Origin of the sequence: Gottschalkia purinilytica, assembly GCF_001190785.1 — a bacterium.
Classification (GTDB): Bacteria; Bacillota; Clostridia; order Tissierellales; family Gottschalkiaceae; genus Gottschalkia_A; species Gottschalkia_A purinilytica.
Map to the genome: position 1 here is coordinate 230,687 of NZ_LGSS01000001.1, position 57,671 is coordinate 288,357.

A 57,671-nucleotide genomic window follows, 5' to 3' on the forward strand; every position below is an offset into this window, starting at 1 on the left:
TGTATTTTCTACAAACAAGATTTTCAAAGTTTATCAAATCTATGTATAGGTGTTCTTTCTTACGTGTATTAAATCCATGAGGTATGTTTTCTCTTATTATTTTATCTAGTTTTTCAAAATCTATTTCTTTCTCTTTTATTTGTACTGTGATCATACCACAACCTATATCTACACCAACTAAATTAGGTACTACCTTATCTGTTATTGTCATTGAGGTACCTATAGCACAGCCTTTACCAATATGAACATCTGGCATTATTCTAATCTTACAATCTTTAAAATCTTCTTGATTACAAATTTGAAGTATTTGATTAATAGCTTCTTCCTCTATATTATCTGTAAATACTTTAGCTGTATTATATTTCCCTTTTATTTCTAACATTATATTGTCTCCTTATTTCATTTGTAAAAAATAAATATAGTTATTTGTCTTTTATATCTCTTATATTTTTTAGTAATATAGACACTGTTCCATCTTGATTATTTAGAAATTCTACTTTATCTTTTCTCGTTAAATAAGATACTGGTAACTTAATTTCTATTCCATCATCAGTTACTAACCTTTGTTTTTTAGCAATCTTTTTACTTACATTATCACTAACTGTAATTGTTTTATCTGTTAATCCACTTTTCTCTATCTCTTCTACATATATATTTTGCATCTCTGGATTATTATCAAATACTTTTCCCTTTATCTCTTCTATGTCAACTGTATTAGAATCTTCAACACTTTCAACTATAATATTTTTAATTTCAGCAATTTTAGTAATATCTCCATCATAATGTTCCTTTATCACTCTCTTTGAAGCTTTATTTATTATATCCATCTTTTCTTTATCAGACATTATATATTCAGACTTCAATATTTTCTTAGAGAGATAATATTGTTTCTCTCCATCTATCTCATATTTTTTCTCTTTTAAAAGCATGGAATAGTCTTCTAAATTTATTATTACACATTCTTCTACTTTCTGATTTTCATTAGGTAAAGCTGTTTTTTGCTTAATTACTTTATTTATTCTTTTAGTTTCAAGTTCCTCAATATAGTGTATATATGATGTTTTATAAGTAAATATAAATAAACCTAGATATCTTACTCCATCTCTACTAAATAAGCTACATACTAAATCTGCCGAAGGTATATCTGGATTTTTTAGCATAGTATCATATAATAGTTCCCCGAATTTTTTAGAACAATATATAAATACATTATTATCTTCAAGAATATTATCACATAATTTTTTTACTATATTATTTTCATCTTCAAAATAAGCTTGTTTAAGATTAACATCTTCAAACACTCTATCAATGTGTTTTATCATGAATTCATTTATATCATCATCAAAAGGATGCTCTTCTTCTGATAGAACCGGTAATCCTAAACAGTTGTCTAAAATATGTAATATAAGCTTCTCAACAAAAACCTCTTTAGTTTCTGACATATTAATCTCCTTTTCAAAATTAATTTATTTAGTTGTATATTTTAATACTTAGAAATAAAATTATCATATTAATTACCCTAAATCAACATATAGTATATTTTATTTTTGTACAAAAATAAAAGCTTTGAAAATTAAATTGTATCAAAGCTTCTATCTACAGTTACTAATTCACATTATTAAATTTTTATATAACTATATGTACAAATATAACTATTGCTCTGGTTATTCTTCAAAAGCTTCTGCTAGAGCCTTCATATTCCCAGTTAAAGCATTTATTAAATCATCAGATGGTTCTATAACCCACTTGTCGTTTTTCTTCTCGAGTTTGATCTCTACATCCTTAGTAACTTTATCTAACTTTCCATTTAATTTATCTAGCATTTTTTCCTCTGCTAGTTTTTCCATAGCTTTTTCATCAGCATTTTCATCAAATGCCATTGTTAGTGCAGTTTGCATATATTCTGTTATTGTTTCTGTCAATGCATGGCCTATGTCATTTACTTCGAGTTTTACCTTAACTGAAGCTTTATTCTTCTCAATTTTTTCTTCTGTCACTTCGTATTTTACATCTGCAATTTTGTCTAAGATAACTTTACTTACTTTATCTGGCATTTCTGCATTAGAAGCATTTAATTTATCCTTAATACTTTCAGAATCATTAACAAAGGAATATACTTTTTCATAATTTTTACTTTTAAAAGTTTCTAAAAAATCTTTTACTGTTGCTGTAGGTTTTTCCTTATCACTACATCCTGATAAAGTAAAGACTGACAATATAAGTACTAAAAGTGCAGATAGTATTTTTGATAATTTTTTCATATTACTCCTCCTATAATTTTGTAATAAATATGTATAATACCATATTATTTATAACATAACACTATTACACTATACAAGAAATTTAATACAATTGCTAGATTAATATAATAATTTTATATTTTATTTTCCATTGAAACATAGTAGCAAATAATAAAGCTCTGAAAGTACGCCTTATTCTCAGAGCTTTTATAAAATAATTGATAATGTTTATCTCATTTATATGCTAAAAAGCTTTTGTTCTTTTTAATGAATATGCTAAAGGTAATGATACTATACCACCTGCAGCTATTTGAATAGCATTTCCTGGTATTGAAGTCACTGGAGATATCCAATTTCCATAAAGTATACCTTCTGTTACATAATATCCAACTATATACCCCATTATCCATCTAACAACAAAAGTAAATGGAGCCCACGCTACCCATCCTGAAAGAACATCAAATATTGTCATTCCTATTGCTCCAGAAATTGCACCCTTTTTCTTTCCGAAAACAATTGAAGATATAAAAAGCATACCAGTTCCTAGATGGATCAATCCTCCATTAATAGATATAGGTAATCTTATGTTTTAAATAATAAGATAATTTAAATTTTTAAATTAATTGCTTTATGCATTTTCTATAACCTTTTTCATCCATTTATTAGATAGTAACCTATATAATACAAATATAGATTTAAGGAATTCTTCTATATTTACAAAGAATATAACTCCATATATAGGAAGTTTAAGAACAAAGGCACCTATATATGCAAGAGGCACTCCTAAACACCACATAGTAAATGTTTCTGCAATCAATGGAACTTTTGTATCTCCTCCACCTCTTAAAGCCCCTACCATTATTATTGTATCAAATACAAATGATACAAATAGTATAGCTGCTGCATATAGTACTTTTATAGCATCACTACGTAGCCCCTCAGAGATGTTGAAAAAAGTTACAACATATTTTGCACTAAATGCCATTAATGCGGATAAAAATAATCCTAATATAACAGCAAGTACTGCAAATCTTCGTGCATACGTTTTAGCTTTTTCTTCATTACCAGCTCCTATTTCATTTCCTACCATAACTACTGCTGAATTAGATATTCCATAAACAGCTATTAAAAAGAAACTTTGAACAGTTGTATGGATATTTACAGCTGCTATAGCCTTATATCCCATTCTTGCATATATTGCGGCATATACTACAACACCTAATGCCCAAGTTATTTCTATTAAAACGGTATCTGAAACCGTTTTCAGCACTTTTAATAAAAAAGCTTTATTAAAACTAAAAAGCTCATTTAACTTTGCTGCTAATATACCTTTTTTACTGTATATATACGTTAAAAGTATAGTTGTCTCTAATATCCTTGCTATAACTGTAGCCATAGCAGCTCCTTTAACTCCCATAGCAGGAAATCCTAATTTACCAAATATCAATATATAGTTTAATATTATATTAGTTGTTACTGCTATAAAACTTGTCACCATAGGAACAGCAGTATTTCCTATACTTTTTGAAGCGTTTGCAAATGAAAAAGTTATCGCAGTAAATATATAACTTATACATACTACTTGAAAATACTCTTTACCAAGTAATACAACTTCTGTTTCTTTACTGAATAAACCCATAACATTCTCAGGAAATATCAATCCTGCAATCATAAATATAGCAGCATTGATAACTACCATACTAAGAGATATACCCAATACCTTCTTAATATTTTTGGTATCCTTAATACCTGAATATTGTGCTATAAAAACTCCACATCCTGCTGTTATTCCTACAATTATAAAGTTGAATAGAAAGAAAATTTGATTTACTATACCTACTGATGCAAGTTCCAATTCTCCTAATCTTCCAACCATAATTGTATCTACCATATTCAAAGATGAAGTTATCAAGTTCTGTACGAATATAGGTAGCGCCAGCTTAGAGAGTGTCTTATAAAACTCTCTGTCATTAAATGTAAAGTTCACCAGACTTTTGAGCACAACAAAAACCCCCTTTTTAATAATAATTAATTTTTTGTTATATCACCCGTATATATTTTATCACATACAAAATTTTATTACCTACTATACACATAGATTATTGTAGTATATCAATAAATACCTATTATTTTCTAGAAAAATCCATGTTTTTTACAAATATAGTTAACATATTATTATGTTTTCAATATATATGGCAAATAAAAAAGCTCATTAATATGAGCTTTTTTCGTATAATTTATCCTAGCTTTCTTCAATTATAACTATAGCATTTTTTATAATTACTCTCTTTCCATCTATATCAAACTTTGTAGTTCCATCATCTTTATTTTCTATATCTATTTTACCTTTATATTCTTTAATTAGTTTTCCATCATTACTATACACTTGTACTGTTCTCTCTAGTCCACCAGTCCAATTCGATTTAAAATCCTTTACACTTCTCTTAGTATCTTCAGTACAAGCAGATAATGATATCAAAGATATTCCTAATATAGCGGCTAATAGTATCTTTTTTATTTTCATATAACACGCTCCTTATAATTTATGTTTTTTAATTTATCTAATATCATCTTTATTATCAATACTCAGCCTATGTAACAATAATTTTAATTAAATTATTTAAAATTATTTTCTACGATCTGCATATATTATAAACATTCACTTATATCAATCATGCTACCTTGCTTAAATTTATCGCTATGTAATAAATCAGTTATAGCACCTGCCACGATTTCCGTTGATAGCAGTTTTCCTTTTTCCTTAAAGTCAATGAATCTCTGTAGCTGTATAAAGTCTTCTTCTTTTGAAGATCTTATTTCTTTCTGCATATTTGTATCCATAATACCTGGAGTAAAGGAAACTATTTTTACAGGATGGTCCTTATTTTCTTCCTCTAGTGCTATACATTTAGTAAACATATCTATTCCTGCTTTCGAAGTACAATAACATCCCCATCCATGATATGCCTTTTCACTTGCACCAGAAGATATATTTATTACTCTTTTTTCTACTTCAAGTTCCTTTGTATATTTCATAAAAAAAGATGTTATCAACATAAGTGAAGTCAAGTTAACATTTATATTTCTTATAATATCATACTTTTCGCATTTCTCAATTGGCTTTATCGGAGAAACTGTTCCTGCATTATTTATTAGATAAACTCCTTCAGCTTTTGAAGTTTCAATCTTATCAAAAACATTTTTCATTAAAGTATCTATATTGTCTGTATCATTTAAATCATATTCAAAATAATCTAGATTTATATCTTTTTCTTTTGCTTCTTCAATTAAAGATGTATTTTTCTTTCTAGATATACAAATGATGTGATTATCCTTTTTAAATGATTTTTTTGCTAATGACTCTCCTAATCCTCGTGATGTTCCTGTTATTATAATATATTTCATAAAACTCTCCTTTTCCTTGATATATCATCTATAACTTATGGTTAAATATTAGTTATATCATATCATAAAAGTTCACGTTAATCTTAACTATTGTTTTCTAATAAAACAAAATTAAAGACTCAATGACATATTAATTTGTTTTTTTAATGTCAATGAGTCTCTTTAATAATAAAGTATTATTTACTACTAATAATCTTATTATATCTTAATCTAAATGTAGGGTACTTTTTTAGCACATCATTTTACTTCTTTGAATATTATAATTAATTATTTCCTGATATTCATAACTTCTTTTAAATAATTCTTCGTGAGTTCCAATATCTTTTATTCTTCCTTGTTTCAATACAATAATTTTATCTAATCTCTTTAATATTTCTAAATTATGAGTTGCCACAATGACAGTTTTATCTTTAAATTCATTTATTAAAATCTCATTAAAATGTAGAAATGATTTGGAATCATAGTTAAAAGTAGTTTCATCTAATAGCAATACGCTAAAGTTTTTCATAAGTCCCCTAGCTATAGCAATATTTTGCTTTTGAATATTAGATAATGTGTTACCATGGCTTCCAACTTTAGTATTATAACTCTTAGGCATTTTAGATATAAAATCGTACACTCCACTTTTTTTAGCTACATTCCTAATCTTATTTTCATCAGCTTTTAAATTAAGTGTTATATTCTCCATTATAGTTTTATCAAATAAATGTATATCTTGAGAAACAAATGAAATAAGATTCCTATACTCTTTTAACTTTATATCATTTATGTTAGTTCTATCTAGAAATATATTTCCACTATCTGGTTTCACAAATCTTAAAATAATATTTAGTATAACAGATTTAGACTCACCATTTGGACATATTATTGCAACTTTTTCACCACTATTAATAGTAAAATTAACCCTATCTAATGCTAATTGTCCATTTTTATAGCAAACTGTGACATTTCTAAATTTTATCTTTCCTTCTATATTATCAGTATTTAAATTTAATAACTTTCCTTTTTCTTTTTCATCTGTTTCACATTCTATTTCAAAAAACTCAAACAATCTTTTGGCAGAAGGAATTATATTTGAAAACTCATTACCTATGTTTGATATCGTGGAAATCGGTTTCATAACATAAAAAACATAAATTACGAAAGCAAATAAATCCCCTATAGATAATTTAGATTGTATAATCATATAAGTTCCTAATATGTATATCAAACATACTGCCCATTTTGTTAATATTACTTCTTGTAATTCGTTAGCCTTATTTAATGAAGCCAACTTAATATTAACTTTAATAATATTTCTTTGTTTTCTTATAAACTCTCCTATTTTTATTCTGTCGGTACCAAAAAGCTTTATATCCTTAATTCCATTTATAGTGTCTTCATACCATGATGAATACTCTTTATTATAATCTATATAGTCTTCAACTAATTTTTTCTTTCTCATAGCAAAATATCTCATAAAGGAGTATCTTATAGGAATAATTAATATAATAATAAGAGATAATCTCCAATCAATTAGAGTTAATCCTAAGAAGCCTCCTATCATTTTAAATATTTGACTTATTGTAAAAAGTATTCCTTGATCTGAAACTTTAGAGATATTATTTATATCAATATTTATATTATTCATTTCTTCTGTAAAGTCAATTTTACGAAAAAAACTAACTTTCAGCTTTAAAAGATGTTTAAATACCATTCTATGTAAATCATATGTAATGACAGATGCTAGATAAGATCTATATCTAGTTCCTATAAATCCAACACTCATGTCTATAAGAGTTAATAATAATGTTATAATTGAAAGCTTAGCAACAATACCTAGATTCTTCTCTAATATTCCAACATCCATAATTTGCTTACTGATCAATGGATATAAAATGCTTATCACAGAAGATATAGTTACGCATGTTATTATTAAAGCTAATTTTGTTTTATAAGGTTTATATAACAATAATATTCTTTTTATAACATGTTTATTTTCTTTTAAAAGATTCAATATTATTTATAACACCCCTCTTTATAATTTTCTAAGTAATGATATTATCTTTCGTATTATAATACCATATCTTCTATTTTTTTACAATATATGTTTTTTCAATATCATTAAAGCTGTTAAATCTATATTTTTTGACCTTTCCAACAATTATAATCTAAATTTAAAACATAATATAAGATAATCTGTCTATTATAATAATACCATATAAAAAAACTGTAAGCATAGACTAAGACTATACTTACAGTTTTTTTATATGTTATTTACTTAAGGTTTTGAATCGATCAATTGGAACAGGTTCACTACCATCTACTGTTACTTCTACAACTAATGGTTTTTGTCTCATTGTTACTTTATCTTTTAATTTGTTCAAATCATCTATATCACTTATTTGAATAGACTCTATTCCCAAATTATTACAAAGTGTTGATATATCTATTCTATCGTGTGAAAACTTATCTATACTTCTACCAAATAGTACTTGATGGCCTCTATCTACATATCCGTATTTAGCATTATTTATAATAAAGTATATAATTGGTAGATTATATTCTTTAGCTGTTATTACTTCAAAACCATTCATAAAAAAAGAACCATCACCTACAAATGCTGCTACTGTCATATCTGGATTTGCTTTTTGTACACCTATAGATCCACATATTCCGGTTCCCATGCATCCATAATTTAAATTTGACTCAAAATCTGCTTCTTCATTTATTTTTAAATATTTATATAAATAATTTATACTTTCACCTATATCTGATACATAAAATGTGCTTTTAGGAAGTATATCTGTGATGTTTTCTACTAAAAGTCTTAAAGATAGTCCGGTATGATCTAATACATAGTCATTATTTATTTTCTCTATTCTCTCTTCTTCATATTCTTTTCTGTCAATTTTCCTATTTATATAGTCTATAGCATATTTCAAATCACTTACACAAAATAATCCTTCTTGAAATACCCTTCCTAACACATCTTTATCATAATCTATATGTATTAATCTTCTTTTCTCTATTAGTTTTTTATTGTAGTTTCTAGTAGATGATTCCCCTAAGCTTGTTCCTAGAGCTATTATACATTCTCCGTAGTCGCTATCTACTACTTCATTAGCTAGATCCGAACCTGCAAAACCATAATTACCTAGATTCAGTTCAAAATCTCCTTTTATAACTCCTTTGCCATTAGGTGTGGTTATTGTTTTAAAACCAGTTAATCTACTTAGTCTTTTTACTTCTTCTCCTAATCCTCTACATCCACTGCCTACTAAAATAATTCCTGTATTTACTTTATTTATATATTCAATAATATTATCCAAACCATCTACATCATTACTAATACATCCACCTATAGCTAACTCAGGTAAATCATCATTAAATTCTTCTAATTGTATATCTAAAGGAATACTTATATGAACTGGTCCATAAGGAGGTGTCTTTGCAATAGTTATTGCTTTATGTAACTCATTAAATACATCTTCTTTTCTTAATATTGTCTTACTATACTTTGTTATATGTGATAATGTTTCAGAAAGATCCAATCCTTGTATTGCACCTAAGTTTCTTTGACTTAATTTCACTGTACCTGATATTACAAGTACTGGTGATTTAGAACTCATAGCTTCTGCAATACCATTTAATCCGTTAGCTAGTCCTACTGCTCCTGCAATTAAACACACTCCTAAATCTTTAGTTATACTAGCATATTTAGTAGCACTGAATGAGGCCCCCGCCTCATTTCTAGTTATTATATACTCTATGTCTTCATCATTAAAAGCATCTACTAGTGGACTAATTGTACCTGATGGTATACCATATATAGTTTTTACTTCATTGCTTTTTAAATATTTCATGATCCCCCTTGCTATGTTCACTTTAAATCCCCCTTGCTGATAATCTCCCAGATGTATGAACGTCTAAAAATTTATTAATTGCACTACAACATTTTTCTATTTCTTGTGCTGTAAACTCCTTTAATTCTCCTATTGAAGCAAGAACAACTGTATATTTAACTTCTTTACTCTTATCCTTTATAGGTATAAGTAAAATACTTTCTATATTAAAAAACAAAAATTCTTTTGATGAATTTTTATATTCTCTTACATTATTTATGTAGAATAATTCTCCTTCACCAACTACTCTTTCTAAAACATAATCCCCTTCTACTTTTACTTTAAATTCACTATGTTTACTTTTCCATTCTTCATTACTTAGTTTTTTAGTCTGTGTTTTATATATAGGATATATCTTGCCTTCTTCTACTTTATGGCAAGCTATATCTTTTACAGTTGTTATCTCTTCTAATTGTTCAAATAGTTTCTCTAGATCTCTAGTATTTATTTTTTCCATAATATAATAGGAAATAATGTCCCAATTATTTCCCCTCTGTCCCCCTTTTACTACCTAGCTTATATTCTTTAAAATCCATTTTGTGCTAACCATTTTTCTGCTTCTTCATGTGTATCAAAGTATTCTGTTTTGTGTCCTTGAGTAGCACTTCTATTTATTTGACCTTTAACTAAAGAAGCTTTAGCTGAAGCTAAATCATTAACAATCATTGCTACATGAGTTAATCCTCTTTTAGAAGCCCAGCTCGAATGATTATTTATTTCATCTACGATCATAGACATTTTGTATTCTCTTATGTCAGATATTTTAGCCCAAGGCTTTACTACGCCACCTTTATTAAGTAATGGTTCTACTTCTTGTTCATGTGTTTTTTGATATTCTTCTATTTCTGGTTTCTTCCAAAGTCCAGTATTTGTTTCGTATACTATTCTTCTTTTTTCGTCTACCTTAAAATCAATTTTTCCGCCTAATTTCGTTATTGCTTTCATCGTATCTCTCCTATTCTTAATTGTTTTTTTAATTATTTAGATACTTTTGTACCTACTATTTTTATATCATACCCAAAAGAGTAATACAATGGTTTTTTTACAATATTCTTTTTTATTTTCCAATATATTCTGTAAATCTACATATTTTTACCATATATTTCATAATTTTCTGCAAATTATATTATATTTTAAAATCTTTATTATTCACAGTTTAATTTTTCTTCAAAAAAATTATTAGATGGAAATCAAAGCTATCCATCTAATAATTAAAAGTATCATTATGAAGTTAAAAATTAATAAAGCTCTTATAATACTATTTATATATTTCTCGTATAGTCTATAACTCTGAAATCTCTTCACTAGATTTATCTGCATTTTTTAAGTAATCTAAGTTTAAAAAAACTACTGTAATGATAGTATGAACATATAATAATAGCATATCAATAAAAGTATCAATAATTATCACAATACTACTTGGTAAATAAGCCGATAAAAATCCTATAGGAAAAATTATTACGAACATTATAATGAAAGATAGAAGTAATATACCTAGAACATACCAGAAATTCTCTTCAACAAGTGATCTGCTATGATTAAGTGCTTCTTTTAAATTTAGATCTTTTAAAACTATTGTTTGAATAATAAACACATAATAAAATGCCCAAATTATTCCTGGTATAACTAATAGTAAAGAAAGCCCTAAGATTATCAATACTGACAAAATTTGTGTACTAAAACAGCTTCCCCATCTTTTTAAAGATTTGAGTAAGGATACTTTTAAGTCATCTCTATTTAATTTATTTCTTTTTATCGTCTTTTCAGCAATTACTGCAACTGACATGATTGCAATAATACTAAAAGCATTTTGAATTAATGTTGAGATATGAAAAAATCCTTTCATTGAATCTAAGTCATCAGGTCCATTAAGAAAATATAATAATATATTTAATGGCAGGTATACAATCATAGTAATAATAAATATATTTTTAAATTGTTTTTTAAATATTGCCCAACTATTTAAAGCAATTTCTTTCAAACCCAATCTTTTTTCATATATACTATCAAACATCATTTACCTCCTTTAAGCTTCGTCTTTTATTATTAACTTTATTCCATATAATATATAGTATAACATGGAAATTCTATATATGAAGCTATACTATATTTCATAGCTTCTTTTCGAAATATGAATTGAGTGAAAGCTATAACGAACATTCCTAACCATCAAACAATTAGTCTTGCTGATTTTTTAGACAAATCATGATGATTAATAATATTATATACTCAATAATTAATTAAACTATAGTAACATTTATATCAGAAAAATTACTGATTATAAATCATTGTTTATAGGATTTAATTCTTAACTTTTTAAGCTTTCAATTATCATAATACTATATAATTTCAACTAGTCAAAATAAAAAAAGATAAACACTTCTATTTTTATAAAAATGCTTATCTTTAAATTAATAACTCTATTTATCTGTATCTTCATATAGCTCTACTTCACAAAGAAGTGCTTTAAAAACAGGGAATCCTGATATATAATCTCTATTATAAAAATCTGTCAATATATTTACATTAGCTTCGCTCCATTCTTTAGCTTGAACAGGAGTTCCACCACCTTGATTAACTTCTACTGCACCAGGAAGAACTTTATCAGATACATCTGCATAGTATACTACTTCACCTCTTTTTGTTTTTACTATAACCTTATCTCCATCTTTTATATTCCTAGCCTCAGCATCCTTTGGGTTTATTAAAACAAGAGGTTTTTCTTGTATTTTAAGAAGTTTAGGTATATTAAGGTGCTGTGATCTAAAAGTAGATTGTATCCTTGCCCCTGTATTAAGTATAAGTGGATAATTACCATAAGTTTTTGGATCTTTCATAGGGCCTTCCATAGGATCTATATACTTAGGTAATGGTTCGTATCCATATTTCTCTAATAAAGACGACTTTATTTCTAACTTACCAGAGGGAGTTGGAAATCCTGGTTTAGCATCATGTCTTAGAAGTCCTTTTTCATATTTTTTATACGTTCTAGGAACTTGATCCAATTTAACACCATCATCGCTATTTTCAAGCTTATTAAGAAGTTCCTTTTCTTTAGCAAATGCTCTTTTTATTATTTCATCTTCTGTTTGAGGATATGAATCTCCAAATCCGAGTCTCTTAGCAAGTTCTCCAAATATCAGCACATCATTTTTAGCTTCTCCAATAGGTTCTATAACTTTTTTACGAAGACGTACATATCCAGGATAATATTGATATGAATCTATTTCAAAATATGTTGTTGCTGGAAGTACAACATCCGCATATAATGCATCCTTTGTCATAAATCTATCTATAACTACCATAAGTTCTAATTCCTTATATGCTTTCTCAAATATTTCTGGTTGAGGATATGAAGTTAATGTTGACGATCCATCTATTATAAGTCCTTTTACTGGATAAGGATCTGCCTCTAATACTGCTTTTGGAAACTCCATAAATTGTGCACTTTTAGTTAACTCATTGAATATTGGATATTTCTTTGCACCAATAGTTTCTATCCCTTCAAGCTTTTTGAGTAACGCATCATCATCTTCTTTATCAGAAGATTGAATATATAGTCCTCCAGGAACATCAATATTACCAGTAATAGCCCAGAGTATAAATACTGCTCTTATATTCTGTACTCCACTATTTGTATATTCTAGACCTGTATAGGTTCTTAAAGTAGCATTATTAGCAGATGCAATTTCTCTGGCAAGCCATATAACTTTTTCTCTTGGTACCCAACTTATTTCTTCCACTTTTTCGGGTGTAAACTGTTTAACATATTCTTTTAGTTCTTCAAATCCAACGGTCCAATTTTCTACAAATTCTTTATCATACAACTCTTCCTGTATTATAACGTTTATAAGACCTAGTGCAAGAGCTCCATCAGTTCCTGATCTTACTGCTATCCATTCATCTGCTCTATTAGCTATATCACTCTTCATATGATCTATAGCTATTATCTTTTTACCTTGTTTTTTTGCTTCTACAATCTTATGAAAAGCAAAAGGTGGTGAATCCGTTGCAGGATTTGCCCCCCAAACTACTATGAGATTACTATTATCTATGTCAGGTACAAAATTCTTAAAAGGTATTCCGTATGTAGTTATTGGAGCAAATAGTCCAAAAGCAGTATAACATACAGATCCTACACTAGCATTATTTGGAGAACCAAATTCCCATAAAAACTGTGCTGAAACTGCGTTATTTCCATTATTAAATTCCATTACTGATTGTTCAAATCCACCTCTTCCATAGTGGGTAACCATACATTGTGCTCCATACTTATCCTTAAGATATTTCATCTTATCACTTATAAAGTCAAGAGCCTCATCCCAACTTGCTTCTCTAAATTCTCCATCACCCTTTTTTCCTGATCTAATAAGTGGCTTCTTTAATCTATCTGGAGAATAAACTACTTCTTTAGCAGCAGATCCACGAACACATAATGCACTAAATGGAGAATCTTTTGCAGGTCTTATTCCTAAAAGCTCCCCATCTTCTACATTAACTTCAACAGCACATCCACCCGGACATACTCCACATATTGTATTTATAGTATCCATTCATTTTCCCCCTTTTGTTTATCTTATCATAGTAGATAACTTTTCTTTATAAAGCAATGAATAGTATAAAATACATGTATAATACTATTTGGGTGGATTATATCATAATTTTTTCTTGTTTTATATAAGTATACGAATGAACTATTACATGTATCGTCATTATATACTTTTTCTATTACAAATGCATATAATTAAATAGCGTTTATTAACTCCTTGAGATGAGTTATCCATACACTATCATTATTCTTCTTTACATTAATTAAACCAATTTCAAGATATAAAATTATCTCTTTTTTCCTATACCTATTTATTCAATCGAGATTTTCTTTCATAATAATATATAACGACTACATAAATACATATAGATTCTTCTCTATAAGCTATAAGATAAAATTTTTAATAGACTTCTCTATAACATCCCAATATTTTTACAATATTTCTTTTTCTAATATTTTCAATGGCTTCTCTTATATTCTTTTCTTTCTTATAATGTTCCTTAATATCAATAAAGAAAATATATTTTCCTAGTAACTTTTTTGTTGGTCTTGACATTATAGAAGTTAGGTTAATTCCTTTTCCAGAAAACTCATTTAATATTTTAGATAAAGCACCTGGTTCATCTATGACATTCGTAATAACCATTGATGTTTTACAACTATATAAAAAACCAGAGAATATACTCCTCTGGTTTTTCTATGTTCTATTTGAAATCTATATGATAAATTTATTTATTTTTTTCTCTAAAGATTTTTTCTATAACTTTTCAATAATATTCACTGTGTTTATATATGAATAACTCAGAAGAATTAAGTCTATAGAATTAAACTCCTAAATTTAGAAATTTTCTTAATCCATCTATTATTTGTTTAAGCCTCACTATTTTCTTCTTTAATTATTGATTTTCCAAGATTTTTTTGTTGTATCTTATCAATTAGCTTCCCAATTGTTTTTTGTACAAATCCTAACCTAACATTATAGTAATAGTCCGATTGAAACCATCCGTTATCTCTAAAATAAACATGGTCGCGATCATGATTTATTGAGTATTTCTGAGCAGATCTTACAAGTCTAAAAATTATTAGTTGATTTAATTTTGGTTTTGGAGATTTATTTCCTATTAATCCTTTGTGAAACTTTTTAGCTAATTTGTCTAGTTTTATATGTATTTTTTCTTCTCCCTCTTTTGTCCACTCTGTATTAGGGTTATATGCTCCCCATGGTGTTGTTAGTGTTACTCCTGGAATAGAAACAAATCCCCAAAATTTAGACAATGTACTCAAATATTTGGATATATCTCCTCCACCATATATTCCTTGAGTAACAATTGAAGTAGATATTTTATGAAAAAAGCGAGGTCTATGAAATATAAAAGCTAATCTGTCAAAAAGATTTTTCATTAGGCCAGATACTTGAAGTGAATAATTTGGTGTAGCAAAAATAACTCCATCAGCCTCATCCATTTTCTTTAGAATTATATCTTTATCATCTTTAAGAGGACAATACTCTTCTCCTTTGCTTAGGCATAATGCACAACCTTTACATATTTCAAGTTTCATGTTCTTCAAATATAAATAAGTAAAGTCTACCTCAATATATTCCTTAAGTAACTTTTCAAATATCTCAACTGCTTTTTTTGTTTGGCCATCGCGTGGACTTCCCATTATAGCTAATATTTTCATGAGATCTCCTTTTCATAATTATTTTTAGCTAAATTTTTCTCTCATAAATCTATAGTTCTTTATATTATATATTCCAGCAATTTTTATAATTATATTTAACTTTAATTATAATCTATATTATGGTAAATCTCTATATGGAAGTATTTTTAATTATAAACTCTAATGTTTTTTTATAAAATACTCTTTATTCCTTTTCTTCTTAATAATAAGATTAATCTAACACATAATAAACTTAAAATAATTAGTCCAATATTAGGAATTATATAACGACTATTAATAGTAATAAACAAAGTATTCTTACTAACTTCAGTTATATCACTACCAATAAAATTAGTTATTATTTTTCTAATCATATAAAACTTATTTGGAGTTAAATAATACATAGTCATTAATATGATCGAAATAAAAAATGTTACTATAGTTGAAATATTTAAATCATAAATATTTTCAATTTTTTCAGATATATTTATATTGAAATATTTAGTCAGTAATATAAAAAACAAAGTTAGTATTATAAAACTTAAAATAAATTTCAAATTAAATATATAAAAATCTCTGAAATTATAAAGTATTTTAGTATTAGATCCTCTAATAAATAATTCAAACAAAGAAAATATAATCATAAATATTTTTTCTAATATCATAAAAGTGCCATTACATAAAATTATATTTTTAATAGCATTTCTAGTGTTATTTAACTTTATATTTATATATAAAAAAGCTGTAAAAGTTACACATAAATTAACTCCAATATTAAATACTATATTTGGTGGATATATGGTTAGAGTAGCTATAAAAAAACTAATAGAAAGTAAATATACTAAAAACATACTTAGTATACATTTAATCTTATCCCGTAATAAAAGATCTTCGCATTTATTTTTAGAAGGTAAAAATTTTTTAACCTCATTTCCAATAGTATTATATTGCCCAAAATCTACTATTGCTTTTTTAGTAGCCTTTTTCTCATCATATCCTTTTTCTAAATATTCATTTTTCAGCATAAGTAAATGATCCAGTATCTCAATACTTAGTTCTTCTTTATCTTTTTTATTTATTCCTCTATCATCTAAAATTTTCTTAACATATCTTTCTAATTCAATCATATACTATCACTCCCTAATAGTCCTTATTAACTTTGTTATTGCATTCCATTGCGCAATTCTTTCATCTAATTCCTCCTTACCTAACATTGTGATTTTATAATATTTCCTTCTCCCTGTTAATTCACTTTCTTGCCAATATGATTCAATAAATCCTTTAGATTCAAGTCTCTTAAGAGCTGGATATAAAGTACCTTCTCCCATCAGATATACTCCATCACTTTTTTCCTTAATACTTTTAGCAATTTCATAACCATACGTATCTCTTTTTTTAATTAAAGAAAGGACCAATATATCAATGCTTCCTTTCATTATCTCCTTATTCAATAGTTACCTCCTATTTAACTTTCTATTGTAGATTATAATATCATTTTATACATCGTATTACAAGGCATAATTGTTAAAAAAATAATTAATTTCTATTTTTTGGACAAACTATATCTTTTTGTGCATCGATATATATTGTTTTTTTCAACAACATGGAAATACTCACTAGCACCTTCATATTGAGAATATCCACATGTTTCAAATACTACCTTAACTAAGTATTATATATTCTTTCATTCCATCCATGTAGTCTTATCCCTATCTTTCTATACCAGATAAAAATCTTTCAGCCTCAACATAGGTTATAACTTCAAATCTATTATTTCTTACTTCTTCTGTTATCTTAGTTATTACTGAATAATTCTAGGAAATGTTTACTATAAGATATAAGAAGATATAAGGTGTTTTTAAACTTCGTATGAGTATTGATTATCTAATCTTTCCCATTCAGCTTCTGTGTATGATTATTATAATACTTCTTAAAACTTCTCTTATTCTCTTACATATCATATTCTATTACAAACATTTTAATACTCTTAACCTATAAGCATTCATAGCTATCTCACCAAGCTTCTCCATCAATTGATAATTGGTATAAGCACCTACTATACTTCCTATACCAGGTACTAGTTGTAACATTTTTGCTAAATCAATATAGTCTCTATATTCTTGTTGAAAATCTCTCCAATCAAACATATCGATATTTTCTGGTAATGTCTTTACATAGTTATTCCAATTCTCGATTTTATGATAAACTTCATTACGTTTTTCCTGACTTGAAAAAGCTAATTCAAATACATATAAAATATATATTCTTTCTCTATAATCTTTCACATCAAATCCATATAAACTGGCTAAATTAAAAAGAAATTTCATTTTTAAGCTTAAAAGTATGGGAAAGTCTGCAAGTCCAATCAATATTCCTCCTGCTCCTGTACCAGCTCCGCTAACAGAAGCAGCCTTTTTATAAAAGTTTAATGATTCTTTTACTAGATTTTCTCGTTTTTCTAAAGAAGCTACAACAAGTGGTTTCCTAGTAATATATTTAGAGCCAGTTAATACGGCTTTAGTCATATTTTTAATTGCCTCTGTAATAATTCTATGTGCTTTTTCTGGTATTATATTATTCATCTTTTTTTGTATTCCTTTAGTAATACGATTCGTTATAGATGGTTTTTTACTCATTTTTTGCTTCCATATATTTAATTCACGCAGTGCTTGTTCTTCATACCTTGTCATATTAATGCTCCTTGATAATAAATAAGTCTATTTTTAATATCCTATCTATACTTATTTTAGATTTAACCCTTATGATTTATTCTTAACTAATTTAAGAATTTATATTTTTATATAGAACAGTTATATTTTTTCTACAATAAGTATTCTTTTCCTTCTAATTGTTTTTTACTCATCCATAATTTAAATATTTCATATAGTTATCTTAAAATTCTTTTTGAATAATTCACTCTTAATATTAATCAAATACTCTTTAACTAGTCAATTAAAAAAATAAAAAAAGATGGATAAATTTTCTATCCATCTTTTACCTAGGTAATAAATATAGTACAGTAAAGAAATGACATGCGCTTCCTGCTAATACGAAAAAATGCCAAATTGCATGATTGTATTTAATCTTTTTCCCACTATAAAAAATTGTTCCTACAGTATATAAAACTCCTCCTACTACTAAGAATACCATGCTAGTCGTATTAAGTGTTTGGAATAATGGTTTTATTGCAAATATAACTAGCCAGCCCATAGCTATATAAAGAATAGTTGAAAGTGCTTTAAATTTTTTAATCCAAAGTATCTTGAATATGATACCAGCTATAGCAATTGCCCAAACAATTCCAAATAAAGTCCATCCTATTTTACCTCTTAAAGCTGTTAAAGTTAAAGGCGTGTATGTTCCTGCTATTAACAAATAAATAGCTGAATGATCAAAAACTTTAAATATACTTTTCACCTTTCCATCTGGAAAACTATGATACAATGTTGAAAATAAGTATAGAAGTATTAAAGTTGATCCATAGATACTAAAGCTTACTATATGCCACACACTTCCAAATTTATTAGCAAATACTACTAATATTACAAGTGCAGCTATAGCTAAGCACAATCCAACTCCATGTGAAATGGCATTGGTAATTTCTTCTCCATTTATAGACTTATTTGTCTTATTCATTCAATTACCTCCTTTTAAATTATTTAATTAATTTTTATTGATTATTTTCTTTTCTTATTAATTTAATAACCAATAATCTCATTCTTATACCTCAATAATTTATTCATGACAAATCTATACCCCTAAGAATTATGGAACGCCCTTAATATTAAGCAAAATATTATTTTTATTTTATTTCTTAATAGAAATAAATTATGAGTTTCAAAAAATTTTTATAAAAATAATTCTTTCTTTGAATTATATATTATTTACCTTTCAACTTATACAATATTCTAGTATTAGTATAATTTCAAGTCTTCTAATATCTATTATTTCTTTCCTAACTAGTCTAAGAATATATGTACTCAATTTAAATCCTAATTATGTGTATTTTGAGGTTGTATTAAAATATTAAGTTTAATCACTATTAAGTTTTTTTGAATTTAAATACAAATATCTTATTTAGCGTACTTTAATCATTACACAAGCACATATCTAGTTTAGTTCTAAAAATAATTTAATAAAAATTTACACATACTATAGTCAAGAATAGTTATATAGCTTTGATTTTGTCTCTTAATATTTACAACAGTAATAAATATATAAAATTAAAATAAAATATTTTGAATTATTTTAATGTAAAATGTATTATTTTCTCTTTATTTATGTTATCTTATAAGCAAGAGTCGAAAGTGATTATCAATAAACATTAAAATAAGGAGGACATTAAATGAAAATTAAATATATAAAAGATCTAATATACGGACCTGAGATTTATGGTAAAACAGGCTCTCTTATGTCTACAGAAGAATTTTTATTTGATGAAAAAGGAAATGTAGAAAACTATTCTTTTCTGTTAGATGGATATGGAAGAAGTCAAGAGCGTATACGCTTTGTAGAAATAAAGCCAAATGTAAATAAAATATACGAAAAAGCCTTAAACTTAGTTAAAAATCCTAGTGAAGATGTTATAATAAATCATTTAAAAGATCATGTTGAAGTTAAAGAAGTAGGAACATATTAATAATAAAAACTATAAAGCCATCCTCAAATGTTATCATTTAAGGATGGCTTTTATTAAAAGCTTTTTAAACTTAGTTATATAATATTAACTTTTATCTTTATAAACCATGCAGTATTGTTTTAAATTGCTATCTGGTATTTCAATTACCTCTACAATCTCAAATCCAAAGTGATTATATATACCTACATTTTTAAGATTATGGGTTTCTAATGTACAAAATATTTTTCTCCGTTTTGATTCTTCAATAATATATCTTATCAATTTACTTGAAAGTTTTTGACCTTTGTACTCTTTTTTTACTGCTATCATATCTAAATGTATAAATTCTTCATTAATTTTTTCATATATCCAGCTTGAATCCATCTTATTCAATATACGTAATCCTCTTAAGAATTCTTTTATTGATATATATTTTAATGCTTTTAATGCTTTCAGTATATTCTTTATCTTTTTTATAAGATAAACAAACTTTGAATTACCTTTCCTATCTTCATAAGTTAATACTATAGCTTCTAGCTCACTTGAAGTTGCATATAAACTACCTTGATCATAAACTAATTGAACATATGTCTCAAAAAATATGGGAAGAACTTTTTTTCTTTTTATTCTATCTCTAAACATAAACTTATATAAAGGATCTTCAAAAAAACCTTCTGCATATATTTTGGCAGCTTCTTTTATTCTTTCTTCTCCTACTACATATAAATTATGAATGATATCCTTCCTTCCATAAAAACTTATATATTCTATATACTATTTGATTTTAATATAAATCTCACTCTATAATTTTGAATATGTAGAAACCTTTTTATACTTAATATTATTCATTCACTATATTATTTTTCCCATAACTAAAGTATTGAGATACTTTCCTTCTCCAATATAATGGTCTTTTAACTTCTTTCCTTCAATTTTAAATTCATATTTTTTATATAGTTCTATAGCTCTTATATTATCTTCAACAACTTCTAATTCAATTCTTTTTAATTCAACTGTTTTTGCCCATAACAACATCTCTTCTATTAACAAACTAGCTATTCCTATTCCCCAATATTTCTTTTCTACTCCTACTATAAAACTCCCAACATGCTTAATGCGTTCTAGATTTTTAGAAAACATTACTAGATATCCTACTATTTGATTTTTTATTAATGCAACAATAAATATACTATTATTGTCTTCTGATATACTCTTTAACTTATTTTCATGAACCGAAACTTCACGAACTATTTCATAAGGTTCTTTTATCATGAATTTTGTTTCAGTAGTAAGCTTTTTTTGTAGTTCTATTATCTGAATAGCATCTTTAGGTATAGCGCTTCTTACTTCTATAATTTTATTCTTAATCTTATGATTTCGAGATTTAATAATAGCCATTTTATAACCTCATTTCATATATTTAAATATTATAAATTTAACTGAGTTTAATTTGTTTTTTTGTCATCACAATCATATCTTTGAATTCATTGAAAGCATTATTTAAATAAAATCTAATTGTTTTACTAGACCTTAATGTGAATAATAGATTTTTATTTATTTAAATATGTTCTAAATTATATATTAATATCCTATATTCTTCACATCATATTAAGACAACTTTCATAAAATTTAAACTCTTTCTCATTCTAGTGTTCATATAACGAACTATATCTTCTATTCTATATTATTCTTTTTTCTCCTTTTATCAATATTAACACACCTATATATTAATTAATGAGCTCCTTTTAGACTAATTGCTTATCAATTTCTATATATAGGATTAAAATATAATTTATAAAAATTAATATTTTGCTAACACTAATATGAAAGATTTGATTTTATAAAGGATGTGAAGAAAAATTATAGAATTATCGCCTAAATTATATCATTATCTTGTTAGACCTAAATGGTCTACAAAATTATTTAATAATAAAATAATAAAACCTCTATTAGCAGATTTTGATTTTTCAGATAAGAAAGTACTAGATTTTGGCTGTGGTATTGGATCAGCATGCTCTATTTTTACTTCTGATAACTATATAGGATTAGATCATGATCTAAGAAGAGTCAATTATGCTAGACGAATGAATAAAGATTATAATTTTGACATAATACAAAATAATAATTTAAATTTGGAAGATAGAAGTATTGATTATATTTTAATCATGGCTGTACTCCATCATATATCAACGCAAGATATTAAAGAATATCTAATAGAGTTTAAGAGAGTTTTAAAAAAAGATGGAAAACTCGTTATAATAGAACCATGTTTTTTTAAAGAAAATTATTTTACAAATTGGTTGATGAATACTTTCGATAAAGGTAAGTATATTCGTAATGAAACAAGTTATTTAAATTTATTTAGTGAACAACTTTTTCAAGTCGAAACAACTAAAAAATTACGCAAAGGTGCTTATAACGAGTTATTTTTTGTTGTATCTCAAAAAAATAACTTTTAAAACTTTAAGTCTCATCTTACTATATTATATCTTAGATAGAAAAAGCCAGGATTATTTATCCTGGCTATAAACATCAATAAGATTTATAGTCTAAAGCAATTATTAATATTTTTTCTAGTATATCTTATTAAACAACTATTTTTATCTCTTAGATCTTTTTTCTTATAATTTGTCTAAAAGAAACTGGAATAGCATAGTTTATACCTGTAATTATATTCTCATTAAACGCTGCTACACCTAATATTTACATTTATAATTATATTAATTGACGGCCTAACAGCATCTTCTATTATGACATTCACAAGGTTTTCTTATGTGACAACAACAACATTTTTTGATTCTACATTCACAACGTTCTTTAACTTTACACTCACAATGTTTTTTTATTCTACATTCACAATGTTCTTTTATTTCACATTCAAGTCGTTTTCTTATTCGACATTCACAATGCTCTCTTCCACAGCAACATTTTTTAATACGACACTCACAGTGATCTTTAAGTTTACATTCACAGCGTTTTTTTATTCGGCATTCACAACGTTCTTTTACCTCACACTCAAGATGTTTCTTTATGCGACATTCACAGCGTTCCTTTATTTCACACTCAACATGTTTTTTTTCATGACAATTACAACAGGGTTTGTGATTAATATTACCACCACAACATTTGAAGTTATTCAATATCAATAAACCTCCCTTTTATGCAAGCGAATTAAATTCATTTGCTCAATACTATAGTATTCTAAAAAGAGACAAGGGTTACATTATTAATTTTTCTGAAATATCTTTAAAAAACAAATTAAACTAGAACTAAGCCATTCTAGTGTAGAATTTTTCAATATCTTTTTATTGAAATAACTAATTTATATATAATCAATCAAAACTCTAATATATTATAATCTGTATATTAATCGAATAAATTTGTTATTTTATTAACATAATTTCTTCGTTCTATTCATATTTATATAACGATACCTATAAATTATCTATGTTTTAAAATCTTATTTTTAATGTTACTATCATACTAAATAGTTTTCACTACACTATATGCTAAATCTTCTATTTAAATTAGTTATTAATTAAAAGGAGGAAAAAAGCATGATAGAGATAATAGAAAACACATTAGTAATATTAACATTATTCTTAACTATACTAAATCTACTTATAGATTTAGAGTTAATATGGAAAAAGCGTTTCTTCAAAAAGAAGAAACGCAACATTAAAGGGAAAAAATCCCCTTTTACCCTCATTAAATATTATATTAAACTTTTGAAAAAATATGAAGACAGAATATCACAATGCATCTATAATTTTTTCTTTAAGAAAAAGACTAGGGAGCTTTCCCTAGTCAAATCCTTTTAATAAAAAGCGTCCTATAAAAAATAAATTTTAAATATCTGGAATTATGTCTTTTAAGAGTTTCGCTGTAGTTATCAGTTTTCCCATATTAGAATTTTCTGCTAAGTATTCTAATCCTTTAAGAGTAATTCTGATATCTATAAACCTAACTTCTGAATTTTTTTGTCCTATTGTATTTACAATAGAAACACCATCTATAAAGCCATTTTCATTCATAATATGCATTATTCTTACCCATCTTATTTTTGTTATTCCAAAAGTATTATGATCTATTTCATTCCAATCAAATCTTTCCTCATCCATAGCTTTATCTAATCTTTCTAAAATTTTATAAATAATTTTCATTGTCTCCACAAAATCCTTCACCTCCTTGTAAAAATCATATTATATCTATACACATTAGCTATATGAACTGTGATGTATTTTTTATCTTAACAATCTTTTATATCTGAACATATACATAATAAGAATTACTTTATATAAACTCTTAGATAATTTATTACTTCCATATATAGGATTCTTTAAAAGCTATTTACTTGTATTTATCTCAAACATCATCTATATTGTTTTTTCTTTTATTATATAAATAATTCCTTAGTATGTTTACAATCATATTAGTGTAGTTTAAAATAGATATAACTCAATCTACAGGAGGTGATATTATGCCAGTAATTACTATTGAAAGTCCTAAAATTACTAAAGAGCAGAAGTCTGCCCTTGTTAAAGAATTAGTATCAAAAGCAAGTGAAGTTTTAAACATACCAGAACAAGCTTTTGTTACTGTTATCAGAGAAAATGATCTTGATAATGTTGGCAATGGTACTAAACTTTTATCTGATAAATAAAGGCTGTAAATACTTAAATATTACTAGTCAATGTTTTTCTATACTTATTTAATAGATTTTTTGTAAATAGAAAACAAATGTCTGATTTTTTAATCTTGTCTTGAAATCTTTTAGACAAATCCAAAAAATCAGACATTTTTTAATGTATATTTTTAGCTTCTATATAAGTAATTTTTAGACAACAGCTTGATAATTGTTTCTCACAATTTTTTCTTTCATAACTTATTCAAATATGTATTTATCTCTATATCTATACATTTATATGTTTTAAATGTATAGACAATTTTTTTAATAAGTTTAATTTAAAATGCTAAGTATATTTAATGATATTTAGAAGCAACATATATACAATGAAGATTAATGAAAGGAGAATTTTAATGTCTAAAAACAGATTAGTTGTTCCTGAGGCTAGGCAAGCATTAGAACAGTTTAAAACTGAAATAGCTGAACAGTTTGGGGTAGATGATCCAAAGTCATTAGCTTCAAATCATACAGGACTTATTGTAAGAAAACTAGTTGAAATGGGAGAGCAACAACTTATAGATAATCATAAAAAAGATAAATATTAGTTTGAAAATTTATATTCCGATATAATCTTATATGTCAAATAGAAACTAAAGCGTAAAAAAGCTTCTGACTATCAAAACTCGATAATCAGAAGCTTTTTTAATGATAATTTTAAAATTCAATAGATCATATCTATATTCTTTCACCTGAAATGTTTATATATAATACTAAATTGTAAATAACGTCTCATTAGTCTCTTCTATCGTTTCCTCAGTTAGATCTCTTAGTAATATCTGAGTATCATTAATTTCATTTAATGCTTCTTCCACCTTATCGGAAACATTTACTGTAATCATTCTAAATTGTTTTTTCTCTTTTACGAGATTGAACTCTTCTATAAATTCTTCGTCCAAAGGAGCTTCTCCATCAGTAATAAAAATAATATCAGAATATTTATATTTAGCACTATTTATTAAATTTATAGATTCAGTTAATGGTTCTACAAAGTTTGTTCCACTGCCATAAAAAAAAGTAGCCAATTCATATAACTTACTTGGTTCCATTTTATTTTTATTAAACTCTATAGTCTTGTAAACTTTATTAGAAAATAATATCGAAACAAAATCTCTTTTTTGTTTTATAGCTATATCAAGTAAAGCAATAGCTACAGACTTTGACCACACTTCAAGGTCTCCTTCCATAGAGCCTGAAGTATCTACACAGCATATAATAGGTCCCTTAGATTTGTCCTTATTATTTTTATACTTGTAAGCTAATAACTCTCTCTGAATATATTTTTTATAGAAGCTTTTCTTAGTGGTTTCTTTGGCTAGTAGTATTTTTTCAGAAGGTAAAACTTTGTGTATCTCACTTCCCATTTGAACACCACAAATTTCCTGTCCCTCTTCTTTTGTCTTTCTTTTTTGTAACTTACTAGCAGATGATTTGAATCTACCAGCCATTTCAGATATTTCTCTTACTTTTTTTAAACTTTTTAGTTTTAAGCTTACCCCTATCTTTTCCTCATAAGACGTTGGCGTTAGCTTACCATCATCAAGTCCCCAAGATTTTATGGTATTTGAAATACTTAGAAACTCTTTATAGGCAAAAGAAACACTTTTATAAAATAAATTATCATCTATTAATATTTTTTCTATATTTTCTACATCTTTTTGTATTTTAACTTCTATTGTTTTTAATAAAGATTTAGCATTTTCTATTTCTTCTAAACTATTATTTTCAGTTTGAATATGTGAAGTATGAAACTCTTCTAAAGTCTTCTTTATCTCTACATATTCTTTAAAATCTTTATCATATTTTTTTAACTGTTTCTTCAATTCCTTATTGCTTTCAGATAACTTTTCATAGTTATTTACTATTTCTTGTCCAAGTAGATCTGTTCCTAATATTGAACTAAAGAAGTTTAATGAGCAACTATTTCTTAACAATTTAAACTCGTCTATTTTAAACAAGTTTCTTATCATGACATTATTAAGTCTATATTCTGTACTTATTTCTTCTATTTCTTTAATTACAGGATTAGCCTTAAATAAAGCTAAATAAATATCTTCATTTAACTTTTCAAATGTAGTTATTACTTCTTTATAGTTTTCTAGATTTTCTCTAATTCTAGGAGAATTTTTAAATATATTATCATAAATATCTAAATCTAACTCAAAGTATTCTAAGCTATTTTTTGATTTATCTTCGCTTCCAAGTAAATTATTAACATCTAAATCGTTATTAAAGAGCAGATTATCCATGTCTACACTCCTTACAAGCATCTATATCTACCTTATAACAATAAATATAGATGTTTTGCTAGTCTTAAGTATTGAACTTTAATGTTTAAAACATATCATCCAATCCTTCTTCTTCAATTTGTTTTTCTAATTTATCTAATTGACTTTTTACTTCTTTTTTAAATGTTGTAAATTTATCTTTAATATCATCTTCCATTAGCTCTGATTCTTTTAATACTCTGTTAATTTTATCGTAGATGTATTCTACAGAACCTCTTACTTCTACAATTGTTCTTGTATCCTTTATATTCTTAATAGCTAAAACTATTTCATTATATCTACTTTTTATAAAGTTATATTCTTTTTCATAAGATGATACAGATCTCTCTCTTAATATCTCTTCAATTCTTTCAATTTCCTCTAATTCATTCCAAAGAACATCTTTAAGGCACTCAAAATCAGATGAATCTACCTTATCTTTTTTATTTAATAGAGCATTTGCTCTTAGAACTTTTAAGCATTCATTTTGTCTCCTATCTGATACTATAATTCCATCTTGTAAAAGAGCATTCATTAGAGAAATATATTCTTTTAAAACAGAATCTTCTATGACAACTTTATCAAGAGCACTTCTTAATGTTTTAAGTTCATCTAGGCTTATTGTAGTATATTGATCATTATTATTATTTTTATTTAGGAAACTCTTAAACATAGTCATTTTATTTTGTATGTCACCTATATAATTAACATGCATTCTAAATATCATTCTATCGTATAATGCCATTAATGAATCTTCTTCTGGAAATTCATTCGATGCCGCAAATAGAGTTATTAATGGAACATCTGTTGGATGTCCATCATTATAAAATAATTTTTCATTTATAAGAGGTAGTAAAATATTTAAAGTAGGCTCATTACACTTAAAAATCTCATCTAAGAAAGCAATTTCAGCTTCAGGCAATTTGTTTTTAGTAACTCTTATAAATTTATCATTTTCCATTTCCTTTATACTGAATGGCCCTAATATTTCTGCCGGGTCAGATGTTCTATTTAGAAGCCAAGAGAAGTATCTTCCATTGTCTATTCTATTACATAAAGCATTTGTTAAAGCACTTTTAGCTGTTCCTGGTGGTCCTATTAGTAAAACAGTTTGACCCGTTATTAATGCTTTTATGCTGTTATCTATGACATCATCTCTTTCGACAAATATATGTTTTAGCTCATTGGCTATATTTTGTAGTTTATCAATAGCATTTTCAATTTCTAATTCTTCAAATAATCCGTTTTTTAATTTTATATTCTTTTGATCCATTTCATTACCTCCTAGCACATAAACTATATTATACCTTATTTGCTCTTTTATCAATATATTTTAAATCTAAACTTGTATATTTTAACCTATTTTGACTATCGCTACAAATATTGCATTTATAGTGTAAGATTAATAGTTTCGTAATATAACAGTTCTATTATAAAAAATCATGACTACCTATCAAACGGGTGGTTTGCTCAGCCCTATAAGGGCATATTGCTTGCTGTATCTCAAGACACCCTGAAAGGTTTGCCAACTGCTATAGTTTTTCAGGGTACCCCTAAAGGGGTTTTATTTCTTCCATTTAGCTACTTGATCACCCGTAAACGGGTCTATAAACTCTTTTAAGCTTATTTGGTACATGCTATATCTTCTTGCATTTGATCTTTTATATACTCCGCAATTGCCTTTTTATTTCTTCCTACCGTGTCAACATAATATCCTCTGCACCAGAATTGTCTATTTCCGTATTTGTACTTTAAGTTTGCATGTCTATCAAATATCATTAGAGAACTTTTTCCTTTCAAATATCCCATAAATTGTGACACACTTATCTTTGGTGGAATACTTACTAACATGTGAATATGGTCTGAACATGCATTTGCTTCTATTATCTCTACTCCTTTATACTCACATAGTTTTCTTAATATTCTTCCTATATCTACTTTTATTTTTCCATATATTATCTGTCTTATGTATTTTGGTGCAAAAAACTATATGATACTTACAATTCCATTTCGTATGTGATAAACTATTCTTATTCAATTGGATTTCCTCCTTTGTTTGGTTGTGGTCGGCAAACCTACTTCCATTTTAACAAAGGAGGTTATTTTTTTTCTACTCATAGCTACAAGCTTTTTGGAACCACCTGCATAGCAGGGGGTTTTCTCTATACAATAAAAAAGGACTAGGAATTTGACCCTAGTCCAGATTACAAAATTTTAAAAGTATTTCTAATACATAAATTATTTTTCCTTAAAATCAAGCTTTTATTTAATAAAAAATTAGACTTATTTTTAACTTTTATTTTTATCTAATTATTTCTTATCTCTCATATCTTTTAATAATGCTATTATCTCATCTAACTTTCTTAATCCTAAAAAAAGAATTAGCAATAAGATAGCTGGAAGTGCATATGTTATCATAGACATAGCCACAAAAGGTAAATCTGTCATTTTTAGGATTCCTCCACTTTCTTAAATTTAAAATTTATAATTAATCAGCTATTACAGTATTAGACCAACTACGCGTTCCACCCCATACACTAGATATGTTACCTAAGCTTTGCGCTTTATTTGTACCTTTTCCATTATCCCAAGAAGTTTCGCTAATAGTAACACCAGGAATAGAGCCATAATCTCTAAAAGAACTATATATCTTTGGAGACGTACGAGACTCAAGTGATATTTTTCCTCCTGAACTATTTACTTTCCAAGTTTCATACCATCTATATGCTATTTTAACTTTACTAAATCCTACAATGGCACCAGTTGAAGTAAATCTAAGTTCCATAGTTCTTTCTTTTTCTTTTGTTCTTTCGAAAGTTTCATAACCAATTGCACCGTAAGTTGTTGGCTCATTATCATCCATTAGCTTTTCATTATCAGATAACACCCTCTCAGTTATAACTTCAATAATTTCTTGATTTTCACTATTGACATCTGTTTTTGTTAAATTTTCCGCATTAGCACTTAATGGAACACTGCCCAGTACAAAACCAATTACAAGAGCAATTGAAATAATAAATTTTTTCATAAATATTCTTCCTCTTAAATTATAAAAGATTATTAGTATAGAAAATTATATTAGGCTTTCCATTTATTCTAAACAGTAATCATCCTCTAATCTTTATGAGATAAATAATATTTTATACTATTAATAATCTAGTTTCTATACATTTAAGTAAATACCTTCTTATTTTCTAATATTTTACTATTTATTCCATTACTTACAAAGATAACATATCAAGTTTTAAAATTTTCCTTAAAGCAAAATAAAAGAAGGGTAATGCCTATACTCAAAGTTTTTTTAATAAGTCATATATCATAATCATTAATATATAAATTTAAGTCTCTACAATATTAATCTACTAACTATATTTATTTCTTAAATAATTATTAGTTTTTTCTGCATTTTCTTGAGTGTTTCAAACAATGAAGAATACGTTGTTACAGAAGATAAAGAGTGGAAAGTTTATAGACTTAAAGAAAGTTTCAATATAGATGAAAAAATAGCTTCTTTATATGATATTTTAGGATGGATGTATCTAGAAGGTAAAGGAGTAGATAAAAATTCAAATGAAGCTATAAGTATGTTCAATAATTCTGTAAAATTTGATAGCAAAGATTCTGATTATCACTATGACCTAGGCTATGCCCTTAGTGAAGTTGGTAGATATGATGAGTCTCTAGCCTCTCTTAACAAATGTCTTGAACTTTCTAAAGATGATAAAAAAAGTCAATCTTCTGCCCACAATGTAATTGGAGTTGTTTATCTAAGTAATGATAATATTGAAAAAGCTAAAGAGCACTTTCAAAAAGCTTTAGAACTTAATTCCAATAATGAGTATGCAAAAACTAATTTATCTGCTTTAAATGAATAATTTAAAGTAAAACTGATAATTCTAATGGACATAACTATGGTACTCTTGATAAGAGATTATATACTAAAACAAGACAAGCTATAAAAGCCTTTCAAAAAACGAAGGTTTAACTGTTAATGGTATTGAAATAACTAAAGTCTAAAAAGCTTTAGGACTATAGTATATAATTTAATAATCTAAATTAAAGTAAAAAGCTAAAAACTTAAACAATTTAAGTTTTTAGCTTTTCATATTGTTATATAAATAATATTCAAACCATCTTTATTATACGAATTAAAATGCAAGGACAATATACTTATCTTTACTAAGTAATATACATATAAAATAAATTTAATATTAGTTAAATCAAGCAATTTGAGATCACTCTAAAAATTAGGCTCCTCTATCTTCTTACCAGCAACAAACCTTTCAACTATATTTCTATCATCGCCAGTATATATAAATTTCTCTATACGTCCTTCTAATGTACGTTTATTAAAATCATATAAATTATCATCATCAATAATTATTGCATCAAAATCATATCCTTCTTCAAAGCTACCTACTTTTCCAAAGAATTTTCCTCCACCTTTTGTAGCTAGATAAAATCCTTCTGACACACTAATAGGATCATAATTGCTATCCTCTACCCATTTAATCTTTGATGCTTGTATAGCTGAAACTATCGTACTCATCATAGATAAAGTATGTCCTGCTGAAATATCACTACCAAGTCCTACATCTATTCCAAGATTAAGATATTTTCTAAGAGGCATTATACCACTAGCCAAATTAAAGTTCGAATGTGGACAGTGTGCTACATAGATTTTATTTTCCTGCATCATTTTAATTTCATTATCTGTAGTATATATACAATGAGCCATTACTGTCGGCTGTTGTCCAAATAGTCCATATTCATTATATACACTTCCAAAGTCAGGCTGTTCAGGATGCAATTGTCTAACCCATTCTACTGCTGTTCTATTTTCCGATAAATGTGCTTGTACAGGAAGATCATATTTTTTAGCTAGTTGTCCTATACCTTTCATAATTTCCGGTGTACATATTGGAACGAGAGTAGGAGTTAGTATAGGTTTCACTAGCTCAGATTTTCCAATATACTTTTTAATAAGTTTTTCTGTTTCTTTTATCGAGGTCTTCGTATCTTCTAAAACTTCTTTATTAGCATTTCTATCCATATTTACTTTTCCAATATATGCGCTTAGTCCTGATTTTATAAATAAATCTATTAATAATTCAGTTGTCTCTTTATGAATACTTGTCATTATAACAGAACGAGTTACCCCGTATTTCCATAAATCTTTTATAAGCTTTGGATAAATTTTTTTCGCATATTCCATATTACCATATCTAGCTTCTTCTGGATAAGTATAGGCTTCTAACCAAGGTAGAAGTTCTTTATCTAGTCCAAGACCGTTATTTGGAAGTTGTGGAGCATGAAGATGAATATCTACAAATCCAGGTATTATAATTTTATCATCATAATCAAATATTTCATAATTTTTATAGTGTTTTGAGAGATTACGAGTAACTTCTTTTACTTTTCCATTTTCAACAATTATATATCCATTTTCCAACGTAGTAAATTGTTTAGGTGTTTTAGTAAATACTATGTTACCTTTATAAACCTTTATATTTTGACTCATAAAATATATCACCTCTCTATAATATCTAAAATATATGTAACTTAGAGAAAAATACATGTTTTTATATAGTAATCTATAACATGTATTGGTCTTATGTGTTATCTTATCATATTATTAGAATAATTGGTAGTTTCAGTAATTTTCATATGATACAGTTTATTATTTTTCTATTTTTTATTAATATAAATTCTTTTTTGCAAAATAAAATACAAAGAATTAACTGCTCATGAACTAAAAGACTACCTTACCTTACGTTACTTAATATTAGATATATTTATTGTTGATGAAGAAAAAAACTAATTTTTCTTATATTTTAAAAAATAAAAAGAGCCTCACAGGCTCTTACAAGATATTAGTTATCTATACTGCTGTTTAGTACTTCTTTAGAATGATTAAATGTTTTAAGAAGTTGATTTTCTGGATTCTCATATGGAGTTATCCATTCTTTATTTATAGCCATTTCTGATAATGCAGCATGCTCTCCAAGCATTTGTGTTAAGTTTGAACTAAATAGCTGTTTTAATTCAGGAGTAGCTGTTTTTAACGTTGCTGCTAGGTATGCATTTGATGCAGAAGCCATTCCAGCTAAAGTATCATTAACAATAGTTTTATCTGATAAGTTTGTTGCTTTCTTTCCAAGCATTTCTTTTATTGATGACATTTACTGCACCTCCCCAGTACCTAAAACTTGATTTTCATTAATAAATTGCTGCATGCCTTGAATTCTTCTTTCTGCTGTCATTATACCTGCTTCTGCTGACTTCTTTAAGTCACTGTCTTTAATTAACATATGAGTTGCTTTAGCCACTGCAAGTGCGTCAGTTTCCATTGTAAGTAATCCTGTTAATGTTAATAATTCTGATTCAGATAGTTTTCTCATCTATTTTCCTCCAATAAGAATATTAGTTTAAGCAATAGTATTGTTTAGCAAAAGATAACTAATTATTCATATGATTTAGAAAACATGACTGAAAACTACTTTAAAAGATTCTGACACAAAAAATAAAAGCCCAGATGAACAAAAAAATCATCTAGACTTTTATTAAAAATGTCATGGAATCTAGGGCCTCATAGAACAGAAACGACTATGCTACTGTTGTTCGTTTGGGATGCACACCATAAAAAAGGACCTAGATGTCTCTTTTTTTATCGATATATATGCTAAAACATACTACAATTAATATATTTAGTATAAGCAAATACATTAAGTTTGGATTACCTTTCAGATTTAACTCATCTACTAGAATACCTTCCTGTATAAGTGTTATTGCAGATATCAATATCCAAATAATCGAGTTAATTATATATGATTTAAATGTTATATCTTTTTTTAATAAAAAATATGTATTTAATAATATAGTAATCATAGCAATTACACTATATATAGTATAATAACCTATATTGAAGTTTGTAAAATTGTTCATATATCCTCCTACTTATTACTAATTATAAATTTTTCTACTTCTTCTAAAAGTATTTGTATCTTTAAGTTTAATATTTTTTAATGCAATACTAGTAAAACAAAAGTTATTTTTAATCTTATAAAATCATTAGAAAATAAATAACCATATTAAAAATAAGAGAGATAACATAATCACATTAAAACCTATAATATCATTTATTATATATCTTTTTTTATCTCTCATATAGCTTAAAATATTAAAAATATTTATAGTAATCCAAGAGTAAATAAAGAAACCAAAGAATACAATATCTCCTAATCTCTCATTATTGAACATCATTAAAATAAAAATAAAAAATACATTTATTATTTTTGAAACATTTGAAGGTTTCTCTATCTCATTATCATCTTTTCTAATAAAATAGAATATTTTAGTAGAATATGTCTTTTTCTTAAATCTAATAATGTTATCGATTAAATCGTATAAAAGTAACAATGTAACTAATGCAATTAAAATTTTATCAAACAATATCTATCACAACTTTCTCATAAATCAATTATAATTGATTATTGGTGTTTCCGAACTTTATTAAGTTATAGCAAGAACATTTTACCATGTACTGGATTAAATGTAAATAATTTAACTTTGTATATACTACAATCTGTAAAATAAAAAGTCCTACTCCAAGAAGTAAGACACACAATTAAGTTAATATTTAATATTATGAATCTAACATATTACCTTATTCTCTTTATCACTTTTACGATTTTTAGATTTAATGCAATCGCTTCTGCCCTTATAATATCTTTTCTAAGATATAACCACTCAATATGATCTAACTCTCTTTTTATGCTGCTTCTCAATATTCAGTTATGTGATTATATCATATATATTTAATTCCTAAGCAAATTAAAAGCCTTTAGCTATGATTATAATAAAATAATAGTATTATAATTACTATATCTTATATCAATAATTTAAGATTTATTGGTAAATTTATTTATATTGTACTTAAAATATATAAAAAAGAAAGTTCTCAATAAAATTTGAACTTTCTATATATTATAATAAATATTTAATTCTATCATACTATCTAAAGAAAATCTTCTTTTTTTATATACTACTCAATAGGAAAAAGTGGTAACTTCTCAAGAAAAATAATATCATCTCGTTCAGCAGCATCTCCTTCTGCTAAAATGGCAACTTTTGCTGAAACTATACCACCTGCAGCTCTTACAAGTTTCTCAACTGCAGCAATAGACTCACCTGTTGATATAACATCATCAACTATAGCTACGCGTTTACCTCGTATAATTTCGACATCATGTCCATCAAGATAAAGCATCTGTTTTTTTTGGGTAGTTATTGAATTAACCTCACTTATAAGAGGAGTGCTCATGTATGGTTTTATAGATTTTCTTGCAACAATATATCTCTTCATTGAAAGCAAGCTAGCAATTTGATGTACAAGAGGTATGCCTTTCGCTTCTGCCGTAATCAGCCAATCAACTTGAGGCATTTTTTTTACAAGCTGTGATGATGCTGCATTAACAATTTCTACATCTCCCAATATTACAAATGATGCAATAGCCAGCTTAGGCGAAACCTGCATAATTGGCAGATGTCGAGTAACACCTGCAACTTCTATTGTATAGACTTTTTCCTTCATAATAACATCCCCTTTACTGCTACACATAGCATAAAATAGTACTTTTTTCTCAATTACAATTCATAATAATAAATATAGGTTTTAGACTACTATTTAAATAAGTCCGATAAATATGAAAACGCTTTCAAAATAGGACCTATCTATGTGGAAAAGCATATCATAAACTTTTGTTTTCTACAAGCAAAAAATGTACAGATTTTTATTAGCAATAATATAAAATTAGAAGAAAAAACTACAGCTAAATATACATGTTTCAAATGAAGGAAATTTCAAAACATACTTTAACATAAAAATAAAAGCCTAGATGAACATAGGAAATCATCTAGACTTTTATTAAAAAAGTTACGATCTATAATAACACAATTGTATTAACTTCAATTGTGGTTTTTACTGGTGGAGATGGTGCATATAAGGTCTTATACAAAATTGATATACAAGGTTATAGGCATAATTATGACTATGTTATAAATTATTTATCATAAAAAATAAATGAGAAATAAAAGAACTATATTGCTAAAGACCTTGAATTAGAGCATAAAAGAATAGCAAAAAATCATTATAAAAATGGTTATAATAATGTATAATTTATATATAAACTAACGAATAGTTGTTTTAAATAGCGAAGTAACGATTATTTATATTTTCTTGATGTTGGGGAGAGGTAAACAAAATGAGTAAAAAAACATGTATTGTAGCTAATGTGTTGTTAGTAATTTGGTTTTTCTTAAATATGGTAGGTTTTAGAATTGGAAATTTTATGTTGACTGAAATGGCATGGAAAGACGATGGAATCTTTTTTGTAATTTATATTGTGATGTTTCTTATCTTTTTGGCTAAAGACAAATATGGGAAATATTCTCTGACTATTTGGCTATCGCTTTGGTTTATTACGCAGTTTTTTAGTCATTGGTACTATACAATTTTTGGAGTAACAGATAAAAAATTAACAACTTACAATAGAATATATGCAAATACATATCATCTCTTTCCTGCTTCAGACACAATTCTTGTTCCAGACTTGTATCACATTCTTCTGCATGGTTTTATTCTTGTAGCATTAGTATGTACAATAAGTTTTTGTATAAAAAGCAGATGGAAAAAGGAAGAGAGTAGTTGCTAAAAATGAACATAATCTACAGTAAATTTATTGCACAATCTTAATAAATTGCATCAAATAAGGTAGTCTATATAGACTACCTTATTTAGTGTATCAAATCAACAATTTAGTCTAACAGAGCCTAATATTAAATATAGTAACTTCTACTTTCTTCGACAATTTTTTTATATTTATATTGGTATATTTATATGTAATGAAAAAGATTACTTAGGAGGTTTTATAATGGATGCTTTTTTAGGTGTTTTAGGTACTATAGGACTTATAGTTTGTTTAATTTCACTTGTAAAGAAAAAAGAAAAAAAGAAATGGGGAATTGGTCTTGGAATATCATTAGTTGCATTGATAGTTGCTTTTTCAATTAATCCATCTATTAACGACTCAAATAAAACTAAAAAAGATGATGATAATCTTAAAGTAGAGGAAAATACAGATGATAAGCAAAAAACATTTTCTGAAAAGGATGAAGAAAATGAGACTCAAAAAGAAGAACAATCAAATGATAGTTCTAAAAATCAAAATAATGCAAATGTAATAATTGATAAATCTATTTTAGAAGGTAATATAGGTGAAGGTGAAACTATAGAAGAGTTTTCATCTAAAGATAATAATTTATTTATTAAGGTTAATTTAGGTGAAGGTAATAACTCCATCTCCAAAGAAGATTTAGCTTATTCTAGATTTTCTAGTTTAACTGATGAATTACTAAAAGATGATTCTTGGAACAATGTAAATGTAGAATTTGTAGGAGTAGGTAAAATAACTATGAATAAGAGCCAAGCAGTAGTTAATGAATTTAATTTAAAGCATTTCAAAACAGAAGATATAATGAAAAATTTTAAGAAATAATGAATATAACTAAGCTACTACCTTAATTGGTAGTAGCTTAATATAAAAATTTAAATAGAACATATGTTTTATAGGAGGTTTTTTTGATATGAACGTAGCTGTAATTTATGCTAGATATTCTAGTGATAATCAAAGAGAAGAATCTATAGAAGCTCAAATTAGAGCTATAAAGGAGTATGCTAAAAGAAATAACACAAATATTTATAAAATATATGCGGATGAAGCACGATCGGCTACTACAGATAATAGACCAGAGTTTTTAAAAATGATAAAAGATAGTGAATTAGGTTTATTTGATATGGTTATTGTTCATAAACTAGATCGTTTTTCACGTAATAGATATGATATTGCTTTTTATAAGAAACAATTAAAAAAGAATGGTGTTCGTTTGGTATCTGTTCTTGAGAACTTAGACGATAGTCCGGAGTCAATTATATTGGAATCTGTACTTGAAGGTATGGCTGAATATTACTCTGCTAACTTAGCTAGAGAAATCATGAAAGGTTTAAAAGAAACTGCTCTACAATGTAAACATACAGGTGGTAAACCCCCTCTTGGATATGATGTTGCTGAAGATAAAACCTATATAATAAATAAAAAAGAAGCTCAAACAGTTAAAATAATTTTTGAAATCTATAGTAATGGATTTGGATACAACAAAATAATTGATAAATTAAATAATGAAGGATATAAAACAAAGACAGGAAAAAACTTTGGTAAAAACAGTATTCATGATATTTTAAAAAATGAAAAGTATAGGGGTATTTATGCTTTTAATAGAACAGCTAGAAAAGAAAATAGCAAAAGAAATCATAGAAAATCTAAACCGAGTAGTGAAATTATAAGAATAGAAGGGGGGATTCCTAGAATAATAGACGATAATATTTGGAATAAAGTAAGAAAGCGTATGGATAGTAATAAAAATGCAACTAATAGAGCAAAAGAAACCTATTTACTTTCCGGATTAGTTTACTGTGGTAAGTAATAGTATAATGACTGGTAATAGGATTACAGGTGGACGAAATAAAGCCAAATATAGCTATTATGAATGTAATAATAGGAGAAGGACTAAGTGTTGTAATATGAAGTCTATAAATAAAAATTATATTGAAGATTTAGTTATAAATAAATTAGAAAATAATTTTTTCAATAAAAATGCTATAGAAACAATGGTTAGTAAGATTCATGAATATACAATTAATCAATCTTGTGAATTTAAAGAAGAGATCAAGCAATTTGAAATGGAAATTAAAAAAGTAGAAAAAGAAATTGAAAATATAATTAATGCTATATCCGCTGGTATGTTTCATGAGTCTATGAAAGAAAAACTTAGTAATTTAGAAAATAAAAAATCATCATTGGCTTTAAGAATTGAAGAATATAATTTAAAACTTAAATTATATGTTCCAGAACCAAAGATGATTAAGAGTTATCTTAAATCAAATTCAAATATAAAAATTAAAAACTTAGATGAGCAACAAAAAACTATTCGTACTTTTATAGAAAAAGTAGTAGTTTTTGAAGATCAAATTAATGTATACACAATTTTTGATATCATTGGTGGAGACGGTGGGAGTCGAACCCACGTCCGAAAGCACTTTACTAAGAGCTTCTCCGAGTGCAGTTGCTATATTTAAAGTTCGCCTCTTAGCTTGCCTAGCAACAGGCCCTCTATTTGGCTATTTCCAATTTATCTGCTATAAGTCGGAAAAACCTTATAGTAGTTCCCTGCATACATTAACACTTAACATCTAATGGGCAGGACCATTAGAGTAAGTGGCCGCCTTATTAGGCAGCTAAAGCGTAATTATCGTCTGCGTTTATAATTTAGTTGCCACTTTTAGCGTTGTTTGGCGACAACGACTCGCTACTCTTAGCTCTATACCCCCGTCGAAACCAAATTCGTCCCCAGGAATATTTTATTAATATTTTTCACTAAGATGTCTTCTAATTCTTCTCTCAGCATCCTTCTTAGCGATATCTTGTCTCTTATCATATAGCTTTTTACCTTTAGCTAAAGAGAGTTCTATCTTTACTTTTCCATTTTTAAGATAAGCACTTAATGGTATCAAAGAATATCCTTTTTGGGTTATATACCCTATAAGTTTTCTTATTTCACTTTTATTTAATAATAATTTTCTTTTTCTTAGAGGGTCAACATTATATATATTCCCTTGTTCATAAGGGCTTATATGCATGTTATGAATAAACACCTCTCCATTTTCAACCATAGCATAACTATCCTTTAAATTAAGTCTACCTTGTCTCATAGACTTAACCTCAGTTCCAGTTAATACTATCCCTGTTTCCATAGTATCTTCTATGAAAAAGTCATGTCTTGCTTTTCTATTTGATGCTAATATTTTTCCTTTAACCTTGCTCATATCAATCACCATACCTTCTTAAGTGCATCCTTTATTATAGCAGAACATAATTAAAATGTCAATTGTCAGTATATGTTTTTTTATTTTTTTATTTTTCACTTAATAATATTATATTAAAAAACTTTAAAATTTTCTAATCAAATAAAGCAAAATTCTAAATCTTGATGTAATTTTTAAAATCAAGATTTAAAAATTTTGCTATTTGTTAATATTTTATTTTATTCTTCTTCATCTTCTATTTCTTCGTTCTTTGCTAACGAAAAATCTATTCGTCTATTTGCTAAACTTACTTTAGCCACTTTAATTCTAACCGTATCTCCTATTTTATATGAATTCTTACTTCTTTCACCTACAAATCCATATATTTGGTCATCATAATGATAATAGTCATCTGTAAGAGTACTTATATGCACAAATCCTTCTATAGTATTGTCAAGTTCTACAAAGAATCCAGACGGTATAGCCCCTGACACTACTCCTTCATATTCTTCACCTATTTTATCTTCCATAAACTCTACTTTCTTTAAATCATCTGTTTCTCTTTCTGCTTCATCTGCCAATCTTTCTCTTCTAGATGATTGACTTGCAACCTCTGGTAGATGTGCTTTTAATTTTTCTATATCTTTTTCTGTTATTCTGCCATTTATGAAATCCTTTATTATCCTGTGAATTTGTAAATCTGGATATCTTCTTATAGGTGACGTAAAGTGACAATAATATTTTGTAGCTAATCCAAAGTGACTTTGACTTTCTGAACTATATATAGCTTTTTTTAATGATCTAAGCATTAATGTATTTATTACTGCCTCTTCTTTTTTACCTTCTATTTTTTTAAGTAGAGCTTGAAGTTCTTTTGGATGTATCTCTTGAGATCCTTTTAAGCTGTATCCAAAGTTATGAATAAATTTACTGAACTCATTTATTCTTTCTTCATCTGGATCTTCATGCACTCTATATAGAAAAGGAATTTCTGACCAATACATATATTCTGCTATAGTCTCATTACTTATTAACATGAATTCTTCTATTATTCTATTAGCTATTCTTCTATCATATTCAGAAATCTCTATTGGCTTTCCTTTTTCGTCTAAAATTATCTTAGATTCAGGAAAATCAAACTCTATGCTTCCTCTTTCTTCTCTTTTCTTGATAAGTATCTTACAAAGTTCTTCCATCATTTCTAACTCTTTTAGTATATGTTGATACTTTTTAGTTAAAGTTTCATCTTTATTCTCTAGTATGTCTGATATATCATCGTATACTAGTCTTTCTTTACTTTCAATGATTGATTCCACTACTTTATGTCCTAATACCTTTCCCTTATCATTTATCTCCATAAATATACTAAGAGTAAGTCTAGGTACTTTAGGATTCAAACTACATACTCCATTTGACAATTTTTCAGGTAACATAGGTATTACCCTATCTACAAGGTATACACTTGTTCCCCTTTTTAATGCTTCTTTATCTAAAGGTCTATTCTGTCTTACATAATGAGTTACATCTGCTATATGAACTCCTAGTTCGTAATTTCCGTTATCAAGTTTTTCTATTGAAACAGCATCATCAAAGTCTTTGGCATCTGCTCCATCTATCGTAAATATAGTTTTGTCTCTTAAGTCCACTCTTCTTGCTATTTCTTTTTCTGGTATTTCTTCATCTATTGCTTCTGCTTCTTCAATTACATCTTCAGGAAACTCTTCAGGTAAGTTAAATTTCTTAATAATAGCAAGTATATCCGTTCCAGCATCATCTTTATAGCCTAATATATTAATAACTCTTCCTTCTGGATTACGTCTTTTTTCTGGCCATTTTGTTATCTCTATCTCTACTATTTGATTAGTTTTAGCACCATTAAAGTCTGCCTTTGGTATAAAGACATCCATAGTTATTCTAGTATTTGTAGGTATAACAAATCCAAAATTTTTACTATTTTCAAAAACTCCTACAATTGTTTTGTTAGCTCTTTCTAATATTCTTATTATTTCTCCTTCTTGACTTCTTGAATCTTCACTTTTTAAATTTACTCTAGCTATTACTTTATCTCCATGCAAAGCTCCATTTAAATCTTGAGCCGAAATAAAAACATCACTTAGTTCTTTATCATCTGGAATTAAAAAACCATATCCCCTGTGATGTGCTTGAATAGTACCAACTACCAAGTTCATTCTTTCAGGTACTCCATAAGTACTTTGTCTTGTTTGAACTACTAATCCTTCCTTTTCCATTTCATCTAATATTTTATAAAAGTCTTTATATTGATTTTTTTCTATTTCAAAAAAACGAGCTAACTCTTCTTTTAACATAGGTTTATAAGCTTGTTCTCTCATGAATTCAACGATCTTATGTTTTATATTCATTTTATTCCTCCATCTATAAAGTATTATAGTTCTAGTATATCTTTAATTTCTCTCATTAATTCTAATACTATACTAATAAATAATCTGTACTTAAATTATATGTACATATATTTAGCATTCAAATAATACATTCATTATAAAGTATTTATACAATCTAAAATTATATATTAATAAATATGTATTTAGATTATATACTATCATATACATATATTTACCTCTCAAGTAAAGATTTATTAATATAATTATAACTTTTTTTATAAATATTAAAAAGACATGTTACATATAACATGCCTTTTTAATAATAAAATTATATTATATTTTTTTAGCCTTACTTCCACCAAATTGCACTCTACTAAATAAATCTACATCATATGAATACATATTTTGATTTTTCTCTTTATGAACTTTTGTTGCTATTTCAATTAATTCATCTATAAGTTTAGTAAATGATATTCCCATAGGCTCCCATAAATAATATGCAATTGATCCCGGTTGAGTATTAATTTCATTTACATATATATTCTCATCTTTATCCATTAAAAAGTCTATTCTTGCATTTCCTTTACAGTCTATAGACATGAATGACTTTTTAGCTGTCTCTTGGATTTCCTTAGCTTTATCTTCTGGTATATCAGCAGGTATGTTTCTTCCTCCACCTTTTGTTCCTTTTGAATTACTATTTACGTATTTATCCTCATATGTTAACAGATCAGTCCATCCGATTGGCTCTTCACATAATGATGCTTTTACCTCATCATCATATCCCATAACAGCACAGTTAATTTCTCTAGGATTTTCTATACTTTGCTCAACTATAATTTTTCTATCATATCTTATAGCTACTTCTATAGATTCTATCAACCCATCTCTATCCTTAGCTTTTGAAATACCAACACTTGAACCTAAGTTAGCTGGTTTTACAAATACAGGATAATTTAATTTTTCTTCAATTTGTGATATTACAGCTTCTTTATCATCATTCCATTTCTTTCTAAAGAACCATGTATAACCAACTATAGGTAATCCGTGTGATTTAAATACATCTTTCATTAATATTTTATCCATTCCGACTGCAGATCCTACTACCCCTGCACTTACGTAAGGTATATTAATTAGCTCAAACACTCCTTGTATAGTACCATCTTCTCCATTTGTCCCATGTAAAGCAATAAATACTGCATCAAGATCCTCAACAAACTTTTTACCTAAGAATCCTATATTTTCTGGATGTGAATATATTTTATTATCATTGTATAAAGATGTCACTACAATTTCTTTTAAATTCTTCAAATTATTATTTTTAAAATTATCAAATTTCAATAATTCTTCACCTGTAAGCCACTTTCCATCTTTATTTATAAAAATAGGTACAACTTCGTATTTAGATTTATCTATGTTCTCTATAACTTGCATACCTGTAATAACTGAAACTTCGTGCTCAACACTTCTTCCGCCAAAGAGTACACCTATTTTCTTTTTCATAAAAATCCTCCATTCAAATTATCATAATATTTATTATAAAATATAAGCGACACAAAATTAATAGTAAGTAATTTACCTAATATAAAAATACATGTCTCAAAAAGCTTTGTTACACGATAAGTAAACATAAATAGTAAAATTCTTAAAAAAATCTTATCTTCATTAATACATAGAGTTTATAGCACCTAGAATTTTACTATTTTCAATACCAGTATTCTATCTATTTTTTTAAGTCAATACCTTATATTTTCATCATATATCAAGCATTGAAATCTTATTTTTTTAATGCTTGATATATGATCTTCTCTATTCATTATAATTATCAGGTAAGTCATTTTCAAATAATACTACATCTTTCGCTCTCACAATACTTTGAAGAGCTTTAGTAGCTTCATCTAGACTAGCTACTACAAACAGATTTTCTTTTGAAAATCCCATTTCATTGATTCCATCTTGTATAGGTTTTGTTCTATTTTTTCCTACTAATATAGCAAAATCACAGGTTTTAGCAATATTTCTTCCAAACTCCTTATTTGCTTCTGCCTCTTCATCTCCAAGCTCCACCATACCAGGAGTTATTATTATCTTTCTTCCTTCTTTAAATTGTCCTAAAACTTCTAATGCAGCTTTAGAACTTATTGGGTTTGAATTGAAAGCATTATCAATAATTATTACTCCTGTACCAGGGTTTATAAGTTGTAATCTATGTGGTACTGCTTCTACTTTACTAATACCAGAAGCTATTTCTTCAAAAGTAAGACCTAATGCTCTTGCTACAGCTGCACCAGCTAGTAAGTTAGCTATATTATGTTTTCCTAAAAGCTGAGTAGAACAAATTATAGAGTTTCCTTCTTTATCACCTAGTTTAAATGTTGATCCTGTTTCAGAAACCTCTATATCAGTCGCGTACAAATCAAGATTTTCTATATCTTCCATTCCATACAGTATTTTTTCTTTAAAAGTTTTATCTGCAAGTTTCTTTATATACTTGTTATCATAATTGAATATTGCAATACCATCAGCTGGAAGCTCTTCTATTAGTTCATATTTAGTTTTCATTATATTTTCTATGTTTACAAACGTTTCTAAATGCGTAGGCCCTATAGAAGTAATTATTCCAATTTTAGGTCCCGCTAGTTCTGCCATCTCTCTTATATCCCCAATATTTCTAGCTCCCATTTCTACAACAAATACTTCATGTTCTTTATTCAAGTCATTGTTTATTACTTTACTAACTCCCATTGGAGTATTATAACTTTCTGGAGTCTTTAAAACATTGTACTTTTCCTCTAATATTGTAGAAGTTAAAAATTTGGTACTTGTTTTCCCGTAACTACCTGTGATACCAACTATTTTTAATTTATCAAAACTTCTAACCTTATCATGTGCCATATCAAAAAATTTCTGATTAATTCCTTTTTCAATAGGCGCTACAATTACATTAGATAAATATAAAACGTAAGGTTGAAGATAATAAGTAACAGTAATAAATAAAAGAGCAGATAAATATAAGAAATAAGTATTTTCTACAGTTAAAACAAGTATGATTATTGCGATTATTATTAGCACTATGTTCACTATTATATTAGTGGTCATAAGTCTTTTAGCTCTTTCTGTATATACTAAATCTTTTTTCACTTTTTCCTTTTTAAACTTTATACCTAACATTATAAAAGCACACCATGACAATGCACTTACACCAACTAGCTTACCATTTTTAGTAACTAAAGCTAATATTATTAGTATAAGTGCTAGAAATGTTGTTAGATTTAATTTTGAATAGAATGCTCTGTGTTTAAATTCATTTATCCAATTTAAGAAATTCTTATTCTTATATCCTTCCAACTGCATCATATGTAGCAAAAATCTGCTTCTAAAATAAAAAGCTATACCCCATACTACTATAGAAGCAATTACTACAGGTATAAAGATTGAATTCATTTATTTCACGCTCCCTAGCTTAACTTAAAAAGTATTCCATACTTTTGAAATTTAATTATTCTTGTCATCAGTTAAAAAACTATCTAGTATTAATTTAAATCTATTAAATTGATCCAAATACGAGTAATGTCCAGCATTTTCTAACACTACTAAACCACTACCTTTTATTTCTTTTTCCATTATTTCTCCCATATATACTGGAGTATCATTATCTTCTCTACCCCATACTAACAAAGTAGGAGTTTTAATATCTTTTAATAATGGTCTTAAATTTGCATTTACCACTTTAACAAGTATCTTTCTCATTACACCTGATGCTTGTTGATAGTCTGTCGAACCAAATTTTTTATAAAACTTTTCCAATCTTTTTTCTTTGTCTATCCAAAAAAATGCTAAATTGTATATTTTTCTAAGAGTTTTAAATGTGTATATTTTAAAATAATATTTTAATGTTCTTTTTGGTATTATCCCAGCACTATCTATAAGTATCATTTGCTTAACCATGTCTGGATACTGAGTACTTAATACTATTGATACTCTTCCTCCATGTGAATGACCTATTAATATTACTTCATCCATACCCATTATATCTATGAATTTCTTAACCATGTCAGCATACTCATATACACCCCAAACATCCTTAGGCTCCTCGCTTTCTCCACATCCTGGAAAGTCAAGAGTATATACCTTGAATTTGTCTTTTAGGTGATTGTGTATAGGTAGCATAGTGCCTATATTTGCTGCCCAACCGTGAAGTAGCAAAACGTTTTTTCCTTCCCCTTCACATATATAATTTATTTCAACTCCATCTATATTGACCTTCATACTCAACCCATCCTTACATATTAATTCTTTTATTTATAAGCTATATCCACTGTAATATATTTATAATTTTATTCATTCACTTATATGATTATAGCAAAAGTTTTGGATTTATACCATACTATTTAAATACCTTAAAGTGCTTATTTGGTTTTGTATGCAAGTAAAATGCCGAAATGTTTAATTTTCTTTATTATTAAATTAAATAGTAATCTATGTCATTTATAACCCTTAATTTCATATTTATAATTTAATTACTAATTCGTTAAAAGAGATTTAAACCTTATAAAACTAAATAAAAATCTACATAATAAAAGCGATTCACTGTATTGAACCGCTTACTCTTATATATTTTTATATCATTATTTTCACTTAACTACATATCATTACTTTCAATATAAAAATTTTATTTTGTTAATACTGCCAATGCAATTGAAGAAATAAATAATATTGCAGCTGATATAACAGTTAACTTATCAAGTAACGCTTCATAGCTTTTTCCTTTACTTCTTCCCCAACTACTTTCAGCTGCTCCACCACCTAGAGTACCTGATAAACCTGGATCTTTTTCATTTTGTAATAAAACACTAATTATAAGAATAACACTTGCTACTAATATAAGTATAGTAAATAGTGTAGACATAGTTCCACCTCCCATCCTCTAATGAACAAAATCATTTTATCACAGACATTGGATAAAATCAATATGTAGACTATAATATGGTATATAGTTTTAAGTTTAATTAAATGCTGAGTAATGTAGTTCTAACTCTTTATTACTCAGCATTTATATTTTAATCTTATCTATTTACATTGTAGAAAACTTTTAATCCATTATATTGACTAGATTCTCCTAATACGTCCTCTATTCTTAATAATTGATTATATTTAGCAACTCTATCTGTTCTTGAAGGTGCTCCTGTTTTTATTTGACCCGCATTTACTGCAACTGCTAAATCAGCTATTGTAGCGTCTTCAGTTTCTCCTGATCTATGAGATATTACAGCAGTATATCCTGCTCTTTTAGCCATTTCTATAGCATCTAAAGTTTCAGTTATAGTTCCTATTTGATTTAACTTAATAAGTATAGAGTTAGCTACGCCTTCTTTTATACCTTTTTCTAGGCGTTTTGTATTTGTAACGAATAAATCGTCTCCTACTAATTGTACTTTATCTCCTATAGCTTCAGTTAATAACTTCCATCCTTCCCAATCTTCCTCATCTAAACCATCTTCTATTGAGATTATAGGATATTTTTCTACTAATTCACTATAAAATTCTACAAATTCTTTAGAAGTTAATTCTTTACCTTCTCCTTCAAGCTTATAAACTTTTGATTCCTTATCATATAGTTCTGTAGCCGCTATGTCTAATGCTAATAATATATCTTTTCCTTCTTCATATCCAGCTTGTCTTATAGCTTCAACTATTGTTGCTAATGCTTCTTCATTAGATTTTAAGTTTGGAGCAAATCCTCCTTCATCACCTACAGCAGTATTTAATCCCTTAGATTTTAACACTTTTTTAAGACTATGGAATACCTCTGCTCCCATTCTTAAAGCTTGGCTAAAGCTTGAAGCTCCTACAGGCATAACCATAAATTCTTGAATGTCTACATTATTATCAGCATGCTCTCCACCATTTAATATATTCATCATAGGAACTGGTAAAGACTTACCATTAACTCCTCCTAAATATTGATATAATGGAAGACCTAATAAATCAGCACCTGCTTTAGCAGCAGCCATTGAAACTCCAAGTATTGCATTAGCCCCTAATTTTCCTTTATTTTCAGTTCCATCTAATTCTATCATAGTTTTATCTAAAAGAACTTGATCCAATACATCCATTCCTATAAGCTTTGGTGCTATTATATCATTTACATTTTCTACAGCTTTTGTTACACCTTTACCTAAGTATCTATCATTCTCTCCATCTCTTAATTCAACTGCCTCAAAAGCTCCTGTTGAAGCTCCTGAAGGTACAGCAGCTCTACCATGAGCTCCACTTTCTGTCCATACTTCTACTTCTACTGTTGGATTACCTCTTGAATCAAGAATTTCTCTAGCATATATATCTGTAATTACTGACATGTTTTTACCTCCTAGTATATATAAGTCTTTATCTTATTTTTTTATAATTAGTGACGTTCCTGTCATTTCCTTGGGAATATTTACTCTCATCATATCTAATAGTGTAGGAGCTATATCAGCTAAAATTCCTTCATTTAACTTTACATCGCCCTCTCCTACAACTATACAAGGAACTTTGTTAGTAGTATGAGCTGTTACTTTTTTACCAGTCTCTTTATCTAACATTTCTTCTGCATTTCCATGGTCTGCAGTTATTAGAACTTTTCCATTAACATTTACAATTTCTTTCACAATTTCTCCTAGACATGAATCTACTGTTTCTATTGCTTCAATAGAAGCCTCTATTATACCTGTATGTCCAACCATATCTGGATTAGCAAAGTTCAGTACTATAAAGTCATACTCTTTACTTTTAATCCTCTTTATAACTTCATCTTTTACTTCTACAGCACTCATTTCTGGCTTTAAGTCATATGTTGCTACTTTAGGTGACTGTATAAGAACTCTATCTTCTCCTTCATTTGGCTTTTCTACTCCTCCATTAAAGAAGAATGTAACATGAGCATACTTCTCTGTTTCTGCTATTCTTAGTTGTTTCAGTCCAAGAGAACTTACATATTCTCCCAAAGTATTTTTATATGACTGAGGTTTATATACTACATTTACATTTTCGATAGTTTTATCATATTGAGTCATGCATACAAAGAAAGTATCAACTTTTTTCTTTCTTTCAAATCCTTCAAATTCTTTATCTACAAGAGCCCTAGTAATTTGTCTTGCCCTATCTGGTCTAAAATTGAAAAATATTATTGAATCATTATTTTCTATAGTTCCTAAAGGAGTATTGTTATTATTAGTTATAACCGATGGAATTACAAATTCATCAGTTATATCTTTGGAATATGAATTATCTATAGCCTCTATTGCAGTTCTTGCACTTATACCTTCTCCTAGTGTAAGTGCATTATATGCTTTCTCAGTTCTATCCCATCTTTTATCTCTGTCCATAGCATAATATCGACCTGATATTGTAGCTATTTTACCTACTCCTATCTCTTGTACTTTGCTTTCTAATTCCTCAATATATCCTTTGGCACTTTGAGGTGGAACATCTCTACCATCTAAGAAACAATGTATATATACTTCTTTGAGACCTTCTTTTTTAGCAAGTTTTAAAAGAGCATATAAATGTAAGTTATGACTGTGAACTCCACCATCTGATAATAGCCCCATAAGATGGAGTTTAGAATTATTGTTTTTACAGTTTTTTATAGCTTCTAAGAATTCTTTTTTGTTAAAAAATTCTTCATTTTCTATACTTTTAGTTATTCTCGTAAGTTCTTGATATATTATTCGTCCTGCACCAATATTTAAATGACCTACTTCTGAATTACCCATTTGTCCTTCTGGTAATCCTACAGATAATCCACTTGCTTTTAGCTTTGTACTAGGATAGTTTTCTAAAAGCATTCTATAGTTAGGTGTCTTTGCTCTCATTATTGAATTGCCTTCATAGTCTTCTCCAATTCCCCAACCATCTAATATAACAAGTGCTACTAGATTTTCTGACATCTTTACATCTCCTTATTGAAACTTAACAAGCTTTAAAAAGTCTTCACTTTTTAAACTTGCTCCTCCTACTAAAGCTCCATCTATATCTGATTGACTCATAATATCCTTTATATTACTAGGCTTTACACTTCCACCATACTGTATTCTAACTTTATCTGAAACTTCTTGACCATATTTTTCTTTTAATGTATTTCTTATAAATGCTATCATTTCATTAGCTTCTTCATCTGACGCTGTTTTTCCTGTTCCAATAGCCCATATTGGTTCATATGCTATAACGATATTTTCCATATCACTTGAAGATATTTCTTCCAATCCATTTATTACTTGTTCTTTAACTATGTCCTTTTCTTTCCCTGACTCTCTCTGTTCTAGAGTTTCTCCTACACATACTATAGGACTTATATTATATTTTAATGCTGACCTTATCTTCTTATTTACCGTTTCATCTGTTTCCCCAAAATACTGTCTTCTTTCAGAGTGACCTATTATTACATAGTCTACTCCTATTTCAGTTAACATGATAGGTGATACTTCTCCTGTAAAAGCCCCATTTTCTTCCCAGTGCATATTTTGAGCTCCTAATTTTAATTCTGTTCCTTCAAGCTCTTTTTTTACTTCACTTAATGCAGTAAATGGTACACAAACTATAGCTTCTACATTTGAATCTTTAACCTTATTTTTTACTTCATTTACTAATTCAACTGCTTCACTAATAGTCTTATGCATTTTCCAGTTACCAGCAATAATTGGCTTCCTCATCAAAAGTCTCCTCCTTATTTTTCATCTATAGCATCAATTCCTGGTAATACTTTTCCTTCAAAGAATTCTAATGATGCTCCTCCTCCAGTAGAAATATGAGTCATTTTTTCATCTAATCCTGTTTGTTCTACTGCAGCAGCACTATCTCCTCCACCTACTATAGTAGTACCATTAGCTTCTGCCATAGCCTTTGCTATTGCCTCAGTTCCTTTAGCAAAGTTAGACATTTCAAATACTCCCATAGGCCCATTCCATACAACTGTTTTAGCCTCTTTAACTGTTTTTGAGAATATTTCTATCGTTCTTTCACCTATATCAAGTCCCATAGTATCTGAAGGTATATTTTCTACATTAACAGTTTCAAAATCTACATCATTTTTAAACTCCTTAGCTACTACCGTATCCACTGGCAATAGTAAGTTAACATTTTTTTCTTGAGCTTTATTTATTAGTTCTTTTGCTAAATCTACTTTATCTTCTTCTACAAGAGATTTACCTATTTCTAATCCTTTAGCTTTTAGAAATGTAAACATCATTCCTCCGCCTATTAATAAGCTATCTACCTTATCTAGAAGATTTTCTATTACTCCTATTTTATCTGATACTTTAGCACCACCAAGAATTGCTACGAAAGGTTTCTCAGGATTTGACATAGCTTTGCCCATTATTTCTATTTCTTTTTTTACTAAATATCCAACAGCAGAAGGTAAGTGTTTGCTTACTCCTACATTAGATGCATGTGCTCTATGAGCTGTTCCAAATGCATCATTTATATAAAGATCTCCTAATGAAGCTAATTCTTTAGCAAAATCCTCTCCATTTTTCTCTTCTTCTTTTCTGTATCTAGTATTTTGTAGTAAAACAACATCTGAGTCTTTCATTTCACTTACTATTTTTTTAGTATCTTCTCCTACTACTATATCATCATCAGCAAACACTACTTCTTTTCCTAATAATTCTGACAATCTTTTAGCCACAGGAGCTAAACTATATTTAGGATTTGGTTCTCCTTTTGGTCTTCCAAAGTGAGACATAACTACTGCTTTACCACCATTTTCAATTATGTATTTTATAGTAGGTATAGCACTAGCTATTCTTCTATCATCAGTTATTTCTTTATTTTCATTCATAGGAACATTAAAATCACATCTAACTAGAACTCTTTTACCTTTGACATTTAAATCTTCTAAACTTTTTTTATTAAGCATCTTAGTCCTCCTTATGCCATAAAAATCTCTATTTTTAAAGAAGAACCGGTCTAATAGATATCTACTAAACCGGACTTCTTTTAATATATTATTAACTATATTCCTTTGTTAACTATATATTTAGCAAGGTCAACTACTCTAGCTGAGTATCCCCATTCATTATCATACCATGATACTACTTTTACCATGTTATCTATTACCATAGTTGATAATCCATCTACTATTGATGAACGATAGTCTTTTCTATAGTCAATAGATACTAATGGTTCTTCTGAGAATCCTAATACTCCTTTTAATGGTCCTTCAGCTGCTTCTTTTAATGCTTTATTTACGTCTTCAGTAGTAGTTCCTTTTTCAACTTCGAATACTACGTCTACTACTGATACAGTAGGAGTAGGAACTCTCATTGCAAATCCATTTAATTTTCCTTTTAATTCAGGTATAACTAATGCAACTGCTTTAGCAGCTCCTGTAGTTGTAGGAATTATTGATTCAGCTGCTGCTCTAGCTCTTCTTAAATCTTTATGATCTTTATCTAATATTTGTTGATCATTTGTATATGCATGAACTGTAGTCATTAATCCTTTATTAATTCCAAATTTATCTAATATAACTTTAGCAACTGGTGCTAAACAGTTAGTTGTACATGATGCATTAGAAATTATATGATGATTTTGTGCATCATATTTCTCTTCATTTACTCCCATTACTACAGTTATATCTTCATCTTTAGCTGGTGCTGTAATAATAACTTTTTTAGCTCCACCTTTTAAGTGTCTTGAAAGACCTTCTTTATCTTTGAACGCTCCTGTTGAGTCTATAACTAGTTCTACACCTAATTCTTTCCAAGGAATCTCTTCTGGATTTCTATGGCTAACAACTTTTAATTTTTTACCATTTATAACCATATTGTCTCCATCAACTTCAACTGTTCCTGGGAATATTCCATATAATGAGTCATATTTGAACATATGTGCTAAAGTATTAACATCACCTGAACCATTATTTATTGCTACAACTTCAAAGTCTGTAACTCCACTTTCAAAATAAACTCTTAAAACATCTCTTCCTATTCTACCAAAACCACTAATTCCAACTTTTACAGTCATTAAAATTCCTCCTCAAAAGTTATATTAAGCTACTTAAATGTAGCAGTACTAACAATATTTAATATTTTTTTTGCTGCACCTTCATCAGTTATAAGTGTCATATCTTCCTTTAATCTACAAATAGATATGATTGCTTCTGCTTTATTTTCTCCACTAGCTACACCTATTATAGTTTTTATATTTTTAAAATCTGATAAAGATATTCCTATAGTATTAGTCTCCCATATAATTTTACCTTTGGTATTAAAATAATGTCCAAAGGATTCTGCAACTGCTCTATTTTCACATAAATGTTTGACTACATCGTCTGAAAAATGTCTTCTACTTGCCATAATGTCGGCTCTTCCTATACCAAATACTAACATATTTATATTTCTCATAATATCTACTACTTCTTTTATTTCTTTTACACTTAATAGAGCCTCCATAGCTTCTTCACTAAGGTTATCTGGCACATGAAGTAATTTATAGTTTCCACATAATTTTTGAGCCAATTTTGCAGCTATGTTATTAGCTTGTGTTTCAACATTTTCTCCAAGCCCACCTCTAGCAGGTAAGACTAATAAATCTGATTTCTTTTTATAAACAGGCATTTCTTCTGCTACTTGAGCCATAGTAGTTCCACCAGTAATACCGATTATACTATTTTTTTCTAACTTATCAACTATATAGTTCGATGTCGCTTTTCCTATATCTTTTAATATAAGCTCGTCTTCATCTGAATTTCCAGGTACTATAATTACTTTTCTTATATTAAGCTCTTTTTCTAATGATTTTTCTAAATAATTTAATCCTTTAAATCTATGTATCTGTTCTTTGAGCCTTTCTACAACATCTTTTCCTTCTTCAGTAATACTCATTCCTATAGTTTCAACAGATAATAGTCCTTGGTCTTTAAGTACATTAATTTCTGTCCTTACAACTCTTTCTCCTATATTTAGACTATTTGCTAAGGCTCTTCTTCCAATAGGCTGATTATAATATATGTTCCTTAAAATATTATACCTTTTTTCTAGTGTTTCTATCATTTCAGGAACTATTTTCTGATATAAAGAGAGTAAGTCATTCATTTAAGATACACTCCTTATGAGCTTATAACTCATACTTTTCACTATATGAGCTATTTAACTTTTTATGACAATAATATTATGTCTATATGAACATTTTTTATCCTATAACTAACAATTTTAATGCTCTTCCTCTAATAAGTAGCAGATAAAAAACTCATCTAAATTAAGTTTCATGTTATTATAGATAGGTCTAATTTAATTAGTATGGTCTAAAACTGTCCCATCACTAATAAAAGCATCCCACTGAAACTACATTCATCAACATAACTTATCTTTCATCATTGATTATAATTTAATAATGATAAAAATTCAAGTTAATAAGAAAATTTTTATAAAATTTATACTTTTTTATAGTTGACAAGGCTAAAGTTACATGTCTTAATTTATCATAAACTGAAACTAAAAGATACAAATTTGAAAAATATTTAACAATTTATATATTTTTTAATCTAAATACTATTCTGTATTTGTATCTTTTAGCTCAGTAAATTAACAAGATATGATTTATAAAGATTAAACTTAAGCCTTATCCTATATCATGTTTAGTATAAGGTTCTCCATTAGCTGCTGGACCCGATGATTTTCCTACAAATCCAGTTAATACTATTAAAGTTAATATGTATGGCACCATAGCTAATATTTGAGTTGGTATATTGGCACCCGTTCCTCCTAGATATACTATAAGTCCTTGTGCTGCTCCAAATAATAAGCAAGCTAACATAGCTCCTTGTGGCTTCCACTTTCCAAAAATCATAGCTGCCAGTGCAATAAATCCTTGCCCAGATATAAGAGTTGGTCTAAAGTTTGATACAACTGCAAGACTCATAGCTGCTCCACCAAAACCAGATAGTATACCTGAAAGTATAACCGAAAAATATCTAATCCTATGTACATTTATCCCAAGTGTATCAGCTGCCTTTGGATGTTCTCCAACAGATCTTATTCTTAATCCTAGTTTAGTTTTATATAGCATGAACCACATTATCAGTACTAATAAAAATGACAAATATACAGTTATATATTGATTAAAAACCAGGTCAAGAAATGAGTTATTTGAAAAAATTTCATTAAACGGTCTTGGCATCTTATGATTCAGATCTATAGGTTTTGTCATTGTAGTTCCTTCAAAAAATATTCTACTTAAGAACAATGATAGACCTGAGCCAAGAAAGTTAATTGCAATTCCAGAAACTATCTGATCTGCTTCGAATGTTATAGAAGCTATAGCATGTAGAAGTGCTAAAATGCCTCCACCTATTCCTGCTGATAAAAAAGCAATCCATGGATTACCTAAATAATACCCAACAGTAGCTCCTATAAGAGCCCCTATAGTCATCATACCTTCAAGTCCTATATTTACTACACCTGAATTTTCTGATGCTACTCCTCCTAAAGCTGTAAAAATCAAAGGTGCTGCATACATCAATGTTACACCTAAAATAAAGCCTATATCACTTAAATTAATCAACTTTCACCTCACCTCTTCTCCTTTTAAACTTTGACGCTATTATTTTTATAAAACTAGGCATAGATGTAAAAAACACTATAGATCCAATCATAATATTAATAACCTCTGAAGGTGCTCCCATAGTAGATTGTATCTTAGGTCCACTATACTTTAGAGCTCCAAATAAAAGTCCAGACAGAACACTTCCTAAGGGAGTGTTATTTCCCAATAAAGCAACTGCTATACCATCAAACCCGCTTCCTTCCATAAAGGATAATATAGCTACTTCTTTAGTAACTCCAAGCACATGTATAGCTCCTGCTAATCCTGCTAATATACCACTTATAAACATAGAAGTTAATATGCTTCTTCTAACATTTATTCCACCATACTCTGATGCATCTTGATTAAGACCTACTGCTCTAAGCTCATAACCTAGTGTTGTTTTTTGTAGTATGTACCATACCATAATTGCACATAAAATAGCTATTATTATTCCCCAGTTAACTGGAGCAGATAGTATCTCTCTTAGAAATTTACTATTTGAAAGAAATTCTCTTCCAGCATCAGTTCTTTTCCACTGTTGAAGGATTCCTATACTAGCAGAGTCTAGTATTTTATATGAAGCTTCACTTTGTGGCCTTCTAAACTTCTCCCAGGAAACAACGTAGTTATTCAAATATAAGGCTATCCAATTTAGCATTATAGTTGATATAACCTCATGAACTCCGAATTTTGCCCTTAAATATCCAGCTATACTTCCCCATAGCCCTGCTGCTATACCTGCTCCTATTAAAACAACTATAGCGTGTATAACTAGAGGTAGTTCTAAAAAATATCCTAATAAAGCAGCTACTAATGCTCCTATTATGAACTGGCCTTCTGCTCCGATGTTAAACAGACCTGTTCTAAATGCAAATGCAACAGATAACCCTGTTAATATTATTGGCACAGATCTAATAATTGTCCAAGCTATGTATTTAGGCCTACTAAATACCCCCTTAAACATAGTTGAATAAACATCAAATAAATTAAATCCAACTGCTGCTAATATTAGTCCTCCTACTAAAAATCCCAGTGCAATAGAAACTATAGTAAAAATTACCCTATTCCTTTTCATTTCCAGCACCTCCTCCAGCCATCATATATCCTAACATTTTTTCATTTGCTTTTTTAGAATCAACTATACCTACTATAGTTCCGTTATATATTACAGCTATTCTATCTGACACATTTAATATTTCATCTAATTCAAATGATATTAATAGAACAGCTTTATCCTTATCTCTTTGTTCTACGAGATACCTATGAACAAACTCTATAGCGCCAACATCAAGTCCTCTTGTAGGTTGAGCAGCTATTAATAAGTCTGGATCATTAGTTACTTCTCTAGCTATTATTACCTTTTGCTGATTTCCTCCTGATAACTCAGCTACTTTTACATTTTCATCATTTGGTCTTACATCAAATTTTGAAATAAGTCGTCTTGAAAATTCTCTAATATTTTTATAATTAAGTTTACCTTTTTTAGAAAAAGGATCTTTCTTATAGTTTTC

The 57,671-nt window shown here is 27.6% G+C and carries 56 protein-coding genes, 1 other RNA gene and 2 pseudogenes (2 of these 59 running past the window's edge); 10 read left to right on the forward strand and 49 right to left on the reverse strand.

What is annotated here, in order from left to right:
• The 19 genes from CLPU_RS01140 to trhA all read right to left on the reverse strand — a co-directional run.
• Positions 1-382, reverse strand: the 5' end (the start) of a protein-coding gene (locus CLPU_RS01140; protein WP_050353798.1) for an RNA-splicing ligase RtcB. 725 nt of this gene lie to the left of the window's left edge; the window shows 382 of its 1,107 coding nt (coding positions 1-382); the start codon lies at positions 380-382; the stop codon falls past the left edge of the window.
• A 40-nt stretch (positions 383-422) separates the two neighbouring features.
• Positions 423-1,442, reverse strand: coding sequence for a nucleoid-associated protein (locus CLPU_RS01145; protein WP_050353799.1), 1,020 nt, complete (start codon positions 1,440-1,442; stop codon positions 423-425).
• Between the two features lie 222 nt (positions 1,443-1,664).
• A complete protein-coding gene (locus CLPU_RS01150) occupies positions 1,665-2,261 on the reverse strand; it encodes a DUF4878 domain-containing protein (RefSeq protein WP_050353800.1) in 597 nt (198 codons plus the stop codon).
• A 223-nt stretch (positions 2,262-2,484) separates the two neighbouring features.
• Positions 2,485-2,826 carry an ECF transporter S component gene (locus tag CLPU_RS01155; protein WP_082154014.1) on the reverse strand — a complete coding sequence of 114 codons (342 nt, stop codon included), beginning with the start codon at positions 2,824-2,826 and terminating at the stop codon, positions 2,485-2,487.
• Positions 2,827-2,868: 42 nt separating this feature from the next.
• Positions 2,869-4,242 (reverse strand): MATE family efflux transporter, encoded by a 1,374-nt coding sequence (locus CLPU_RS01160; protein WP_050353802.1) that lies wholly within the window; start codon positions 4,240-4,242, stop codon positions 2,869-2,871.
• Positions 4,243-4,482: 240 nt separating this feature from the next.
• Positions 4,483-4,764 carry a DUF5052 family protein gene (locus tag CLPU_RS01165; protein ID WP_050353803.1) on the reverse strand — a complete coding sequence of 94 codons (282 nt, stop codon included), beginning with the start codon at positions 4,762-4,764 and terminating at the stop codon, positions 4,483-4,485.
• Positions 4,765-4,889: 125 nt separating this feature from the next.
• On the reverse strand, positions 4,890-5,645 hold the full coding sequence (locus tag CLPU_RS01170) for a (S)-benzoin forming benzil reductase (protein ID WP_050353804.1): 756 nt from the start codon (positions 5,643-5,645) through the stop codon (positions 4,890-4,892).
• Between the two features lie 229 nt (positions 5,646-5,874).
• A complete protein-coding gene (locus CLPU_RS01175) occupies positions 5,875-7,641 on the reverse strand; it encodes an ABC transporter ATP-binding protein (protein WP_050353805.1) in 1,767 nt (588 codons plus the stop codon).
• 256 nt (positions 7,642-7,897) lie between these two features.
• Positions 7,898-9,511, reverse strand: a complete 1,614-nt coding sequence (locus tag CLPU_RS01180) for a thiamine pyrophosphate-binding protein (RefSeq protein ID WP_050353806.1) — start codon at positions 9,509-9,511, stop codon at positions 7,898-7,900.
• A gap of 1 nt (position 9,512) precedes the next feature.
• Entirely contained in the window at positions 9,513-9,986 is a 474-nt protein-coding gene (locus CLPU_RS01185; RefSeq protein ID WP_050353807.1) for a hypothetical protein, read from the reverse strand.
• Between the two features lie 68 nt (positions 9,987-10,054).
• Positions 10,055-10,474: an STAS/SEC14 domain-containing protein gene (locus tag CLPU_RS01190; RefSeq protein ID WP_050353808.1), complete on the reverse strand. Its 420-nt coding sequence runs from the start codon at positions 10,472-10,474 to the stop codon at positions 10,055-10,057.
• Positions 10,475-10,811: 337 nt separating this feature from the next.
• Complete coding sequence (locus tag CLPU_RS01195; protein WP_050353809.1) at positions 10,812-11,543, reverse strand: DUF7847 domain-containing protein; 732 nt, start codon at positions 11,541-11,543, stop codon at positions 10,812-10,814.
• Positions 11,544-11,949: 406 nt separating this feature from the next.
• On the reverse strand, positions 11,950-14,082 hold the full coding sequence (locus CLPU_RS01200) for a molybdopterin-containing oxidoreductase family protein (RefSeq protein ID WP_050353810.1): 2,133 nt from the start codon (positions 14,080-14,082) through the stop codon (positions 11,950-11,952).
• A gap of 396 nt (positions 14,083-14,478) precedes the next feature.
• Positions 14,479-14,724 (reverse strand): ACT domain-containing protein, encoded by a 246-nt coding sequence (locus CLPU_RS01205; RefSeq protein WP_050353811.1) that lies wholly within the window; start codon positions 14,722-14,724, stop codon positions 14,479-14,481.
• A gap of 224 nt (positions 14,725-14,948) precedes the next feature.
• Complete coding sequence (locus tag CLPU_RS01210) at positions 14,949-15,761, reverse strand: flavodoxin family protein (protein ID WP_050353812.1); 813 nt, start codon at positions 15,759-15,761, stop codon at positions 14,949-14,951.
• Positions 15,762-15,931: 170 nt separating this feature from the next.
• A complete protein-coding gene (locus CLPU_RS01215) occupies positions 15,932-16,867 on the reverse strand; it encodes a permease prefix domain 1-containing protein (RefSeq protein ID WP_050353813.1) in 936 nt (311 codons plus the stop codon).
• Positions 16,868-16,873: 6 nt separating this feature from the next.
• Positions 16,874-17,191 carry a PadR family transcriptional regulator gene (locus tag CLPU_RS01220; protein WP_050353814.1) on the reverse strand — a complete coding sequence of 106 codons (318 nt, stop codon included), beginning with the start codon at positions 17,189-17,191 and terminating at the stop codon, positions 16,874-16,876.
• Between the two features lie 516 nt (positions 17,192-17,707).
• Positions 17,708-18,430 carry an EcsC family protein gene (locus tag CLPU_RS01225; protein WP_050353815.1) on the reverse strand — a complete coding sequence of 241 codons (723 nt, stop codon included), beginning with the start codon at positions 18,428-18,430 and terminating at the stop codon, positions 17,708-17,710.
• Between the two features lie 304 nt (positions 18,431-18,734).
• Positions 18,735-19,376, reverse strand: coding sequence for a PAQR family membrane homeostasis protein TrhA (gene trhA, locus CLPU_RS01230; RefSeq protein ID WP_050353816.1), 642 nt, complete (start codon positions 19,374-19,376; stop codon positions 18,735-18,737).
• Positions 19,377-20,085: 709 nt separating this feature from the next.
• Between trhA and CLPU_RS01235 the strand changes: the two genes are divergently transcribed.
• Positions 20,086-20,379 carry a hypothetical protein gene (locus CLPU_RS01235; protein WP_050353817.1) on the forward strand — a complete coding sequence of 98 codons (294 nt, stop codon included), beginning with the start codon at positions 20,086-20,088 and terminating at the stop codon, positions 20,377-20,379.
• An 84-nt stretch (positions 20,380-20,463) separates the two neighbouring features.
• Here CLPU_RS01235 and CLPU_RS01240 read toward each other — a convergent pair whose 3' ends face one another.
• Together CLPU_RS01240 and CLPU_RS01245 are read right to left on the reverse strand one after the other, a co-directional pair.
• Positions 20,464-21,000, reverse strand: a complete 537-nt coding sequence (locus CLPU_RS01240; protein ID WP_050353818.1) for a GNAT family N-acetyltransferase — start codon at positions 20,998-21,000, stop codon at positions 20,464-20,466.
• Positions 21,001-21,210: 210 nt separating this feature from the next.
• The gene (locus CLPU_RS01245) at positions 21,211-21,756 is read right to left on the reverse strand and encodes a GNAT family N-acetyltransferase (RefSeq protein ID WP_050353819.1); all 546 of its coding nucleotides are present in this window, start codon (positions 21,754-21,756) and stop codon (positions 21,211-21,213) included.
• Positions 21,757-22,295: 539 nt separating this feature from the next.
• Here CLPU_RS01245 and CLPU_RS16470 point away from each other — a divergent pair.
• Positions 22,296-22,817, forward strand: a complete 522-nt coding sequence (locus tag CLPU_RS16470) for a class I SAM-dependent methyltransferase (protein ID WP_268760441.1) — start codon at positions 22,296-22,298, stop codon at positions 22,815-22,817.
• 273 nt (positions 22,818-23,090) lie between these two features.
• Here the strand turns inward: CLPU_RS16470 and CLPU_RS17080 are convergent, their stop codons facing one another.
• Complete coding sequence (locus CLPU_RS17080; protein ID WP_131701603.1) at positions 23,091-23,498, reverse strand: hypothetical protein; 408 nt, start codon at positions 23,496-23,498, stop codon at positions 23,091-23,093.
• Between the two features lie 417 nt (positions 23,499-23,915).
• On the opposite strand from CLPU_RS17080, the gene CLPU_RS01255 reads away from it, so the two are divergent.
• Positions 23,916-24,179, forward strand: coding sequence for a hypothetical protein (locus tag CLPU_RS01255; RefSeq protein ID WP_050353821.1), 264 nt, complete (start codon positions 23,916-23,918; stop codon positions 24,177-24,179).
• Positions 24,180-24,206: 27 nt separating this feature from the next.
• On the opposite strand, the gene CLPU_RS01260 is transcribed toward CLPU_RS01255, so the two are convergent.
• Positions 24,207-24,521, reverse strand: coding sequence for a YjcQ family protein (locus tag CLPU_RS01260; protein ID WP_050353944.1), 315 nt, complete (start codon positions 24,519-24,521; stop codon positions 24,207-24,209).
• 317 nt (positions 24,522-24,838) lie between these two features.
• Between CLPU_RS01260 and dmpI the strand changes: the two genes are divergently transcribed.
• Complete coding sequence (gene dmpI / locus CLPU_RS01265; RefSeq protein ID WP_050353822.1) at positions 24,839-25,021, forward strand: 4-oxalocrotonate tautomerase DmpI; 183 nt, start codon at positions 24,839-24,841, stop codon at positions 25,019-25,021.
• Positions 25,022-25,398: 377 nt separating this feature from the next.
• Positions 25,399-25,590 (forward strand): alpha/beta-type small acid-soluble spore protein, encoded by a 192-nt coding sequence (locus tag CLPU_RS01270; RefSeq protein WP_050353823.1) that lies wholly within the window; start codon positions 25,399-25,401, stop codon positions 25,588-25,590.
• A 165-nt stretch (positions 25,591-25,755) separates the two neighbouring features.
• On the opposite strand, the gene CLPU_RS01275 is transcribed toward CLPU_RS01270, so the two are convergent.
• The 5 genes and pseudogenes from CLPU_RS01275 to CLPU_RS01290 form a co-directional block, all read right to left on the reverse strand.
• Complete coding sequence (locus tag CLPU_RS01275; RefSeq protein WP_050353824.1) at positions 25,756-27,291, reverse strand: vWA domain-containing protein; 1,536 nt, start codon at positions 27,289-27,291, stop codon at positions 25,756-25,758.
• Between the two features lie 85 nt (positions 27,292-27,376).
• Positions 27,377-28,582, reverse strand: a complete 1,206-nt coding sequence (locus CLPU_RS01280; protein WP_050353825.1) for an AAA family ATPase — start codon at positions 28,580-28,582, stop codon at positions 27,377-27,379.
• A 291-nt stretch (positions 28,583-28,873) separates the two neighbouring features.
• Positions 28,874-29,347: pseudogene (gene tnpA / locus CLPU_RS01285) on the reverse strand (IS200/IS605 family transposase).
• 272 nt (positions 29,348-29,619) lie between these two features.
• The gene (locus tag CLPU_RS17120) at positions 29,620-29,757 is read right to left on the reverse strand and encodes a hypothetical protein (RefSeq protein ID WP_157857691.1); all 138 of its coding nucleotides are present in this window, start codon (positions 29,755-29,757) and stop codon (positions 29,620-29,622) included.
• A 40-nt stretch (positions 29,758-29,797) separates the two neighbouring features.
• Complete coding sequence (locus CLPU_RS01290) at positions 29,798-30,337, reverse strand: hypothetical protein (protein ID WP_050353826.1); 540 nt, start codon at positions 30,335-30,337, stop codon at positions 29,798-29,800.
• Positions 30,338-30,719: 382 nt separating this feature from the next.
• On the opposite strand from CLPU_RS01290, the gene CLPU_RS01295 reads away from it, so the two are divergent.
• Positions 30,720-31,184, forward strand: a complete 465-nt coding sequence (locus CLPU_RS01295; RefSeq protein ID WP_050353827.1) for a tetratricopeptide repeat protein — start codon at positions 30,720-30,722, stop codon at positions 31,182-31,184.
• A gap of 365 nt (positions 31,185-31,549) precedes the next feature.
• Here the strand turns inward: CLPU_RS01295 and CLPU_RS01300 are convergent, their stop codons facing one another.
• The 5 genes from CLPU_RS01300 to CLPU_RS01325 form a co-directional block, all read right to left on the reverse strand.
• Positions 31,550-32,830 carry an amidohydrolase family protein gene (locus tag CLPU_RS01300; protein ID WP_050353828.1) on the reverse strand — a complete coding sequence of 427 codons (1,281 nt, stop codon included), beginning with the start codon at positions 32,828-32,830 and terminating at the stop codon, positions 31,550-31,552.
• A 352-nt stretch (positions 32,831-33,182) separates the two neighbouring features.
• Positions 33,183-33,491, reverse strand: a complete 309-nt coding sequence (locus CLPU_RS01305) for a spore coat protein (protein ID WP_050353829.1) — start codon at positions 33,489-33,491, stop codon at positions 33,183-33,185.
• Positions 33,492-33,710: a hypothetical protein gene (locus tag CLPU_RS01310; protein WP_050353830.1), complete on the reverse strand. Its 219-nt coding sequence runs from the start codon at positions 33,708-33,710 to the stop codon at positions 33,492-33,494.
• Positions 33,711-33,960: 250 nt separating this feature from the next.
• Complete coding sequence (locus CLPU_RS01315) at positions 33,961-34,254, reverse strand: hypothetical protein (protein WP_050353831.1); 294 nt, start codon at positions 34,252-34,254, stop codon at positions 33,961-33,963.
• Between the two features lie 1,099 nt (positions 34,255-35,353).
• Complete coding sequence (locus CLPU_RS01325; protein WP_321169960.1) at positions 35,354-35,929, reverse strand: phosphoribosyltransferase family protein; 576 nt, start codon at positions 35,927-35,929, stop codon at positions 35,354-35,356.
• A gap of 643 nt (positions 35,930-36,572) precedes the next feature.
• Between CLPU_RS01325 and CLPU_RS01330 the strand changes: the two genes are divergently transcribed.
• The 4 genes and pseudogenes from CLPU_RS01330 to CLPU_RS18310 form a co-directional block, all read left to right on the forward strand.
• The gene (locus CLPU_RS01330; RefSeq protein WP_050353834.1) at positions 36,573-37,022 is read left to right on the forward strand and encodes a hypothetical protein; all 450 of its coding nucleotides are present in this window, start codon (positions 36,573-36,575) and stop codon (positions 37,020-37,022) included.
• Between the two features lie 219 nt (positions 37,023-37,241).
• A complete protein-coding gene (locus CLPU_RS01335; RefSeq protein WP_050353835.1) occupies positions 37,242-37,865 on the forward strand; it encodes a hypothetical protein in 624 nt (207 codons plus the stop codon).
• 88 nt (positions 37,866-37,953) lie between these two features.
• Positions 37,954-38,850, forward strand: a complete 897-nt coding sequence (locus CLPU_RS17555; RefSeq protein ID WP_200898430.1) for a recombinase family protein — start codon at positions 37,954-37,956, stop codon at positions 38,848-38,850.
• 7 nt (positions 38,851-38,857) lie between these two features.
• Positions 38,858-38,986 (forward strand): annotated as a pseudogene (locus tag CLPU_RS18310) (recombinase zinc ribbon domain-containing protein); the annotation flags it as partial.
• A gap of 437 nt (positions 38,987-39,423) precedes the next feature.
• On the opposite strand, the gene ssrA reads toward CLPU_RS18310, so the two are convergent.
• The 16 genes from ssrA to CLPU_RS01415 form a co-directional block, all read right to left on the reverse strand.
• Positions 39,424-39,775, reverse strand: a transfer-messenger RNA (tmRNA) gene (ssrA, locus tag CLPU_RS16475).
• A gap of 12 nt (positions 39,776-39,787) precedes the next feature.
• Entirely contained in the window at positions 39,788-40,249 is a 462-nt protein-coding gene (gene smpB, locus CLPU_RS01345; protein WP_050353836.1) for an SsrA-binding protein SmpB, read from the reverse strand.
• 218 nt (positions 40,250-40,467) lie between these two features.
• Complete coding sequence (gene rnr / locus CLPU_RS01350; RefSeq protein WP_050353837.1) at positions 40,468-42,609, reverse strand: ribonuclease R; 2,142 nt, start codon at positions 42,607-42,609, stop codon at positions 40,468-40,470.
• 312 nt (positions 42,610-42,921) lie between these two features.
• Positions 42,922-44,091 carry a D-alanine--D-alanine ligase family protein gene (locus tag CLPU_RS01355; protein WP_050353838.1) on the reverse strand — a complete coding sequence of 390 codons (1,170 nt, stop codon included), beginning with the start codon at positions 44,089-44,091 and terminating at the stop codon, positions 42,922-42,924.
• 306 nt (positions 44,092-44,397) lie between these two features.
• Complete coding sequence (locus CLPU_RS01360; RefSeq protein WP_050353839.1) at positions 44,398-46,032, reverse strand: UDP-N-acetylmuramoyl-tripeptide--D-alanyl-D-alanine ligase; 1,635 nt, start codon at positions 46,030-46,032, stop codon at positions 44,398-44,400.
• Positions 46,033-46,083: 51 nt separating this feature from the next.
• Positions 46,084-46,857 (reverse strand): alpha/beta fold hydrolase, encoded by a 774-nt coding sequence (locus tag CLPU_RS01365; RefSeq protein ID WP_050353840.1) that lies wholly within the window; start codon positions 46,855-46,857, stop codon positions 46,084-46,086.
• 403 nt (positions 46,858-47,260) lie between these two features.
• Positions 47,261-47,497: a preprotein translocase subunit SecG gene (secG, locus tag CLPU_RS01370; protein WP_050353841.1), complete on the reverse strand. Its 237-nt coding sequence runs from the start codon at positions 47,495-47,497 to the stop codon at positions 47,261-47,263.
• Positions 47,498-47,654: 157 nt separating this feature from the next.
• Entirely contained in the window at positions 47,655-48,947 is a 1,293-nt protein-coding gene (gene eno, locus CLPU_RS01375) for a phosphopyruvate hydratase (protein WP_050353842.1), read from the reverse strand.
• 33 nt (positions 48,948-48,980) lie between these two features.
• Complete coding sequence (gpmI, locus tag CLPU_RS01380) at positions 48,981-50,519, reverse strand: 2,3-bisphosphoglycerate-independent phosphoglycerate mutase (protein WP_050353843.1); 1,539 nt, start codon at positions 50,517-50,519, stop codon at positions 48,981-48,983.
• Positions 50,520-50,531: 12 nt separating this feature from the next.
• A complete protein-coding gene (gene tpiA, locus CLPU_RS01385; RefSeq protein ID WP_050353844.1) occupies positions 50,532-51,281 on the reverse strand; it encodes a triose-phosphate isomerase in 750 nt (249 codons plus the stop codon).
• 14 nt (positions 51,282-51,295) lie between these two features.
• Positions 51,296-52,489, reverse strand: coding sequence for a phosphoglycerate kinase (locus CLPU_RS01390; protein WP_050353845.1), 1,194 nt, complete (start codon positions 52,487-52,489; stop codon positions 51,296-51,298).
• Between the two features lie 95 nt (positions 52,490-52,584).
• Positions 52,585-53,598, reverse strand: a complete 1,014-nt coding sequence (gene gap, locus CLPU_RS01395; RefSeq protein ID WP_050353846.1) for a type I glyceraldehyde-3-phosphate dehydrogenase — start codon at positions 53,596-53,598, stop codon at positions 52,585-52,587.
• Between the two features lie 29 nt (positions 53,599-53,627).
• Positions 53,628-54,668, reverse strand: a complete 1,041-nt coding sequence (locus CLPU_RS01400) for a sugar-binding transcriptional regulator (protein WP_050353847.1) — start codon at positions 54,666-54,668, stop codon at positions 53,628-53,630.
• A 526-nt stretch (positions 54,669-55,194) separates the two neighbouring features.
• Positions 55,195-56,091 carry an ABC transporter permease gene (locus tag CLPU_RS01405; protein ID WP_050353945.1) on the reverse strand — a complete coding sequence of 299 codons (897 nt, stop codon included), beginning with the start codon at positions 56,089-56,091 and terminating at the stop codon, positions 55,195-55,197.
• 37 nt (positions 56,092-56,128) lie between these two features.
• Positions 56,129-57,235 carry an ABC transporter permease gene (locus CLPU_RS01410; protein WP_050353848.1) on the reverse strand — a complete coding sequence of 369 codons (1,107 nt, stop codon included), beginning with the start codon at positions 57,233-57,235 and terminating at the stop codon, positions 56,129-56,131.
• On the reverse strand, positions 57,222-57,671 hold the final stretch of the coding sequence (locus tag CLPU_RS01415; protein ID WP_200898445.1) for an ABC transporter ATP-binding protein. 1,059 nt of this gene lie beyond the right edge of the window; 450 of the gene's 1,509 nt are visible here — the last part of the coding sequence; the start codon falls outside the window, past its right edge — the gene reads right to left on this strand; its stop codon occupies positions 57,222-57,224. Before CLPU_RS01415 ends, CLPU_RS01410 begins: the two co-directional genes overlap by 14 nt.

Excerpts from the sequence above, each read along its gene's own strand:
- CLPU_RS01270 (WP_050353823.1), top strand. The coding sequence starts at position 25,399 with ATGTCTAAAAACAGATTAGTTGTTCCTGAGGCTAGGCAAGCATTAGAA.
- gap (WP_050353846.1), bottom strand. The coding sequence starts at position 53,598 with ATGACTGTAAAAGTTGGAATTAGTGGTTTTGGTAGAATAGGAAGAGAT.
- CLPU_RS01210 (WP_050353812.1), bottom strand. The coding sequence starts at position 15,761 with ATGAAAATATTAGCTATAATGGGAAGTCCACGCGATGGCCAAACAAAA.
- CLPU_RS01300 (WP_050353828.1), bottom strand. The coding sequence starts at position 32,830 with ATGAGTCAAAATATAAAGGTTTATAAAGGTAACATAGTATTTACTAAA.
- secG (WP_050353841.1), bottom strand. The coding sequence starts at position 47,497 with ATGTCTACACTATTTACTATACTTATATTAGTAGCAAGTGTTATTCTT.
- CLPU_RS01245 (WP_050353819.1), bottom strand. The coding sequence starts at position 21,756 with ATGGCTATTATTAAATCTCGAAATCATAAGATTAAGAATAAAATTATA.
- CLPU_RS01315 (WP_050353831.1), bottom strand. The coding sequence starts at position 34,254 with ATGAACAATTTTACAAACTTCAATATAGGTTATTATACTATATATAGT.
- CLPU_RS01330 (WP_050353834.1), top strand. The coding sequence starts at position 36,573 with ATGAGTAAAAAAACATGTATTGTAGCTAATGTGTTGTTAGTAATTTGG.
- CLPU_RS01235 (WP_050353817.1), top strand. The coding sequence starts at position 20,086 with ATGAAAATTAAATATATAAAAGATCTAATATACGGACCTGAGATTTAT.
- CLPU_RS01390 (WP_050353845.1), bottom strand. The coding sequence starts at position 52,489 with ATGCTTAATAAAAAAAGTTTAGAAGATTTAAATGTCAAAGGTAAAAGA.
- CLPU_RS01150 (WP_050353800.1), bottom strand. The coding sequence starts at position 2,261 with ATGAAAAAATTATCAAAAATACTATCTGCACTTTTAGTACTTATATTG.
- CLPU_RS01165 (WP_050353803.1), bottom strand. The coding sequence starts at position 4,764 with ATGAAAATAAAAAAGATACTATTAGCCGCTATATTAGGAATATCTTTG.
- CLPU_RS01400 (WP_050353847.1), bottom strand. The coding sequence starts at position 54,668 with ATGAATGACTTACTCTCTTTATATCAGAAAATAGTTCCTGAAATGATA.
- CLPU_RS01325 (WP_321169960.1), bottom strand. The coding sequence starts at position 35,929 with ATGTGTAGCAGTAAAGGGGATGTTATTATGAAGGAAAAAGTCTATACA.
- CLPU_RS17555 (WP_200898430.1), top strand. The coding sequence starts at position 37,954 with ATGAACGTAGCTGTAATTTATGCTAGATATTCTAGTGATAATCAAAGA.
- tpiA (WP_050353844.1), bottom strand. The coding sequence starts at position 51,281 with ATGAGGAAGCCAATTATTGCTGGTAACTGGAAAATGCATAAGACTATT.
- CLPU_RS01405 (WP_050353945.1), bottom strand. The coding sequence starts at position 56,091 with ATGTATGCAGCACCTTTGATTTTTACAGCTTTAGGAGGAGTAGCATCA.
- CLPU_RS01255 (WP_050353821.1), top strand. The coding sequence starts at position 23,916 with ATGATAGAGATAATAGAAAACACATTAGTAATATTAACATTATTCTTA.
- CLPU_RS01290 (WP_050353826.1), bottom strand. The coding sequence starts at position 30,337 with ATGAAAAAATTTATTATTTCAATTGCTCTTGTAATTGGTTTTGTACTG.
- CLPU_RS01305 (WP_050353829.1), bottom strand. The coding sequence starts at position 33,491 with ATGTCATCAATAAAAGAAATGCTTGGAAAGAAAGCAACAAACTTATCA.
- CLPU_RS01215 (WP_050353813.1), bottom strand. The coding sequence starts at position 16,867 with ATGATTGAATTAGAAAGATATGTTAAGAAAATTTTAGATGATAGAGGA.
- dmpI (WP_050353822.1), top strand. The coding sequence starts at position 24,839 with ATGCCAGTAATTACTATTGAAAGTCCTAAAATTACTAAAGAGCAGAAG.
- trhA (WP_050353816.1), bottom strand. The coding sequence starts at position 19,376 with ATGAATAAGACAAATAAGTCTATAAATGGAGAAGAAATTACCAATGCC.
- CLPU_RS01170 (WP_050353804.1), bottom strand. The coding sequence starts at position 5,645 with ATGAAATATATTATAATAACAGGAACATCACGAGGATTAGGAGAGTCA.
- CLPU_RS17120 (WP_157857691.1), bottom strand. The coding sequence starts at position 29,757 with ATGACAGATTTACCTTTTGTGGCTATGTCTATGATAACATATGCACTT.
- CLPU_RS01310 (WP_050353830.1), bottom strand. The coding sequence starts at position 33,710 with ATGAGAAAACTATCTGAATCAGAATTATTAACATTAACAGGATTACTT.
- gpmI (WP_050353843.1), bottom strand. The coding sequence starts at position 50,519 with ATGTCAGAAAATCTAGTAGCACTTGTTATATTAGATGGTTGGGGAATT.
- CLPU_RS01195 (WP_050353809.1), bottom strand. The coding sequence starts at position 11,543 with ATGTTTGATAGTATATATGAAAAAAGATTGGGTTTGAAAGAAATTGCT.
- CLPU_RS01225 (WP_050353815.1), bottom strand. The coding sequence starts at position 18,430 with ATGACAAGGTATGAAGAACAAGCACTGCGTGAATTAAATATATGGAAG.
- CLPU_RS01355 (WP_050353838.1), bottom strand. The coding sequence starts at position 44,091 with ATGAAAAAGAAAATAGGTGTACTCTTTGGCGGAAGAAGTGTTGAGCAC.
- CLPU_RS01190 (WP_050353808.1), bottom strand. The coding sequence starts at position 10,474 with ATGAAAGCAATAACGAAATTAGGCGGAAAAATTGATTTTAAGGTAGAC.
- CLPU_RS01280 (WP_050353825.1), bottom strand. The coding sequence starts at position 28,582 with ATGGATCAAAAGAATATAAAATTAAAAAACGGATTATTTGAAGAATTA.
- CLPU_RS01145 (WP_050353799.1), bottom strand. The coding sequence starts at position 1,442 with ATGTCAGAAACTAAAGAGGTTTTTGTTGAGAAGCTTATATTACATATT.
- CLPU_RS01360 (WP_050353839.1), bottom strand. The coding sequence starts at position 46,032 with ATGAATTCAATCTTTATACCTGTAGTAATTGCTTCTATAGTAGTATGG.
- CLPU_RS01205 (WP_050353811.1), bottom strand. The coding sequence starts at position 14,724 with ATGGTTATTACGAATGTCATAGATGAACCAGGTGCTTTATCTAAAATA.
- CLPU_RS01240 (WP_050353818.1), bottom strand. The coding sequence starts at position 21,000 with ATGTTTAGAGATAGAATAAAAAGAAAAAAAGTTCTTCCCATATTTTTT.
- CLPU_RS01185 (WP_050353807.1), bottom strand. The coding sequence starts at position 9,986 with ATGGAAAAAATAAATACTAGAGATCTAGAGAAACTATTTGAACAATTA.
- CLPU_RS01365 (WP_050353840.1), bottom strand. The coding sequence starts at position 46,857 with ATGAAGGTCAATATAGATGGAGTTGAAATAAATTATATATGTGAAGGG.
- smpB (WP_050353836.1), bottom strand. The coding sequence starts at position 40,249 with ATGAGCAAGGTTAAAGGAAAAATATTAGCATCAAATAGAAAAGCAAGA.
- CLPU_RS01200 (WP_050353810.1), bottom strand. The coding sequence starts at position 14,082 with ATGGATACTATAAATACAATATGTGGAGTATGTCCGGGTGGATGTGCT.
- CLPU_RS01410 (WP_050353848.1), bottom strand. The coding sequence starts at position 57,235 with ATGAAAAGGAATAGGGTAATTTTTACTATAGTTTCTATTGCACTGGGA.
- CLPU_RS01260 (WP_050353944.1), bottom strand. The coding sequence starts at position 24,521 with ATGAAAATTATTTATAAAATTTTAGAAAGATTAGATAAAGCTATGGAT.
- rnr (WP_050353837.1), bottom strand. The coding sequence starts at position 42,609 with ATGAATATAAAACATAAGATCGTTGAATTCATGAGAGAACAAGCTTAT.
- eno (WP_050353842.1), bottom strand. The coding sequence starts at position 48,947 with ATGTCAGTAATTACAGATATATATGCTAGAGAAATTCTTGATTCAAGA.
- CLPU_RS01275 (WP_050353824.1), bottom strand. The coding sequence starts at position 27,291 with ATGGATAATCTGCTCTTTAATAACGATTTAGATGTTAATAATTTACTT.
- CLPU_RS01335 (WP_050353835.1), top strand. The coding sequence starts at position 37,242 with ATGGATGCTTTTTTAGGTGTTTTAGGTACTATAGGACTTATAGTTTGT.